This window comes from Bradyrhizobium sp. CCBAU 51627 (assembly GCF_028128765.1).
GTDB lineage: Bacteria > Pseudomonadota > Alphaproteobacteria > Rhizobiales > Xanthobacteraceae > Bradyrhizobium.
Genome location: NZ_LBJG01000023.1, coordinates 1 through 55617, shown reverse-complemented (window position 1 = coordinate 55617; position 55617 = coordinate 1). Strand labels below are relative to the sequence as shown.

The 55617-nt window shown below is 64.4% G+C and carries 51 protein-coding genes, 1 tRNA gene and 1 pseudogene (1 of these 53 only partly in view); 29 read left to right on the top strand and 24 right to left on the bottom strand.

The features are described from left to right. From XH88_RS12075 to XH88_RS12045, 7 genes are all read left to right on the top strand, one after another. Positions 1-191, top strand: partial view of a metal ABC transporter ATP-binding protein gene (locus XH88_RS12075; protein WP_271615585.1) — the final stretch only. It extends 565 nt beyond the left edge of the window; 191 of the gene's 756 nt are visible here — the last part of the coding sequence; its start codon lies off the left edge, out of view; it ends in the stop codon at positions 189-191. Positions 192-197: 6 nt separating this feature from the next. Further along, a complete protein-coding gene (locus XH88_RS12070) occupies positions 198-1067 on the top strand; it encodes a metal ABC transporter permease (RefSeq protein WP_271615584.1) in 870 nt (289 codons plus the stop codon). Positions 1068-1073: 6 nt separating this feature from the next. Then, complete coding sequence (locus XH88_RS12065) at positions 1074-1937, top strand: metal ABC transporter substrate-binding protein (protein ID WP_271615583.1); 864 nt, start codon at positions 1074-1076, stop codon at positions 1935-1937. A 52-nt stretch (positions 1938-1989) separates the two neighbouring features. Beyond that, positions 1990-3039, top strand: a complete 1050-nt coding sequence (locus tag XH88_RS12060; RefSeq protein ID WP_271615582.1) for a CobW family GTP-binding protein — start codon at positions 1990-1992, stop codon at positions 3037-3039. Beyond that, positions 3039-4058 (top strand): WD40 repeat domain-containing protein, encoded by a 1020-nt coding sequence (locus XH88_RS12055; protein ID WP_271615581.1) that lies wholly within the window; start codon positions 3039-3041, stop codon positions 4056-4058. The genes XH88_RS12060 and XH88_RS12055 overlap by 1 nt, the downstream gene beginning before the upstream one ends. Positions 4059-4187: 129 nt before the next feature. Then, entirely contained in the window at positions 4188-4904 is a 717-nt protein-coding gene (locus XH88_RS12050) for an MgtC/SapB family protein (RefSeq protein ID WP_271615580.1), read from the top strand. 101 nt (positions 4905-5005) lie between these two features. After that, entirely contained in the window at positions 5006-5344 is a 339-nt protein-coding gene (locus XH88_RS12045; protein WP_271669047.1) for a hypothetical protein, read from the top strand. A gap of 85 nt (positions 5345-5429) precedes the next feature. Here the strand turns inward: XH88_RS12045 and XH88_RS12040 are convergent, their stop codons facing one another. The 6 genes from XH88_RS12040 to XH88_RS12015 all read right to left on the bottom strand — a co-directional run bounded on the left by XH88_RS12040 (position 5430) and on the right by XH88_RS12015 (position 11982). Beyond that, complete coding sequence (locus tag XH88_RS12040) at positions 5430-7037, bottom strand: argininosuccinate lyase (RefSeq protein WP_271615579.1); 1608 nt, start codon at positions 7035-7037, stop codon at positions 5430-5432. A 101-nt stretch (positions 7038-7138) separates the two neighbouring features. Continuing rightward, a complete protein-coding gene (locus XH88_RS12035) occupies positions 7139-8581 on the bottom strand; it encodes a homospermidine synthase (protein ID WP_271615578.1) in 1443 nt (480 codons plus the stop codon). Between the two features lie 67 nt (positions 8582-8648). Continuing rightward, positions 8649-9038: a RidA family protein gene (locus XH88_RS12030; protein ID WP_271615577.1), complete on the bottom strand. Its 390-nt coding sequence runs from the start codon at positions 9036-9038 to the stop codon at positions 8649-8651. Positions 9039-9180: 142 nt separating this feature from the next. After that, positions 9181-9768 (bottom strand): GNAT family N-acetyltransferase, encoded by a 588-nt coding sequence (locus XH88_RS12025; RefSeq protein WP_271615576.1) that lies wholly within the window; start codon positions 9766-9768, stop codon positions 9181-9183. Positions 9769-9894: 126 nt separating this feature from the next. Beyond that, positions 9895-11037: a type III PLP-dependent enzyme gene (locus XH88_RS12020; RefSeq protein ID WP_271615575.1), complete on the bottom strand. Its 1143-nt coding sequence runs from the start codon at positions 11035-11037 to the stop codon at positions 9895-9897. A 690-nt stretch (positions 11038-11727) separates the two neighbouring features. Continuing rightward, a complete protein-coding gene (locus XH88_RS12015; protein ID WP_271615574.1) occupies positions 11728-11982 on the bottom strand; it encodes a hypothetical protein in 255 nt (84 codons plus the stop codon). Positions 11983-12117: 135 nt separating this feature from the next. Between XH88_RS12015 and XH88_RS12010 the strand changes: the two genes are divergently transcribed. Genes XH88_RS12010 through XH88_RS12000 form a run of 3 tightly spaced genes read left to right on the top strand, consistent with a single transcriptional unit; the run spans position 12118 to position 15928 of the window. After that, positions 12118-14199, top strand: coding sequence for a M3 family metallopeptidase (locus XH88_RS12010; protein WP_271615573.1), 2082 nt, complete (start codon positions 12118-12120; stop codon positions 14197-14199). Continuing rightward, positions 14199-14837, top strand: a complete 639-nt coding sequence (locus XH88_RS12005) for a DUF1007 family protein (protein WP_271669046.1) — start codon at positions 14199-14201, stop codon at positions 14835-14837. The genes XH88_RS12010 and XH88_RS12005 overlap by 1 nt, the downstream gene beginning before the upstream one ends. Continuing rightward, positions 14834-15928, top strand: a complete 1095-nt coding sequence (locus tag XH88_RS12000; protein WP_271615572.1) for a nickel/cobalt transporter — start codon at positions 14834-14836, stop codon at positions 15926-15928. The genes XH88_RS12005 and XH88_RS12000 overlap by 4 nt, the downstream gene beginning before the upstream one ends. 101 nt (positions 15929-16029) lie before the next feature. Here the strand turns inward: XH88_RS12000 and XH88_RS11995 are convergent, their stop codons facing one another. Further along, complete coding sequence (locus tag XH88_RS11995) at positions 16030-16428, bottom strand: MAPEG family protein (protein ID WP_271615571.1); 399 nt, start codon at positions 16426-16428, stop codon at positions 16030-16032. A gap of 83 nt (positions 16429-16511) precedes the next feature. Between XH88_RS11995 and hemH the strand changes: the two genes are divergently transcribed. From hemH to XH88_RS11975, 4 genes are all read left to right on the top strand, one after another. Beyond that, the gene (gene hemH / locus XH88_RS11990; protein ID WP_271615570.1) at positions 16512-17549 is read left to right on the top strand and encodes a ferrochelatase; all 1038 of its coding nucleotides are present in this window, start codon (positions 16512-16514) and stop codon (positions 17547-17549) included. A gap of 10 nt (positions 17550-17559) precedes the next feature. Further along, positions 17560-18528, top strand: a complete 969-nt coding sequence (locus XH88_RS11985; protein WP_271615569.1) for an ABC transporter substrate-binding protein — start codon at positions 17560-17562, stop codon at positions 18526-18528. A gap of 201 nt (positions 18529-18729) precedes the next feature. Beyond that, on the top strand, positions 18730-19734 hold the full coding sequence (locus tag XH88_RS11980; RefSeq protein WP_271615568.1) for an SPFH domain-containing protein: 1005 nt from the start codon (positions 18730-18732) through the stop codon (positions 19732-19734). Between the two features lie 55 nt (positions 19735-19789). Then, on the top strand, positions 19790-20233 hold the full coding sequence (locus tag XH88_RS11975) for an NfeD family protein (RefSeq protein WP_271615567.1): 444 nt from the start codon (positions 19790-19792) through the stop codon (positions 20231-20233). 151 nt (positions 20234-20384) lie between these two features. On the opposite strand, the gene XH88_RS11970 is transcribed toward XH88_RS11975, so the two are convergent. Then, the gene (locus tag XH88_RS11970) at positions 20385-20723 is read right to left on the bottom strand and encodes a winged helix-turn-helix transcriptional regulator (RefSeq protein ID WP_271615566.1); all 339 of its coding nucleotides are present in this window, start codon (positions 20721-20723) and stop codon (positions 20385-20387) included. Between the two features lie 71 nt (positions 20724-20794). Here XH88_RS11970 and XH88_RS11965 point away from each other — a divergent pair, with 71 nt between their 5' ends. Next, positions 20795-21346: a carboxymuconolactone decarboxylase family protein gene (locus XH88_RS11965; RefSeq protein ID WP_271615565.1), complete on the top strand. Its 552-nt coding sequence runs from the start codon at positions 20795-20797 to the stop codon at positions 21344-21346. 124 nt (positions 21347-21470) lie between these two features. Here the strand turns inward: XH88_RS11965 and XH88_RS11960 are convergent, their stop codons facing one another. Beyond that, entirely contained in the window at positions 21471-22478 is a 1008-nt protein-coding gene (locus XH88_RS11960; RefSeq protein ID WP_271615564.1) for a KpsF/GutQ family sugar-phosphate isomerase, read from the bottom strand. 193 nt (positions 22479-22671) lie between these two features. Between XH88_RS11960 and XH88_RS11955 the strand changes: the two genes are divergently transcribed. Continuing rightward, entirely contained in the window at positions 22672-24417 is a 1746-nt protein-coding gene (locus tag XH88_RS11955) for an outer membrane beta-barrel protein (RefSeq protein ID WP_271615563.1), read from the top strand. Between the two features lie 181 nt (positions 24418-24598). Here XH88_RS11955 and XH88_RS11950 read toward each other — a convergent pair whose 3' ends face one another. Further along, the gene (locus XH88_RS11950; RefSeq protein WP_271615562.1) at positions 24599-26050 is read right to left on the bottom strand and encodes a glutamate synthase subunit beta; all 1452 of its coding nucleotides are present in this window, start codon (positions 26048-26050) and stop codon (positions 24599-24601) included. Between the two features lie 160 nt (positions 26051-26210). Further along, positions 26211-30947 carry a glutamate synthase large subunit gene (gltB, locus tag XH88_RS11945; RefSeq protein ID WP_271615561.1) on the bottom strand — a complete coding sequence of 1579 codons (4737 nt, stop codon included), beginning with the start codon at positions 30945-30947 and terminating at the stop codon, positions 26211-26213. A gap of 491 nt (positions 30948-31438) precedes the next feature. Here gltB and XH88_RS11940 point away from each other — a divergent pair, with 491 nt between their 5' ends. After that, entirely contained in the window at positions 31439-32182 is a 744-nt protein-coding gene (locus XH88_RS11940; RefSeq protein WP_271615560.1) for a hypothetical protein, read from the top strand. 58 nt (positions 32183-32240) lie between these two features. Here XH88_RS11940 and XH88_RS11935 read toward each other — a convergent pair whose 3' ends face one another. Next, the gene (locus tag XH88_RS11935) at positions 32241-33011 is read right to left on the bottom strand and encodes an alpha/beta fold hydrolase (RefSeq protein ID WP_271615559.1); all 771 of its coding nucleotides are present in this window, start codon (positions 33009-33011) and stop codon (positions 32241-32243) included. Between the two features lie 151 nt (positions 33012-33162). Beyond that, complete coding sequence (locus XH88_RS11930) at positions 33163-33624, bottom strand: Hsp20 family protein (RefSeq protein WP_271615558.1); 462 nt, start codon at positions 33622-33624, stop codon at positions 33163-33165. 233 nt (positions 33625-33857) lie between these two features. On the opposite strand from XH88_RS11930, the gene XH88_RS11925 reads away from it, so the two are divergent. After that, the gene (locus XH88_RS11925) at positions 33858-34805 is read left to right on the top strand and encodes an alpha/beta fold hydrolase (protein WP_271615557.1); all 948 of its coding nucleotides are present in this window, start codon (positions 33858-33860) and stop codon (positions 34803-34805) included. 221 nt (positions 34806-35026) lie between these two features. Here XH88_RS11925 and XH88_RS11920 read toward each other — a convergent pair whose 3' ends face one another. Further along, positions 35027-37831, bottom strand: coding sequence for a di-heme-cytochrome C peroxidase (locus tag XH88_RS11920; protein ID WP_271615556.1), 2805 nt, complete (start codon positions 37829-37831; stop codon positions 35027-35029). Between the two features lie 199 nt (positions 37832-38030). Next, complete coding sequence (locus XH88_RS11915) at positions 38031-39827, bottom strand: adenylate/guanylate cyclase domain-containing protein (protein ID WP_271615555.1); 1797 nt, start codon at positions 39825-39827, stop codon at positions 38031-38033. Between the two features lie 224 nt (positions 39828-40051). Here XH88_RS11915 and XH88_RS11910 point away from each other — a divergent pair, with 224 nt between their 5' ends. After that, a complete protein-coding gene (locus XH88_RS11910; RefSeq protein WP_271615554.1) occupies positions 40052-40684 on the top strand; it encodes a LysE family translocator in 633 nt (210 codons plus the stop codon). Between the two features lie 29 nt (positions 40685-40713). Here XH88_RS11910 and XH88_RS11905 read toward each other — a convergent pair whose 3' ends face one another. After that, the gene (locus XH88_RS11905) at positions 40714-41466 is read right to left on the bottom strand and encodes a sulfite exporter TauE/SafE family protein (protein ID WP_271615553.1); all 753 of its coding nucleotides are present in this window, start codon (positions 41464-41466) and stop codon (positions 40714-40716) included. Between the two features lie 89 nt (positions 41467-41555). Between XH88_RS11905 and XH88_RS11900 the strand changes: the two genes are divergently transcribed. Beyond that, complete coding sequence (locus XH88_RS11900) at positions 41556-42446, top strand: LysR substrate-binding domain-containing protein (RefSeq protein ID WP_271615552.1); 891 nt, start codon at positions 41556-41558, stop codon at positions 42444-42446. A 130-nt stretch (positions 42447-42576) separates the two neighbouring features. Here the strand turns inward: XH88_RS11900 and XH88_RS11895 are convergent, their stop codons facing one another. The 4 genes from XH88_RS11895 to XH88_RS11880 form a co-directional block, all read right to left on the bottom strand. Continuing rightward, positions 42577-42813: a DUF3551 domain-containing protein gene (locus XH88_RS11895; RefSeq protein WP_271615551.1), complete on the bottom strand. Its 237-nt coding sequence runs from the start codon at positions 42811-42813 to the stop codon at positions 42577-42579. Positions 42814-42969: 156 nt separating this feature from the next. Beyond that, positions 42970-43947, bottom strand: coding sequence for a Bug family tripartite tricarboxylate transporter substrate binding protein (locus XH88_RS11890; protein WP_271615550.1), 978 nt, complete (start codon positions 43945-43947; stop codon positions 42970-42972). Between the two features lie 21 nt (positions 43948-43968). Next, positions 43969-44751 carry a histidinol-phosphatase gene (gene hisN, locus XH88_RS11885; protein ID WP_271615549.1) on the bottom strand — a complete coding sequence of 261 codons (783 nt, stop codon included), beginning with the start codon at positions 44749-44751 and terminating at the stop codon, positions 43969-43971. Between the two features lie 521 nt (positions 44752-45272). After that, a complete protein-coding gene (locus XH88_RS11880; protein WP_271615548.1) occupies positions 45273-46163 on the bottom strand; it encodes an N-formylglutamate amidohydrolase in 891 nt (296 codons plus the stop codon). A 364-nt stretch (positions 46164-46527) separates the two neighbouring features. On the opposite strand from XH88_RS11880, the gene cpdR reads away from it, so the two are divergent. The 4 genes from cpdR to XH88_RS11860 all read left to right on the top strand — a co-directional run bounded on the left by cpdR (position 46528) and on the right by XH88_RS11860 (position 48052). After that, positions 46528-46887, top strand: a complete 360-nt coding sequence (cpdR, locus tag XH88_RS11875; protein WP_028179810.1) for a cell cycle two-component system response regulator CpdR — start codon at positions 46528-46530, stop codon at positions 46885-46887. Positions 46888-46962: 75 nt separating this feature from the next. Further along, positions 46963-47037, top strand: a tRNA-Val gene (locus XH88_RS11870). 200 nt (positions 47038-47237) lie between these two features. Further along, complete coding sequence (locus tag XH88_RS11865) at positions 47238-47465, top strand: DUF2945 domain-containing protein (RefSeq protein WP_271615547.1); 228 nt, start codon at positions 47238-47240, stop codon at positions 47463-47465. 29 nt (positions 47466-47494) lie between these two features. Further along, complete coding sequence (locus XH88_RS11860; RefSeq protein WP_271615546.1) at positions 47495-48052, top strand: DUF488 domain-containing protein; 558 nt, start codon at positions 47495-47497, stop codon at positions 48050-48052. Positions 48053-48079: 27 nt separating this feature from the next. Here the strand turns inward: XH88_RS11860 and XH88_RS11855 are convergent, their stop codons facing one another. Further along, a complete protein-coding gene (locus XH88_RS11855; RefSeq protein WP_271615545.1) occupies positions 48080-49366 on the bottom strand; it encodes a heme-binding protein in 1287 nt (428 codons plus the stop codon). Positions 49367-49647: 281 nt separating this feature from the next. On the opposite strand from XH88_RS11855, the pseudogene XH88_RS11850 reads away from it, so the two are divergent. After that, positions 49648-50100: pseudogene (locus tag XH88_RS11850) on the top strand (L-2-amino-thiazoline-4-carboxylic acid hydrolase); the annotation flags it as partial. 31 nt (positions 50101-50131) lie between these two features. After that, positions 50132-50377, top strand: coding sequence for a hypothetical protein (locus XH88_RS11845; RefSeq protein ID WP_271615544.1), 246 nt, complete (start codon positions 50132-50134; stop codon positions 50375-50377). 9 nt (positions 50378-50386) lie between these two features. Here the strand turns inward: XH88_RS11845 and XH88_RS11840 are convergent, their stop codons facing one another. Genes XH88_RS11840 through XH88_RS11830 form a run of 3 tightly spaced genes read right to left on the bottom strand, consistent with a single transcriptional unit; the run spans position 50387 to position 52947 of the window. Continuing rightward, positions 50387-50842 carry an NUDIX hydrolase gene (locus tag XH88_RS11840; RefSeq protein WP_271615543.1) on the bottom strand — a complete coding sequence of 152 codons (456 nt, stop codon included), beginning with the start codon at positions 50840-50842 and terminating at the stop codon, positions 50387-50389. Positions 50843-50890: 48 nt separating this feature from the next. Continuing rightward, positions 50891-51475, bottom strand: a complete 585-nt coding sequence (locus XH88_RS11835; protein WP_271615542.1) for a UbiX family flavin prenyltransferase — start codon at positions 51473-51475, stop codon at positions 50891-50893. Then, positions 51472-52947 (bottom strand): UbiD family decarboxylase, encoded by a 1476-nt coding sequence (locus XH88_RS11830; protein ID WP_271615541.1) that lies wholly within the window; start codon positions 52945-52947, stop codon positions 51472-51474. Before XH88_RS11830 ends, XH88_RS11835 begins: the two co-directional genes overlap by 4 nt. 140 nt (positions 52948-53087) lie before the next feature. Here XH88_RS11830 and ubiT point away from each other — a divergent pair, with 140 nt between their 5' ends. Genes ubiT through ubiV form a run of 3 tightly spaced genes read left to right on the top strand, consistent with a single transcriptional unit; the run spans position 53088 to position 55519 of the window. Further along, the gene (gene ubiT / locus XH88_RS11825) at positions 53088-53621 is read left to right on the top strand and encodes a ubiquinone anaerobic biosynthesis accessory factor UbiT (protein ID WP_271615540.1); all 534 of its coding nucleotides are present in this window, start codon (positions 53088-53090) and stop codon (positions 53619-53621) included. After that, a complete protein-coding gene (gene ubiU, locus XH88_RS11820; RefSeq protein ID WP_271615539.1) occupies positions 53621-54598 on the top strand; it encodes a ubiquinone anaerobic biosynthesis protein UbiU in 978 nt (325 codons plus the stop codon). Before ubiT ends, ubiU begins: the two co-directional genes overlap by 1 nt. A gap of 30 nt (positions 54599-54628) precedes the next feature. Next, positions 54629-55519, top strand: a complete 891-nt coding sequence (gene ubiV / locus XH88_RS11815; protein WP_271615538.1) for a ubiquinone anaerobic biosynthesis protein UbiV — start codon at positions 54629-54631, stop codon at positions 55517-55519. Positions 55520-55617: the final 98 nt, after the last annotated feature.

Sequence of the window (55617 nt, the reverse complement as noted above, 5' to 3'; positions counted from 1 at the left end):
TGCACGACATGGAGATGGTACGCACCCACTTCACCGAGACGCTGATTTTGGCGCGCGGCCCCGTCGCCTGGGGGCCGACGGCGGAGGTGCTGACGCCGGAAAATCTGATGGTCGCGATGCGGATGTGCGAGGCCTTCGACGACAGCGCCGCGGCTTGCGCCGCAGATGATGCCCACTCGCAGGCGGCTTGATCTCAGATGATCTATGACGCGCTGATCGGCCCGTTCACCGAATTCGAGTTCATGCGGCGGGCGCTTGCCGCCGTGATCGCGCTGTCGCTGGCGGGCGCGCCGATCGGCGTGTTCCTGATGCTGCGGCGGATGAGTCTTGTCGGTGACGCCATGGCGCACGCGATCCTGCCGGGCGCGGCCGTCGGTTTCCTGCTCTCCGGTCTTAACCTGTTCGCGATGACAGCCGGCGGGCTGATCGCGGGCTTTGCGGTGGCGATCCTCGCCGGCGTGGTTGCACGCTCGACCGGCCTGAAGGAGGACGCCTCGCTTGCGACCTTCTATCTGGCCTCGCTGGCGCTCGGCGTGACCATCGTCTCGATCAAGGGCACTAATATCGACTTGCTGCACGTGCTGTTCGGCAACATCCTCGCGATGGACGACCAGACCCTGCTGGTGGTCGCCTTCAACGCCACGGTCACGCTGCTGGTGCTTGCGGTGATCTATCGCCCGCTGGTGATCGAAAGTGTCGATCCATTGTTCTTGCGGACCGTCAGCCGCGCCGGCGGACCCGCGCATCTCGCCTTCCTCGCGCTGGTCGTCGTTAACCTGGTCAACGGCTTTCAGGCGCTCGGCACGCTCCTCGCGGTGGGGCTGATGATCCTGCCGGCGGGCGTTGCGCGGTTCTGGTCGCGCGATCTGACGGCGATGATCTGCATCGCGGTCATCGCCGCGGCCGTCTCGGGCTATGCTGGCCTCGTGCTGTCGTTCCAGACCCGCGTGCCCTCGGGCCCTGCGATCATCCTCGTGGCGACTGTACTCTATGTCGTTTCCGTCCTGTTCGGCGGCGTCGGCGGACTCGTTCGCCAGATGTTTCCCGGCCGGCATCTGGAAGCGTGACGAGCCATGCGGCGTATCCTGCTTTGTATGCTCCTGCTGATCGCCTCGCCGCTGCACGCCGCCGAGCGGCTCAACGTCGTCGCCAGTTTCTCGATCCTTGGCGATTTCGTCCGCAATGTCGGCGGCGATCGCCTCAACCTGACAACGCTGGTAGGCGCCGACGGCGATGTCCATGTCTACACGCCGGCGCCGGGCGATGCGAAGCGCATCGCGGAGGCGAAGCTCGTCATCGTCAACGGGCTCGGCCTCGAGGGCTGGCTGCCGCGTCTCGTGCAATCCTCCGGCAGCAAGGCGCAAATGGTCACTGCCAGCGACGGCATCACGCCGCTGAAGCTCGGCTCGGCGGCCGATCCGCATGCCTGGCAGTCCGTGCCCAATGCCGAGGTCTATGTGACCGACATTGCTAATGCGCTGGCCGCCGTCGATCCTGAAGATGCGGAGTTGTTCCACGCTCGGTCCAGGGCCTATCTGGAAAAGCTCGAAGCGCTCGACCGGGAGGTCCGTGAGGCCGTCGGAAAAATCCCGCCGGAGCGGCGCAAGGTGATCTCGACCCACGACGCCTTCGGCTATTTCGCCGCCGAGTACGGCATCCAGTTCATCGCCCCTCTCGGGGTCTCCACGGCAACCGAGCCCAGTGCGCGGGACATCGCGTCCATCATCAGCCAGATCAGGACTCAAAAGATCCCGGCTGTTTTCCTGGAGAATATCAGCGATGACCGCCTGATCCGCCGGATCGCGGCCGAGACCGGGGTCAAGGTCGGCGGGACCTTGATTTCGGACGGTCTGACCGGCGAAAAGGGGCCCGCACCCACTTACATTGACATGGTCAGGCACAATATAAAGGCCCTGACCAGCGCGCTTGACCAGTAGGGCAGGGGCCACCCCGCCAGTGTCGCGCGACAGCCTTATGTCCGGAGTTGTTATGTCTGAAGCGACCGCCGCCAAAATTCCTGTGACCGTCCTGACCGGCTATCTCGGTGCCGGCAAGACCACGCTGCTCAACCGCATCCTGTCGGAAAACCACGGCAAGAAATACGCCGTCATTGTCAACGAATTCGGCGAGATCGGCATCGACAACGACCTCATCATCGGCGCCGATGAGGAAGTGTTTGAAATGAACAATGGCTGCATTTGCTGCACCGTACGTGGCGACCTCGTTCGCATCATGGATGGGTTGATGAAGCGCAAGGGCAAGTTCGACGCCATCATCGTCGAGACCACGGGTCTTGCCGATCCGGCGCCGGTCGCGCAGACCTTCTTCGTCGACGAGGACGTGCAGAAGAACGCCCGCCTCGATGCGGTGGTCACGGTTGCGGACGCCAAATGGCTGTCCGACCGGCTCAAGGACGCGCCCGAGGCCAAGAACCAGATCGCCTTTGCGGACGTCATCGTTCTGAACAAGACTGATCTCGTCAACAAGGGCGAGCTTGCCGAGGTCGAGGCGCGCATCCGCGGCATCAATCCCTATGCCAAACTGCATCGCACCGAGCGCTGCTCGGTGGCACTGGCCGACGTGCTCGACCGCGGTGCGTTCGATCTCGACCGCATCCTCGACATCGAACCGGATTTCCTCGAGGCTGACGATCATGACCACGACCATGATCATCACCATCATCATGACCAGGACCATCATCACCATGATCACGGGCATGGCCTGAAGCATTATCACGATGAGGACATGCAGTCGCTGTCGCTCAAGACCGACAAGCCGCTCGATCCCAACGTGTTCATGCCCTGGCTGCAGAACCTGGTGCAGGTCGAGGGCGGCAAGATCCTGCGTTCCAAGGGCATCCTGGCCTTCCACGACGACGATGACCGTTACGTCTTCCAGGGCGTCCACATGATGCTGGAGGGCAACCACCAGAGGAAATGGAAGCAGGGCGAGAAGCGCGAGAGCCGCCTCGTCTTCATCGGCCGCGAATTGCCGGAAGAGGCGATCCGCAAGGGTTTCGAGAGCTGCATCGTCTCGTGATGAAAGAGTTTACGCCGGCTCCCGATTCCGCCTCGATCGTTTCCGTCACCGACCGCGTCAAGCCGGTTAAGCTCGGCATGGCCGTGACCTCGGTGCATTTCCTTGGGCCTCGTGCCGCCTTCGTCGGCGGCGAAGAGAACGTCGCCTTTGTCGACGCCAAGGGCGAGATCGCTACGGTCGCCGTGCACAGCGGCGGCATTCTCTCGACCGCCTCGGACGGCAAGCGCCTCGTCATGGGCGGCGACGACGGCAAGGTCGTCTCGCTCGACGCCAAGGGCGAGGTGACGCTGCTCGCCACCGATCCCAAGCGGCGCTGGATCGATGCGGTGGCGCTGCACGCCGATGGCGCCTTCGCCTGGTCGGCCGGCAAGATTGCGACCGTCAAGAGCGGCAAAAACGAGGAGAAGTCGCTCGAGGTGCCCTCGACCGTCGGCGGGCTGGCGTTCGCGCCGAAGGGCCTGCGGCTCGCGATCGCGCACTATAACGGCGCGACGCTGTGGTTTCCCAACATGGAGGGATCGGCCGAATTCCTGCCCTGGGCCGGCTCGCATCACGGCGTCACTTTCAGCCCGGACAACAAGTTCCTGGTCACCGCGATGCATGAGCCGGCGCTGCATGGCTGGCGGCTCGCCGACAACAGGCACATGCGCATGACCGGCTATCCCAGCCGCGTCCGCTCGATGTCCTGGAGTGCAGGCGGCAAGGGGCTGGCGACTTCGGGCGCAGACACCGTCATCATCTGGCCGTTCGCGGGCAAGGATGGCCCGATGGGCAAGGAGCCCGCAATGCTCGCGCCGCTCCAGGCCCGCGTGTCTGTCGTCGCGTGCCATCCGAAGAACGACATCCTCGCCGCCGGCTACAGCGACGGCACCGTGCTGATGGTGCGGCTGGAGGACGGCGCGGAGATCCTGGTCCGCCGCAACGGTACCCCGCCTGTGGCTGCGATTGCATGGAACGCCAAGGGCACGCTGCTGGCGTTTGCCGACGAAAATGGGGACGGCGGCCTGCTGGAGCTTTGATCTGTCATGGTTCCCGCCGTATAGCCGTAGGGTGGGCGAAGGCGCTCTTTGCGCCGTGCCCACGACCTTTTCCTTTGACGGGAGCCGTGGGCACGCTTCGCTTTGCCCACCCTACGGCAGCTGAAATTCATGCGATTTCTCACCACCTTCCAGCTCGCTGACTTCGCCGACACGCTGATCAGCCTGATCACGGCCTTTGTGCTGGGCACGCTGATCGGCGCCGAGCGGCAATATCGCCAGCGCACTGCGGGCCTGCGCACCAACGTGCTGGTCGCAGTGGGGGCGGCCGCCTTCGTCGATCTTGCCATGCATCTGGATGGCGCGGACGGAGCGGTCCGGGTGATAGCCTATGTCGTCTCCGGCATCGGCTTCCTTGGGGCCGGCGTCATCATGAAGCAGGGCATGGACGTCCGCGGGCTCAATACTGCGGCAACGCTGTGGGCTTCCGCTGCGGTCGGCTCCTGCGCCGGCGCCGACATGGTCGCGCAGGCGGCTGCGCTCACCGTCTTCGTCATCGCCGGCAATACGCTGCTCCGGCCACTGGTCAATGCCATCAACCGCATTCCGCTGGACGAGACGGCGCTGGAGGCGACCTATTACTTCAAGCTCGCAGTGGCGACCGATGCGCTCCCCGACATGCGTGATCGCCTCGTCGACAAGCTTGAAGCCGCGAAATATGCGGTTGCCGATATCGAGGTGGTCGAGATCGGCGAGGACATTCTGGAGATCGTCGCCAAGCTGGTCGCGTCCGCGGTCGATCCGAACGAACTGAACGCGGTGGCGATCGATTTGCAGCATGTGCCGGGCGTGCGGCACGCCACCTGGGAAGTCAGCACGACGGAATAGACGCGGCCTTTTGGCGCCCGACTGGGCAGTTCCCGCTTTGCAGTGTGCGGAACCGCCGTCCGGGAAATTCGTTGATTCCTCTGATAAAGGCGGTGATCGACATGCCCGGCCAGAACGACAAGCGAAACCTGAAGCTCGACCTCGCAATCGCCTGTTCGCTGTTCGCAGCAGGCGTTGTGGTGTCGGTGATGTCACTTGCGCAAATTCGCGCCGAGAGCCGGATGGAGCTGGCGCAGGCGACACAGCCGCTCCAGGGCACGCCGTCCAACGATCAGGACAAGACGCCGGCCGAGGCAAAGCCGGGCGGCGAGCGGCCGACCACGCCGGCCCCCGAGCCCGCGCGTCCCGATCCGCAGACGCAAGGCGCGGCAGGCGCGGCCAAGCCCGCGCTCCCGCCGGCACCGGCCGAGAAAATGGCGCCGCCGCTTGAGAAGAAATAGCCGCGACGGCCCGCTTCTGACACACGGATGTGCCAACTGATGCCGAATTGGCGATCTCGCCTCGGCACAGGGCTCGCTTCTTAGACTAATGCGCCGCATCTTTCGGCAAGAGCCTCGCAAACGCCTGATCGAGCGCGGTATCAGCCTTCGCGAGCTTTTCGCGCTGGGCGGCAAGCCAGAGCCTGTCGGCATCGAGGCGCTGCTGGGCCACCTTGAGCATGCGTGCAGTCTCCTCCGGCTGTGGGCCGCCGGCGCCTTTCGTGTGCGCCACGATCCATTCCGGCGACATCACCTCCCTGAATTCGGCCTCGCTCATCGGGAAGGGTCTCGCCGGCATGTTGAATTTGGCGAGCGTCTTGGCGAAGAGGTCGGTCACTTCGCTGAAGGGTATGGTCTTGGGCGTAAGATCCAGTGGCCGTGCATAGCTGACCATCTGTGATGCAAAGCCATGCCCGATGCGGAACGGGATCTGGTGCCCCTGCAACAATAGTTCGGCGAGGTTCATTGTCGAGGTCCAGTCGCTCTCCAGCTCTTCCTTGGCGCGGGCCTTGTTGACCACGATCGCATCGAACACCCGATCGGTCGCGGTGACCATCTTGATGGCGCGCGGGAATAGGCCGATATCCTCGGACTGGGCCTTGGAATCGACCATGCCCGACGTGACGTTGTGAGCGCGGATGGAGACCGCCCCCGACAACCCCACCACATCTGAAGCTGCGATCCTCGCCTGCATGATCAGACCCGGATTGCGCTTCTGTGGCATCGAGCTACTGGTGTAGGTTGAGCCCTCCTGCAGCAAAAGCCAGGGTCGCACCTCGGCGTATTGCGTATGCAGGTCCTGCATCATCACGCCGATGCGGATGGCGGCCGAATTGGCGATCGCGGTGGCCTCGAGCTGGTTGTCGAATGGGATCACCTGATTGGCGTCCATCGAATTCTCGACAATGCCGTCAAAGCCGAGCAGCTGGGCGAGGCGCGTGCGGTTCAGCGGCCAGATCGAGTCGGACATGACGCCAGCGCCCATCGGGCTGAGATTGAGCCGGCGATAGGCCTCGCTGATGCGCTGCTGGTCGCGCTCGAACGATTCCTCATAGGCCAGCAGGTAATGACCATAGGTGATCGGTACCGCCTGCACGCCGTTGGTGTAGCCGGGCATCAATGCATCGAGATTGTCGGCCGCCTTGGCGAGCAGCGTGGTACGCAAGTCGAGCAACGCTTCGGCAAAATCCAGCGTCTGGTTGCGTAGTTTGGCAGCGCGATAGGTCGCGTACATGTCCTGACGGCTGCGCCCGGCGTGGATGACGGAGGCCTCCTCGCCGACCTTGTCGGTCATGATCTTCTCGATCTGAAGGACGTCGCTCGGACGCTTGCCGTCGGGCTCACGCGCCTGGCGGATCGTGTAGTCCACGCCGGCGGCGATCAGCTGGCCGGTATCTTTCGAAAAGATGCCTTCCTCCACCAGCATCACAGTGGAGGCCTTGTTGATCTTGTTGAGCCAGTAGAACTGGTCCTCAGCTGCGTCGGATTTGCTGGTCGAGGGCTGCGCGCCGCTGGGAGCTTTAGCGCCGATCTTGGCGGCGTTTTCGTTGCATTCCTGCGTGGTCTTACAGGGCAACTGACCGGTGTCCGCGGCAAAAGCGTGGGACGCGATCAGGAGGCCGACGCCTCCCGCGATGCAGGCGATATGATTCATGCGGACCTCCCGGTTGCCGTGCGACCGGGCGGTTGGTTAGCATCCGGGCTGACGGAAGGCTATTGGCCTCCCGTTGGTTGCGGCTCGGACAAGTGCGCCTGTCAGCGCACCAGGATGTTTTTGAACTGCCAGGGATCGCTGGTGTCGATGTCCTCCGGGAACAGTCCCGGACGGTCCGTCAACGGCGTCCAGTCGGTGTAGAAGCCTTTGACCGGGCCGAGATAGGGCAACTGGATTTCCAAGAGGCGATCGAAGTCCATCTCGTCGGCTTCGACGATGCCTTCGTTCGGATTCTCCAGCGCCCACACCATGCCGCCGAGCACGGCGGAGGTCACCTGCAGGCCGGTGGCGTTCTGATAGGGCGCAAGAGCGCGAGTCTCTTCGATGGAGAGCTGCGAGCCGTACCAATAGGCATTCTTGTCATGGCCGAACAGCAGCACGCCGAGCTCGTCGATGCCGTCGACGATCTCGTTCTCGTCGAGGATGTGGTGCTTCTCCTGCATCTTGGCGGCGCGACCGAACATCTCGTGCAGCGACAGCACGGCATCGTCGGCCGGGTGATAGGCGTAGTGGCAGGTCGGCCGATAGACCGCCTTGCCCGAGGCGTCGCGTACCGTGAAGTAATCGGCGATCGAGATCGACTCATTGTGGGTGACGAGGAAGCCGTACTGAGCGCCGCGGGTCGGGCACCAGGTGCGCACGCGCGTGTTGGCGCCGGGCTGCATCAGATAGATGGCCGCGCCGCAGCCGGCCTCGTGGGTACGCGCATTCTCGGGCATCCATTTCTCGTGGGTGCCCCAGCCGAGTTCGGACGGCTGCACGCCTTCGGACAGGAATCCTTCCACCGACCAGGTGTTGACGAAGACATCAGGCTCCTTCGGCTTCTTCGAGCGCTGGGTGTCGCGTTCGGCGATGTGGATGCCCTTGATGCCCGCCTGCCGCATCAGATCCGCCCATTCGGCCTTGGTCTTCGGCCGGGGGGCGTTGAGCTTCAGGTCGGCCGCGACGTTGAGCAGCGCCTGCTTGGCGAAAAAGGAGACCATGCCCGGGTTGGCGCCGCAGCAGGAGACAGCGGTCGTCGAGCCCTTAGGGCGCGCCTTCTTGGCGGCCAGCGTCACTTCGCGAAGCGCATAGTTCGAGCGCGCTTCCGGGCCCTTCGAAGCATCGAAATAGAAGCCGAGCCAGGGCTCGTTGACGGTGTCGATATAGAGAGCGCCAAGCTCGTTGCAGAGCTCCATGATGTCGGTGGAGCCGGTATCGACGGACAGATTGACGCAAAAGCCCTGGCCGCCGCCTTCGGTGAGCAGCGGAGTCAGCACCTCTCGATAATTGTCCTTGGTTAGGCCCTTCTGGATGAAGCGGACATTGTGCTTCTCGCAGAGTGCCTTGCGGCCCTCGTCCTTGGGATCGAGCACGGTGATGCGCGATTTGTCGTAGTCGAGATGCCGTTCGATCAGGGGCAACGTGCCTTTGCCGATGGAGCCGAAGCCGACCATGACGATGGGACCGGTGATCTTCGCGTAGATCTGCGAGGGGGGGCTCATGGGATGGTTTCTCCGGAACGTGCTGGCGGACAATTGTTGAGGGTGGATCAGGCGCTGCGGCGCTTTTTTAGATGCTGCGGCGCTTGGCGGTGACTTCGATCTCGACCTTCATCTCGGGTTTGGCGAGGGCGCTGACGACCAGCAAGGTCGCAGCCGGCCTGATGTCACCGAGAACCTCGCCGCAGACGGCGAAGTGGGCGTCGATGTAGCTGGCGTCGGTGACGTAGTAGGTCGCACGGACGATATCGGCCATCTCGAATCCGCCCTCCTTCAGGGCAGCTTCGATGGTCTTGAAGCAGTTGCGTGACTGGCTCGTGACATCATTAGGCATCGTCATTGTCGTGTAGTCATAGCCGGTGGTTCCGGCGACGAAGGCGAACTCGCCGTCGATCACGGCGCGGCTGTAGCCGACGCTCTTCTCGAGGGGGGAGCCGGTGGAAATCAGGCGACGGGACATGGGTTCGGCCTCGGCTGAATGGGGGGATTTTGTGGGTTTAAAGGGCGTTTCGGGGGCTCACGCAACCCCAAAGGAACGACGCTTGGCGTAGGCGCGCGTTGCCACGTGGCGCGGCTTCGGTCGTCGCCATCATGGCAAGTCCTTAGGCCGCGTGCGCCTGGAGGGTGCGAACCGACCTCCGTTTGGCGATCGCCGCGCCAGTCGGGACGATCACCCCCTCGGCGCCGTCAAGCGTGCCGGCCCGGAATTCGATCGCCAGCAGGCGATCGCGCTCGAACGGGCCGGGCAGCGCCAGCGCGCCGGTCTTCTCGGCGGAGAAGCCAAAACGCGCGTAATAGGGGGCGTCGCCGAGCAGGATCACGGCGGCGTGCCCGCGCGCCCGGGCGGCGGCCAGCGCTTGATGCATCAGCGCGGCGCCGATCCCGAGCTCGCGGCAGGCAGGGTCCACAGCCAGTGGTCCGAGGACCAGAGCGGGCCTGCCGCCGGCGCTGACGTGCCACAACCGCACGGTTCCCACGAGCTTGCCCTCGCGCATCGCCGACAGGGCAAGGCCTGCGGCAGGTGCGCGCCCGTCGCGCAGGCGCTGGCAGGTGCGGCTGTGGCGGTTCTCGCCAAAGCAGGCGTCGAGCAGCGCTTCGCGCATCGCGACGTCGGCAGCACGTTCCGCACGAATTGCGAACGGAGCGGCTTTCGAAGGGAGGGCGATCTGTGGCTTCCGAAAAGCAGTCATGGCGCGTCATTTCCCGCTTGAACCGGCGTGCGCGCAGCACGCCCGTTCAAGGCGTCGTCGGAAATCGAAAGATGAGGAGCCGGCAAGCCGGCTCCCGGGTTGGTCAGGCCTCGAAAGAGAGGCGGATCAGATGTGATACGTCTTCAGGGGCGGGATGCCGTTGAAGGCCACCGCCGAGTAGGTCGACGTATAGGCCCCGGTGCCCTCGATCAGCACCTTGTCGCCGATCTCGAGCGTGACGGGCAGCGGATACGGGCTCTTCTCGTACAGCACGTCGGCGCTGTCGCAGGTCGGACCTGCGAGCACGCACGGCGTCATGTCCGCGCCGTCGTGACGGGTGCGGATGGCGTAACGGATCGACTCGTCCATCGTCTCGGCGAGACCGCCGAACTTGCCGATGTCCAGGTACACCCAGCGCACCTCGTCCTCGTCGCTCTTCTTCGAGATCAGCACGACCTCGGATTCGATGATGCCGGCGTTGCCCACCATACCGCGGCCCGGCTCGATGATCGTCTCCGGAATCTGGTTGCCGAAGTGCTTGCGCAGGGCGCGGAAGATCGAGCGGCCGTAGGTCACGACCGGCGGCACGTCCTTCAGGTACTTGGTCGGGAAGCCGCCGCCCATGTTGACCATGGACAGGTTGATGCCGCGCTCGGCGCAGTCGCGGAACACCTGCGAGGCCATCGCCAGCGCACGGTCCCACGCCTTCACCTTGCGCTGCTGCGAGCCGACATGGAAGGAGATGCCGCACGGCTCCAGGCCCAGGCGCTTGGCGGCGTCGAGTACCTCGACGGCCATTTCCGGGTCGCAGCCGAACTTGCGCGACAGCGGCCACTCGGCGCCGGCGCAGTCATAGAGGATGCGGCAGAACACCTTCGCGCCGGGAGCGGCACGGCCGATCTTCTCGACCTCGGCGACGCAATCGACCGCGAACAGGCGGATGCCGAGCGCGAATGCGCGCGCGATGTCGCGCTCCTTCTTGATCGTGTTGCCGAAGGAGATGCGGTCGGGCGTCGCACCGGCGGCCAGTGCCATCTCGATCTCGGCGACGGTCGCGGTGTCGAAGCAGGAGCCCATCGAGGCCAGCAACGCCAGCACTTCCGGCGCCGGGTTGGCCTTGACGGCGTAGAACACGCGGCTGTCGGGCAGCGCCTTGGCAAAGGTCTGGTAATTGTCGCGCACGACCTCGAGGTCGACGACGAGGCACGGCTCGGTGTCGAGACCTTCCTTGCGGCGGTTACGCAGGAATTCCTGGATACGTTCGGTCATGGCACTCTCCAACGGTCCCAGCGACGGGATCCGCATCAACGTGACGTCGGATAAGAGCGCTTCGGCCACATCGCGCGATGGAGGCGCGCAGAGGCCAAAAAACTCAAACCAGACTGTGCTGCCGTGGATTGGTTGGGAGAGTTTCCCGCCCGCTCACCTGGCAATGAAGGACAAGCCTTTTCAGTAGCCCGCGCCGGCGGTGGAATGCCGGTAGAGACCAAAAAAGCCCGATCCGTCGTTGCTTTAAGTCGCGTCCCCCGTTGAGAGCGGGGTGCGCCGGTTCGCCTCCGGCTGCCAGTCACGGTTGCAAAGAGCGAAGGCACCTTCGACAAGGCATCTCTTTGAGAGAGATGCTGGGCGCTCCGGGTTTGCTTCGTCTTCGGACCTTTGGGTCTTGCAACCTTCGGTCTTTGACTTCCGCACTTCCGAAGAGCCCCTCGGCTTCTTCACCCCTTGGCGGCTGTCCGGCCTCTTGTCCGGATACCTACCGACTGACACACGACCACAGGCACGTGCGAAATTGGGCAAGAGCGCACATAAGCGTTTTGACTCTGCTTCGCAAGAATTTTTTTAGGCTGAGAACAGAATTGCCTAACATCTGCTTGCGCAGTGTTGCGCGAGCGACTGCGGAAGATGAACGGGCGTTAAGTCTTGAGCTTCGTGCGCACGTCTCTTGCGCGCGAGACGGCGTCAGCCGCGCTTGAAGAACGGCTCGACGCGCTGAGCTCCGCGCACGAACGCGGTCATGACCAACACGCCGAGCGCGAACAGCACGGCCTGCAGGATGTGCGCGGCCTGGTCGCCGAGCCCGAGCAGGATCGCGAGCGCCCAGCCGCCGGCAAACGCCGCGCCGAACACTTCGGCGCCGATCAGGATGGCGGCACTGACGACGGTGATGACGCTCGGCCAGACGATCTTACGGGAGGACGAGGAGGGCGCGTTCATGGGCATCGGGGTCCAGTGTTTCGAGGGCCGCAATCTCCCCGAAAAGGCGGGCGGGAGCAAGGCCAAATGGCCCAAAAAAGCCCGATCGCGTGCTATAGCTGGCCCAACAAATTGCCTCGAAAATCGGGACTTGTGATGTCAGAACGCCGCCAGATTACGGACGCCGAGACCAATCCGCTGCTGAAGGCCTGGGTGACGCCGTTTGCGACCCCGCCCTTCGACGAGATCAAGCCCGAACACTTCCTCCCGGCCTTCGAGCAGGCTTTCGCCGACCATTCCGCCGAGATCGCGGCGATCACCAATGATCCGGCTGCGGTCGACTTCGCCAACACCATCACGGCGCTGGAACGTTCGGGCAAGCTGCTCAACAAGGTTGCGGCGGTCTTCTACGACCTGGTCTCGGCGCATTCCAACCCTGCCATCCTGGAGATCGACAAGGAGGTCTCCTTGAGGATGGCGCGGCACTGGAATCCGATCTTGATGAACGCTGTGCTGTTTGGCCGCATCGCCCAGCTGCATGAGAACCGCGCCAGTCTAGGCCTCAACCCGGAGCAGCTCCGCCTCTTGGAGCGCACCTACACCCGCTTCCACCGCGCCGGTGCCGGCCTGTCCGACGAGGCCAAGACGCGCATGGCCGAGATCAACGAGAAGCTGGCCCAGCTCGCGACCGGCTTCAGTCATCATCTGCTCGGCGACGAACAGGACTGGTTCCTCGAACTTGGGGAGGCCGATCGCCAGGGCTTGCCCGAAAGCTTCATCGCCGTCGCCAAGGCTGCGGCAGAAGATCGCGGCATGGCGGGCAAGGCCATCGTGACGCTGTCACGTTCCTCGGCCGAGCCGTTCCTGAAGAGCTCGGCGAGGCGTGACCTGCGCGAGAAGGTCTACAAGGCCTTCACGGCGCGCGGCGACAACGGCAATGCCAACGACAACAACACGGCGATCGGAGAGATCCTGAAGCTGCGCGAGGAGAGCGCCAAGCTGCTGGGCTACCCGACCTTCGCGGCCTACCGTCTCGAAGACTCCATGGCCAAGACTCCCGATGCGGTGCGGGGCCTGCTCGAGCGGGTCTGGAAGCCGGCCCGGGCGCGGGCGCTCGCCGACCGCGACGAGATGCAGGCGCTGATCACGGCGGAGGGCGGCAATTTCAAGCTCGCGCCCTGGGACTGGCGCTTCTACGCCGAAAAGCTCCGCCTTCAGCGCGCCAATTTCGATGACGCGGCGATCAAGCCGTATCTGACGCTCGACCACATGATCGCGGCCGCTTTCGACTGCGCCACCCGCCTGTTCGGCATCACTTTCGAGGAGCGCAAGGATGTGCCGGTCTGGCATCCCGACGTCCGCGTCTGGGAGGTCAAGGGGCCCGACGGCAAGCACAAGGCGCTGTTCTATGGCGACTACTACGCCCGGCCTTCAAAGCGCTCCGGCGCCTGGATGACCTCGCTGCGCGACCAGCAGAAGCTCGACGGCGACACCGCGCCGCTCATTATCAATGTCTGCAACTTTGCCAAGGGTACCGGAAGCGAGCCCTCGCTGCTCTCGCCCGACGACGCCCGCACCCTGTTCCACGAGTTCGGCCACGGCCTGCACGGCATGCTGTCCAACGTGACCTATCCGTCGCTGTCGGGCACCTCCGTGTTCACCGACTTCGTCGAGCTGCCCTCGCAGCTCTACGAACACTGGCAGGAGCGGCCCGAGGTGCTGCAGAAATTCGCTCGTCACTACCAGACCGGCGAGCCCTTGCCCGATGACCTGCTCAATCGCTTCCTTGCCGCGCGAAAATTCAACCAGGGCTTTGCCACCGTCGAGTTCGTGTCCTCGGCCCTGGTCGACCTCGAGTTCCACTCCCAGCCGGCAGCAAACGCGCAGGACGTTCGCGCCTTCGAGAAACGCGAGCTCGAGAAGATCGGCATGCCCGAGGAAATCTCGATGCGGCACCGGCCGACCCAGTTCGGCCATATCTTCTCCGGCGACCATTACGCGGCCGGCTATTACAGCTACATGTGGTCGGAGGTGATGGACGCCGATGCCTTCGGCGCGTTCGAGGAAGCCGGCAACATCTTCGATCCCGCGGTCGCCAAACGCCTGCACGACGACATCTATTCGAGCGGCGGGTCGGTCGATCCGGAGGCGGCCTACGAGGCGTTTCGCGGCCGTCCGCCCGAGCCCGACGCGCTGCTGCGCCGCCGCGGCCTGCTCGACGACGCCAAGGCGGCCTGATCGGCATGCGCGCGCTGTTCGGATCCTTGCTCGCCGCCGCCTTCACGCTCGTAGCGGACGCGGCGAGCGCGCACCCACATGTCTGGATCACCGCGACCAGTGAATTGCTTTACGCCGAGGATGGCAGCGTCACCGGCGTGCGCCACGCCTGGACCTTTGATGACATGTTCTCGGCTTATGCGGTGCAGGGGCTCGAGGCCAAGACCAAGGGCGCCTATACCCGCGAGGAGCTGGGGCCGCTGGCGCAGACCAATGTCGAGTCGCTGAAGGAATATGCCTACTTCACCTTCGCGAAGGCCGACGGCAAGAAGGAGCGCTTCCAGGAGCCGATCGATTATTTCCTCGACTACAAGGACACTGTGCTGACCCTGCACTTCACGCTGCCGCTGAAGGACCCGGTCAAGCCCAGGCAGCTCGTGCTCGAGGTATTCGATCGCTCGTTCTTCATCGACTTCCAGATGGCCAAGAACAATCCGGTCAAGCTGGTCGGCGCACCTTCCGCCTGCCAGATGAAGCTCGACCGTCCCAGCGACGGCACCGCGACCGCGCAGAAGCTCAACGAGCAGACCTTCACGGACGGCCCGAACGCCAATTTCGGCATGATGTTCGCCAACAAGATCACGGTGGATTGCCCTTGAAGCCGCATCGCCCGCCGCTTGGACGCGGGCTCCTCGCCTGCGCCGCCGCGCTCCTCGTCATCGGCGTGACCGATGCCGCGCTTCACGATCTCCTCGCACAAAACCCGTTCGGCGCGCCGAAGTTGGCACCAGCGGCCGAGCCCGAGGCCAGCAGTCTCGTCGGCTGGCTCCTGGCAAAGCAGTCGGAATTCTATCGTCAGATGTCGTCCACCATCCGCGCCGCCAAGTCCGACGGCTCGGCGGTGTGGACGCTGCTCTTCATCTCGTTTGCCTACGGCATCTTCCACGCCGCCGGCCCCGGTCACGGCAAGGCGGTGATCGCCTCCTATCTCGTCGCCAACCGCGAGACTGCCCGGCGCGGCATCGCGCTGTCGTTCGCCTCGGCGCTGATGCAGTCGCTGGTCGCGATTCTGATCGTCGGCATCTCGGCCTGGATTCTGAACGCCACCGCCAGGACCATGTGCAAGGCAGAAGGCGCGATCGAGATCGCGAGCTATGGCCTGATCGCGCTGTTCGGCTTGCGCCTGGTCTGGGCCAAGGGCCTCACCTTCGTCCGCGCGCTCCAGGCGGCGCAGCCGATGCCTGCGGTCGCGGGCGTGGCGCACCACCACCATGATCACAGTCATCATCATGATGCGCAGGATCATCATCACGACCAGGCGCACGCCCATCGCCACCCCGGGCATGACCATGTCCATGACGAGCATCGCGGCCATTCCCATGGGCCCACCCCAAGCGAACTCGCTGGCCCCGGCGGCTGGCGGCGCGGGATCGCTGCGATCCTGACCGTCGGCATTCGCCCATGCTCGGGCGCGATCCTGGTGCTGGTGTTCGCGCTCGCTCAGGGTCTGGTCTGGGCCGGCATCGCCGCGACCTTCCTAATGGGATTGGGCACTGCAATCACGGTCGCCGCCATCGCGGTCCTCGCTGTTTCTGCCAAGGGCGTCGCCGGTCGCCTGAGCGGAGCCGGCGACGGCGGCGGGGCGCTGTTCATGCGTGGCATCGAATTCGGCGCTGCCGCCCTCGTGCTGCTGTTCGGGGCGGGCCTGTTGTTCGGCTACATCGCGGCCGAGCGGACGACCTGTTTTTAGGCACCGCCTTCGTAGCCCGGATGGAGCGAAGCGCAATCCGGGACGGTGCAGCCGCTGAGAGTCCCCGGATTACGCTTCGCTCGGGCTACGGCCTCACCGGCTCACACCGGCAGCAGCCGTTTCAACATCGGCATGAAGAAGATCACCAGATTGATCGCAAAGCCGATGCTCCAGAGGATGGAGCGCAGCGTCGGCCGGTCGCCGAGATAAGTCAGCACATAGGCGATCCGCACGATCACGAACAGCAACGCGAGCTCGTCGATCAGGCGCTGCGGCGAGTCCCGGAACTCGGCGAGCAGCACGGCAAAAGCGAAGAACGGAAAGGTCTCGATCCCGTTCTGGTGCGCGCCGAGCGCGCGCTGGGCGAGGGCGTCCTGATAGAAGGCGGGATCGCGCGGCCGAGAATTGTCGAAGCTGCGAAACCGGATCCATTTGATCGAGACGATCGTCAAGAGAAAGAGCAGCACCGCTCCGAGCACGCACCATTCTGCGAGCGTCATCGTTCCTCCCCCCGCTTCGGGGCGAACCTAGCGAAACCGGCCTCATCTTGACAAGTTCGGAGCAACGCGCCACGCAACTGGTCATGACGACCCTGGCCCCCCTCGCGACCGCAAAACCGGCAACGCCCTCCGCCCAGCCGCGCGTTGGCGTGCTGCTGGTCAATCTCGGCACGCCCGACACCGCCGACGCCCCGGGCGTGCGGGTCTATCTCAAGGAATTCCTGTCGGACGCCCGTGTCATCGAGGATCAGGGCCTGATCTGGCAACTGGTGCTGAACGGCATCATCCTTCGCAGCCGGCCCCGCACCAAGGCGCTCGACTACCAGAAGATCTGGAACAACGAGAAGAACGAGTCGCCGCTGAAGACCATCACGCGCTCGCAAGCAGACAAGCTCGCCGTCGCGCTGTCTGATAGCCCCCACGTCGTGGTGGATTGGGCAATGCGCTACGGCAATCCCTCGATCAAGGCCGGCATCGATGCGCTGGTCGCGAAAGGGTGCGAGCGCATCCTCGCTGTGCCGCTGTATCCGCAATATTCCGCTTCGACCTCGGCGACCGTCTGCGACGAGGTGTTTCGTGTGCTTGCCCGCCTCCGCAATCAGCCGACGCTGCGGGTGACGCCGCCTTACTATCAGGACGAGTCCTATATCGAGGCGCTGGCGACCTCGATCGAGACGCATCTGGCGGCGCTGCCGTTCAAGCCCGAGCTGATCGTTGCCTCCTTCCACGGCATGCCGAAATCCTATGTCGAGAAGGGCGATCCCTATCAGAGCCACTGCATCGCGACGACAGAGGCGCTGCGTCGCCGGCTCGGAATGGATGAAACAAAGCTGCTGCTGACCTTCCAGTCGCGCTTCGGCAATGACGAGTGGCTGCAGCCCTACACCGACAAGACCATGGAGCGCCTTGCCAAAGAAGGCGTGCGCCGCGTCGCGGTGGTGACGCCGGGCTTTTCCGCCGATTGCCTTGAGACGCTGGAGGAGATCGCGCAGGAGAATGCCGAGATCTTCAAGCACAATGGCGGCGAGCAGTTTTCCGCAATCTCCTGTCTCAATGACAGCGATCCCGGCATGGACGTGATCCGCACGCTGGTGCTGCGCGAGCTTCAGGGCTGGATTTGAGGGGCGCTCCATGAACCGCCGCGACTGTCTGGCGCTTCTTGGGACACTCACTGCATGGCCGCTCCCGGTCCTGGCGCAGCAGCCGACTGCGGCGCGCCGGCTTGGCGTGCTCTCGGTCACATCAGCCGATGACGTGATCGGCCGGACCGGCCTGGCCGAGGCGCTGGCCACTCATGGCTGGAAGGAGCGGGACAATCTCGAAATCGACTGGCGGAGTGGCGCCGGGGATCGCGCGCGCGTCGCGCAGTTGGCCGATGACCTGATCGCGCGCAAGCCGGACATCCTGCTTGCGCTCGGCACACCCTCGGTGGAGGAGTTGCGCCGGCGCACCACGACGATCCCGATCGTGTTTGCGGTCGTGACCGATCCCGTCAGCCAGGGCTTTGTCCAGAACCTGGCCCATCCCGGCGGCAACATCACAGGCTTCACCGATTACGACGGCCCGCTCGCCGGCAAATGGCTGGAGATGATGACGCAGGTCACGCCGAAGGTGTCCCGCGTCTTCGTCGTCTACAACCCCGCCACCGCGCCATTCGCGACGCTGATGCTGCGCACGCTGGAGGAGGCTGCGCGGATGCTGCATGTGGCGGTCGAGCCCGCGCCGGTGCACGATGTCGCTTCCATCGCCGCGCTGGCTTCGCGCAAGGACGGCGGCTTCCTGGTGCTGCCGGACTTCTTCGCCATCGCGAATCGCGCGCCGCTGCTGGCGGCGATCGAGCAGGCGCATTTGCCGGCCGTGTTCTGCATCCGCGCCTTTGTCGATGAAGGTGGGTTGATGTCATACAGCACGGACAGCGCCGAGCAGCTCCGCCGAGCCGCCGGCTATATCGATCGTATCCTCAAGGGAGCGCGGCCGGAGGACCTGCCGGTCCAGAACCCCACCAAGTTCGAGCTCGCCATCAATCTGAAGACAGCCAGGGCGCTAGGTGTCACCCTTTCACCGAGCCTGCTCGCAATCGCGAACGACGTCATCGAGTAGGGTGGAATCCTTGACCGCTAGGTCTGCGCCTTCGCGCTTTCAAGAGCCGTTCGCAAATACATAATCGTGGCCGTTCTCCCTCCTCGCGTCTTGTGCAGAATGGCGCCGATACCGACGTGAAAAGCGGCTGCTGAACCGCTAGGGTCTTGATCCCGACCAATGGCAGCGCGGGAAAGGGATTCTTCCCGCCTTGGAGGAAAGATGAGCGGTTTCGATATTTTCGCGATTGTTCTGGTGTTGCTCGTCATCGTCACGCTGATTGCCGGCGTGAAGACGGTGCCGCAGGGTTATGACTGGACCATCGAGCGCTTCGGCAAATACACGCAGACACTGAGCCCCGGCCTTAATCTGATCGTGCCCTATTTCGATCGGGTCGGGCGCAAGATCAACATGATGGAGCAGGTGATCGACATCCCCGAGCAGGAGGTCATCACCAAGGACAACGCCACCGTGACGGTGGACGGCGTCGCCTTCTATCAGGTGTTCGACGCGGCGAAGGCGAGCTATGAGGTCGCCAACCTCAACCAGGCCATCACGGTGCTGACCATGACCAACATCCGTTCGGTGATGGGCTCGATGGATCTCGACCAGGTGTTGTCACATCGCGACGAGATCAACGAACGCCTCTTGCGCGTAGTCGACGCCGCGGTCTCTCCCTGGGGCGTCAAGGTCAACCGCATCGAGATCAAGGACATCGTCCCGCCGGCGGACCTCGTCGAGGCCATGGGCCGTCAGATGAAGGCCGAGCGCGTCAAGCGCGCCGACATTCTCGCCGCGGAAGGCCAGCGCCAGTCCGAAATCCTGCGCGCCGAGGGTGCCAAGCAGGGCCAGATCCTCCAGGCCGAAGGCCGTCGCGAAGCCGCTTTCCGCGACGCCGAGGCGCGCGAGCGTCTCGCTGAAGCCGAGGCCAAGGCAACGCAGGCGGTGTCGGAAGCGATTGCCAAGGGCGATGTCGCCGCGCTGAATTATTTCATTGCGGACAAATACATCAAGGCGTTCGGCCAGTTCGCGGATGCGCCGAACCAGAAGATCATCATGCTGCCGATGGAAGCGACCAGCATGCTCGGTTCGCTCGCCGGCATCGGCGAAATCGCGAAGGCAACGTTTGGCGAAAGTGCTGCGTCCGCGACCGCCGCCGCTCGCCGCACCGCTTCAGTACCGCCGACCGGCCCGACGCCGCCGGCGGTGCCGCCGCGGCAAGGGTAAGGAACGGCGCATGATCTTCGGCTAAGACCATGCGCTCATGCAAAGAGGTCCTGTCATGACGGACATGTTCGTATCGCTCGGCACCTGGAACTGGCTGATCTTCGGCTTCATCCTGATGGCGCTGGAGGTGGTCGTGCCGGGCGTGTTCCTGTTCTGGCTCGGGCTCGCCGCCTTGCTGGTCGGCCTGATCTCATTCGCCGCCGTCATCTCCTGGCAGATCCAACTCGTGATGTTCGCGGTGTTCGCTGCTGCCGCCGTGCCGGTGTGGCGCCGCCTCGCCCGGCCGAAGCCGGATGCCAGCGCCAGTCCCTTCCTCAACAAGCGCACCGAGGCGCTGCTCGGCCGCGAGTTCACGCTGGAGAAGCCGATCATCGACGGCAACGGCACCGTTCGCATCGGCGACACCGTCTGGCGCGTGGCAGGCCCGGATACGCCGGCAGGGACACGTGTGAAGGTGGTGCAGGTAGATGGGGCAAATCTGACGGTCGCGGCAGCGTAGCCTCCGTCATTGCGAGGAGCCCGCGACAAAATTGCAAAGCAATTTTGCGCTGGTGCGACGAAGCAATCCAGGCTGTCTCCGCGGAGGGATTCTGGATTGTTCGCTGCGCTCGCACAGCAATGACGAGGTTGCGGATGTGGTGCCACTGGACTCAGGCGCCGGTTTTGCTGCGCCACCTCTCCGCAAACCGGTGCAGCGGCATGAAGGTCTCGCACAACTCCCGTCCGAGCGGCGTCAGTCCATAACCCCCGCCGTCGCCGAGTTCCACGAAGCCCGCCTCACGCAACTCCGTGAGCCTGGCCTGAAGCACCGTGGGCGAGGCTTCGTCGCAGGCCGTGCGAAGCACGCGCGAGGTGAGGGGGCTTTCGCGCAATTCCCATAATATCCGCAGGCTCCAGCGTCGACCGAGCAGGTCGAGTAGCGTCATGATCGGCCGCCCGGTGCGCGAGCCGCGCACGCGGTGATCGCTTGAGCCTGCCTGTTTCGCCATCGCGACCCTCTTGCGTCTTGCTACGGATAATGTAGCGTAATGCTACAATATTCGTAGCAAGAAAGACACGCATGTCATCCCCGACGCCGCGCATCGCCCCGCTCGCGCCGCCTTATCCCCCGGATATTCAGGCGCAGTTCGACCGCATTATGCGTGGCGCTCCGCCGCTGGCGTTGTTCCGGGTCATGGCCGCCCACACCCGCGCCTGGGACAAGTTTCGCGCCGGCGGGCTTCTTGATCCCGGACCGCTGTCGTTACGCCAGCGTGAGATCGTCATCGACCGTACCTGTGCGCTGAACCAATGCGAGTATGAATGGGGTGTCCATGTCGCGATCTTTGCCGGTCCGGCGAAGCTCACCGGGGATGAGGTCCGCGCGACGGTCGCTGGCAACGAGACGTCGCCCTGCTGGTCGCGGGCCGAGCAGGCCCTGATCGCGGCTGTGGACGCGCTGCATCACCGGGCGACCCTCACCGACGCCGAGTTCGCCGGGCTGTCGGCGCATTACGACGAGGAGCAGATTCTGGAGATCATGCTGCTGTGCGGTTTCTATCGCACGGTGTCCTATCTGGCGAACGGGCTGAAGCTGCCGCTGGAGGAAAGGGCGGCGCGGTTTCCGGCGTAATTGTCGTTCCGGCGCGCGCGAAGCGCGAGCCCGGAATCCATCGGACCGCAACCTCGGACATGAATGGATACCGTGCTAGCGCCAAGCGGCGCGCCCCGGAATGACGAGAAGACAGAGCGCGCGTTTACGCCACACCCGCCCGCAAGAGATCGTGCAGGTGCACGATGCCGACCACCTTGTTCGCCTCGGTCACCAGCAACGTCGTGATCTTGCGCGTGTTCAGCACCTCGATCATCTCGGTCGCGAGCATCGAGGGCGGCACCGTCTTCGGTTGCCTCGTCATGATGTCGTCCACCACCGCCATCAGCAAATCGGGCCGCATGTGGCGACGCAGATCGCCGTCGGTGATGATGCCGACGGCCTCGTTCGCATCATTGACGATGCAGACGCAGCCAAGTCCCTTTTCGGACATCTCGACGACTGCGTCCGACATCTCGGTGCCGAGCGGCTTCACCGGAATCTCATTGCCGGTGCGCATGTAATCGCGGACGAATTTGAGCATCGCGCCGAGCTTGCCGCCCGGATGGAAGTGGGCAAATTCCAGCGCCGTGAAACCGCGGCCTTCGAGCAGCGCGATGGCGATCGCGTCGCCGATCGCGACCTGCATCATGGTCGAGGTGGTCGGTGCCAGATTGTGGGGGCAGGCTTCGCGCGCCTTCGGCAGTTCGATCACGATGTCGGCGGCCTGGCCCAGCGACGACGCCGCATTCGACGTCACCGCGATCATCGGGATCGCAAAGCGGGCGGAGTAGTTCACGAGTGTCTTCATCTCCGGCTGCTCGCCGGACCAGGACAGCGCCATGATGACGTCGTCCGTGGTGATCATGCCGAGGTCGCCATGCGCAGCTTCGGCGGTGTGGACGAAAAACGCCGGCGTACCTGTCGAGGCCAGGGTCGCCGCGATCTTGCGCGCCATGTGGCCGGACTTGCCGAGGCCGGTGACGATGACGCGGCCCTTGGCGTTGCGGATCAGATCGATCGCTTTCGCAAACGCCTCGCCGAGCGGGCCGCGCAGGGCGGCCGCGAGCGCGTTGATGCCGCCGCTCTCCGTCTCGAGCGTGCGGAGCGCGGATTCAACGCTGGCAGGGGTGGGGCCGGATGATTGGGTCATCAGCGGTTTCGAACTCGGCATGTTCACGTCCAGGGGAGGAGGGGCGTCAGCCCGTTGGCCGCCTGCTTAGCACGCCTTCGCCCGCGAGGCGACGCGGGCTCCAAGACCCTCAACGGGTCATTAACCATAATTGTTTTAACTCCATTAACGATGGTTCCCGCGAGCCGATGGGGACAATCGTGAAAGTATTTGATTTCGTTGGAGTTATTCCATCGTGGGGTCGCCTCCAGGCAGGGGCCGGAGCAGCTGCGCGTTAGCTTTCCGCGCCGCTTTGCCATGCCTGTTGCTGACCGCGCTGGAAAGCGGCCCGGTGGCCGCCCAGAGCCTCACGCCCGACTTGTTCAATCCCAGCCGCGGCGGCTTTGTCTCGCCCGACGCGCTGCCGATGCGCCGCACAGCCGCTGTGCCGCAGGCGCCCTCGGACGCGGTCCCGCAGCCGCCGGATCCCAACGACGACCCGCGCAAGAAAAGCGATGCGCCCGCGCCGACGCGCGTCGGCCAAGTGCCGACCTATGGGCTGCCTCCCGCCAATGGCGCCAGCGGCTCGGGTTACGATTCGCTCAATCGCAAGCGCCAGCAGCCAAAACTCTATCCGGGCCAGCCGAAGCCCAGGAAGCCCGCAGGGCCGGGCTCGCCGGTGCCGTCGGCAGCGCCGACACTGTCGCCTCTGGGCGCGCCGCGCATCGCACCGCCACCATCGGAGACCGCGCACAAGGCACCAGTAGCACCGGCGATGGCGGGCACCGTGCCCGGCCAGCCGCAGCGCCGCCGCCTCAAGGCCGATGACGATGCGTTCGGCGCGGTCGGCGATTACGCCGGCAGCTTCCTGATCAGGGGCGGCCTCGAGCTCTCCGCCGGCTACGACACCAATCCTGCGCGTCTGCAAAAGCCGGTCGGCTCGCCGGTCTATGTCGTCGCGCCTGATCTTCTTGTGATGTCGGACTGGGAGCGCCACGCCCTGGTCGCCGATCTGCGCGGCTCGTTCTCGGGCTATACCAACAATATGCCTGAAACCATCGACGGCCTTGCCTCGCCATCACCGGTCGAGATCAATCGTCCCGACTTCACCGGCCATATCGACGGCCGTTTCGACGTCGATCGCGACCTCAAGCTGACCTCGCAATTGCGCCTGCGGCTTGCCACGGACAATCCCGGCAGCCCGAACGTACAGGCCGGGCTGCAGAAATATCCTGTTTACGCCACCTACGGCACCACCGTCGGCTTCGACCAGACCTTCAACCGCTTCCAGGTCGCAGCGGGCGCCACCTTCGACCGAACCGCGTACACCGATTCAAAACTCACTGACGGATCGATCTTCAGCAACAACGATCGCGACTTCAACCAGTATGGCGGCGTCGGGCGCTTCTCCTACGAGCTCAAGCCGGGGCTTAAGCCGTTCGTCGAGATCGAAGGCGACAACCGCGTTCACGACCAGACTGCCGATCGCAACGGCTATTTGCGCGATTCATCGGGCGGCTATGCCAAGGTCGGCTCGTCCTTCGAGTTCTCGCGCATCCTTACCGGCGAGGTCTCGGTCGGCTATTCCGCGCGCACCTATGTCGATCCGCGCCTGAGCCAGCTGTCGGGCTTCCTGACCTCGGGCTCGCTGATCTGGAACGCCAGCGGGCTGACGACGGTGAAATTCAACACCGACACGCAGATCGCGGAAACCACCATCCCGGGCTCCTCCGGCGTGCTGGTGCACACTTACGCGGCCGAAGTCGATCACGACTTCCGCCGCTGGCTCACCGCGATCGGCAAGTTCACCTACGGCACCTACGACTATCAGAACCAGGGCCGCAACGATAAAACCTACTCGCTCGAAGGCAATCTGATCTACAAGCTCAACCGCAACGTCTGGATCAAGGGTACGCTGCGGCATGACATCCTGGATTCGAACCAGCCGGGCTCGAGCTCGCAGGGCACGGTGGTGATGTTGGGCGTGAGGCTGCAGAATTAACGCAGGGGCGTGAGCGCGCCGGATTTGACGCCCAGCTGTCACTCCGCTGTCATGCCCCGGCTTGACCGGGGCATCCAGTACGCCGGGCTTCTCGGTGGATGACAGCCTGTCTCTGGAATACTGAATCGCCCGCTTTCGCGGGCGATGACATCTATTGTAAATCTGGACGCGGAGCGAGGATCTACCGCGGCAGATCCGTCTTCCCCATCAGGAACGTGTCGATCGAGCGGGCGCACAGCCGCCCCTCGCGGATGGCCCAGACCACCAGCGACTGGCCGCGGCGCATGTCGCCGGCGGAGAACACGTTCGGACGCGAGGTCTGGTAGTCCAGCGTATTGGCCTTGACGTTGCCGCGCGGGTCGAGCTCGACCGCGAGCTGCTTGAGCAGACCCTCGTGCACGGGATGGACGAAGCCCATCGCGAGCAGGACCAGCTCTGCATCGAGTTCGAACTCGGTGCCTTCGATCGGCTTGAACTTGTCGTCGACGTGCACGCAGTGCAGCTTCTTGACCTTGCCGTTCTCGCCCGAAAACTTCTGCGTCAGCACGGCGAATTCGCGGACCGCGCCTTCGGCCTGGCTGGACGAGGTGCGCATCTTCAGGGGCCAGTTCGGCCAGGTCAGGCCCTTGTTCTCGCGCTCGGGCGGGGCGGGCATGATCTCGAGCTGGGTCACGGAGAGCGCGCCCTGGCGCAGCGAGGTGCCGATGCAGTCCGAGCCGGTGTCGCCGCCGCCGATGACGACGACATGCTTGCCGCCGGCCAGGATGTCCCTAATGCCGTTCAGCGGCTCCTCGGAGACGCGGCGGTTCTGCTGAGGCAGGAAGTCCATCGCGTAGTGGATGCCCTCGAGCTCGCGGCCGGGGATCGGGAGGTCGCGCGGCGCTTCGGCGCCGCCGGTCAGTGCGATGGCGTCGTACTGGTTGAGCATCTCGCGCGGATCGACATTGCCACTGGCGCCGACATGGCTGTTGTAATGGAAGGTGACGCCCTCGCCTTCCATCTGCTCGACGCGGCGGTCGATGACGCCCTTCTCCATCTTGAAATCGGGGATGCCGTAACGCAGCAAGCCGCCGGCCTTGGCGTACTTCTCGTAGACATGCACGTCATGGCCGGCGCGGGCGAGCTGCTGCGCGCAGGCCATGCCGGCCGGACCGGATCCGATCACGGCGACCTTCTTGCCGGTCTTCACGGCCGCGACTTCAGGCTTCAGCCAGCCGTTGTCCCAGGCGCGATCGACGATCGCGCACTCGATCGTCTTGATGGTGACCGGGTTGTCGTCGATGTTGAGCGTGCAGGACGCTTCGCACGGCGCGGGACAGATGCGGCCGGTGAATTCAGGGAAGTTGTTGGTCGAGTGCAGGTTGCGCGAGGCTTCTTCCCAATTGCCCTGATAGACGAGGTCGTTCCAGTCGGGGATCTGGTTGTTGACGGGGCAGCCGGGCGTGCCAGGCGCGACTGACCCGGTGCCGTGGCAATAGGGAATGCCGCAATTCATGCAGCGCGCGGCCTGGTCCCGCACTTCCTTCTCGGAGAGCGGAATGACGAACTCGTTGTAATGCTTCACGCGCTCGGCGACCGGGGTGTACTTGCGGTCGTGCCGTTCGATTTCGAGAAAACCCGTGATCTTGCCCATTAAAGCTCGAAGTCCCTGCCGCTTAAGTTCGCTCTGTTTCTTTCTCCTCATCCCGAGGAGCGGCGCGCTCTTCGCGCCGCGCCTCGAAGGATGAAGGCCCGGATGGTGACCTCATGGTTCGAGACGGCGCTGCGCGCCTCCTCACCATGAGGGCTTCTTCTTACGCCCCGATCGCGATTTTCGGCTCGGCGTCCGCGTTCCTGGCGGCCATCTCGCGCAGCGCGCGCCGGTACTCGACCGGCATTACCTTGCGGAATTTGGGCAGCCATTCCTTCCAATTGGCGAGGATCTCGACGGCGCGCTTGGAGCCGGTCGCCTTCGCGTGGCGCGTGATCAGGACGTGCAGCCGCTCGACGTCGGAGTCGAGCAGGTTGTTGAATACGTCGACCCGGCCATGCGCCTCGAGGTCACCGGACTGGTGATAGGTGCTTTCGGCGATCATCTCCTCCGAGAGCACCGGCTCGAGCTCGACCATGCTGAGGTTGCACAGCTTGTCGAAGTCGCCGGACTCGTCGAGCACATAGGCGATGCCGCCGGACATGCCGGCCGCGAAGTTGCGCCCGGTCTTGCCGAGCACGACCACGATGCCGCCGGTCATGTATTCGCAGCAATGATCGCCCGCGCCTTCAACGACAGCGACCGCGCCCGAGTTGCGCACGGCGAAGCGTTCGCCGGCGACGCCGCGGAAGTAGCACTCGCCCTGGATCGCACCATACATCACGGTGTTGCCGACGATGATGCTCTCTTCCGGCACGATGCCGCTGTTCGCCGGCGGCTTGACGATGATCTTGCCGCCCGAGAGGCCCTTGCCGACGTAGTCGTTGCCTTCGCCTTCGAGCTCGAAGGTGACGCCGTTGGCGAGCCACGCGCCGAAGGCCTGGCCCGCGGTGCCCTTGAGGCTGACATGGATCGTGTCATGCGGCAGGCCGGCATGGCCGTAGATCTTGGCGACCGCGCCCGACAGCATCGCGCCGGCAGAGCGGTTAGTGCTGTTGATCGCGGCTTCGATCTTCACCGGCGCGCCGCGATCGAGCGCGGGCTTTGCCTTCTCGATCAGCGTGCGATCGAGCACCGCCTCCAGATGATGGTTCTGGCGCTCGGAGTGATAGATCTTCTGGCCCTTCTCTTCCTTCTGCTTGACGAACAGTTTCGAGAAATCGAGGCCCTTGGCCTTCCAATGCGCGACCAGCTTGGTCTGGTCGAGCAGCTGAACCTGGCCGACCATCTCGTTGAAGGTGCGGAAGCCGAGCGAAGCCATGATCTCGCGGACTTCCTCAGCGACGAAGAAGAAGTAGTTGATCACGTGCTCGGGCTGGCCGGTGAAGCGCTTGCGCAGGACGGGGTCCTGCGTGGCGACCCCGACCGGGCAGGTATTGAGATGGCACTTGCGCATCATGATGCAGCCGGCCGCGATCAGCGGCGCGGTGGCGAAGCCGAACTCGTCGGCGCCGAGCAGCGCACCGATCACAACGTCACGGCCGGTGCGGAAGCCGCCGTCGACCTGAACCACGATGCGGCTGCGCAGCCGCTCGCGTACCAGGGTCTGGTGGGTTTCGGCGAGGCCGATCTCCCAGGGCGAGCCGGCATGCTTGATCGAGGTCAGCGGCGAAGCGCCGGTGCCGCCCTCGAAGCCCGCGATGGTGACGTGGTCGGCGCGCGCCTTGGCGACGCCCGCGGCGACGGTGCCGACGCCGATCTCGGAGACGAGTTTGACCGAGACGTCGCCCGTCGGGTTGACGTTCTTGAGGTCGTAGATGAGTTGCGCCAGATCCTCGATCGAGTAGATGTCGTGGTGCGGCGGCGGCGAGATCAGGCCGACGCCCGGGGTCGAGTGCCGGACCTTGGCGATGGTCGCGTCGACCTTGTGGCCGGGCAGCTGGCCGCCTTCGCCGGGCTTGGCACCCTGTGCCATCTTGATCTGCATCATATCGGAGTTGACGAGATACTCCGTGGTGACGCCGAAGCGGCCCGAGGCGACCTGCTTGATCGCCGAACGCATCGAATCGCCGTTCGGCATCGGCTTGAAGCGGTCGGCTTCCTCGCCGCCTTCGCCGGTGTTCGACTTGCCGCCGATCCGGTTCATGGCGATCGCGAGCGTCGTGTGCGCCTCGCGCGAGATCGAGCCGAAGCTCATCGCGCCGGTCGCGAAGCGCTTGACGATCTCCTTGGCCGGCTCGACCTGCTCGAGCGGGATCGACTTGCGCTTCTCTTCCTCCGCGTTCTTGATCCGGAACAGGCCGCGCAGCGTCAGCAGGCGCTCCGACTGCTCGTTGAGGATCTTCGCGAAGGCGCGATAGCGCTCCTGCGAATTGCCGCGCGCGGCGTGCTGGAGCAGCGACACCGACTCGGCCGTCCAGGCATGGTCCTCGCCGCGGCTGCGATAGGCATATTCGCCGCCGACATCGAGCGCGCTCTTGTAGACCAGCGCCTCTCCGAACGCGTCCGCATGACGGCGCACGGCCTCTTCCGCGATCTCGGCAAGACCAACGCCTTCGACGCGGGTATGCGTGCCGGCGAAGAATTTTGCGACGAAATCGGCCTTGAGGCCGACCGCGTCGAAGATCTGCGCGCCGCAATAGGACTGGTAGGTGGAGATGCCCATCTTGGACATCACCTTCAAAAGGCCCTTGCCGATCGACTTGATGTAGCGCTTGACGATCTCATAGTCGTCGAGCGAGCCGGGCAGGCGGTCCTTCATCGCGATGATGGTCTCGAACGCCAGGTAAGGATTGATCGCTTCGGCGCCGTAACCGGCGAGGCAGGCGAAGTGATGCACTTCGCGCGGCTCGCCGGATTCGACGACGAGACCGACCGAGGTGCGCAGGCCCGTGCGGATCAGGTGATGATGCACGGCGGCGCAAGCCAGCAGCGACGGAATCGGAACCCGGTCGGCACCGACCATGCGGTCGGACAGGATGATGATATTGACGCCCTCGCGCACGGCGCTTTCAGCGCGCGCGCAGAGCTCGTCGAGCACCTGGTCCATGCCGGCCGCACCGAGACCGGCGTGGAAGGTGGTGTCGAGCGTGCGCGATTTGAAGTGCGTGTCGGCCACGTCGGAGATCGAGCGGATCTTTTCGAGATCGGCGTCGGTCAGGATCGGTTGGCGCGCTTCCAGGCGCTTGGTGGTGGCCATGCCCTGAAGGTCGAACAGGTTCGGCCGCGGTCCGATGATGGAGACGAGGCTCATCACCAGCTCCTCGCGGATCGGGTCGATCGGCGGGTTGGTCACCTGCGCGAAGTTCTGCTTGAAGTAGGTGAACAGCGGCTTGGCCTTGTCCGACAGCGCCGAGATCGGCGTGTCGTTGCCCATCGAGCCCGCGGCTTCCTCGCCGGTGGCCGCCATCGGCGTCATCAGGATCGCGATGTCTTCCTGGCTGTAGCCGAACGCCTGCTGGCGATCGAGCAGCGACAGGTTCGAGCGCACGCCGGTTGTTGGAACCTTCGGCAGCTCTTCCAGCACGATCTGTGTCCGCTCCAGCCACTCCTTGTAGGGATGGCTTCTGGCGAGCTCAGCCTTGATCTCGTCATCCGGAATCAGGCGGCCTTGTTCGAGGTCGACCAGCAGCATTTTGCCGGGCTGCAGGCGCCACTTGGTGATGATCTGGTCCTCGGGGATCGTCAGCACGCCCATTTCGGACGCCATCACGATGCGGTCGTCCTTGGTCACGAGATAGCGCGCCGGCCGCAAGCCGTTGCGATCGAGCGTGGCGCCGATCTGGCGGCCGTCGGTAAAGGCGATCGCGGCGGGGCCGTCCCACGGCTCCATCAGCGCGGCGTGATATTCGTAGAAGGCGCGGCGCTTCTCATCCATCAGGGGATTGCCGGCCCACGCCTCCGGAATCATCATCATGACGGCGTGCGGCAGCGAGTAGCCGCCCTGCACCAGGAATTCGAGCGCGTTGTCGAAGCAGGCGGTGTCCGACTGTCCTTCGTAGGAGATCGGCCAGAGCCGGCTGATGTCCTTGCCGTAGAGCTCGGAGCTCACCGAGGCCTGGCGCGCCGCCATCCAGTTGGTGTTGCCGCGCAGCGTGTTGATCTCGCCGTTATGCGCGATCATGCGGTACGGATGCGCCAACGACCACGCCGGGAAGGTGTTGGTCGAGAAGCGCTGATGAACCAGCGCGAGCGCGCTTTCGAAGTCCTTCTCGTGCAAATCGGGATAGTACTTGCCGAGCTGGTCGGCGAGGAACATGCCCTTGTAGATCACGGTGCGGCAGGACATCGAGCACGGATAGTAGCCCGCAAGTCCGCGGTCGCGGCGCTGGTAGATCGCCTGCGAAATCGACTTGCGCAGGATGTAGAGCCGGCGCTCGAACTCGTCGTCGCTCTTGGCGGTGCCGTTGCGGCCGATGAACACCTGCATGCAGGCGGGCTCGGTCGGCTTCACGGTGACGCCGAGCGAGGAATTGTCCGTCGGCACGTCGCGCCAGCCGAGCAGGGTCAGGCCTTCCGCCTTGATCTGGTCGGCGATGATGCTCTTGATGACGTTGCGCCAGGCGGTATCGCGCGGCATGAACAGTGCGCCGATGGCGTATTCGCCGGGCGCGGGCAGCGCGAAGCCGAGCTCCTTGGCCTTGCGGCTGAAGAAGGGGTGCGGGATCTGCACCAGGATGCCGGCGCCATCACCGGCGCGCGGGTCGGCGCCGACGGCGCCGCGATGCTCGAGGTTGCAGAGGATGCTCAGCGCATCCGAGACGATCGCGTGCGACTTGTTGCCCTTGATGTTGGCGATGAAGCCGACGCCGCAGGAGTCCTTTTCCAGGCTCGGATCGTAGAGGCCTTCGGCTTTGGGGCGCGAATTGTGCTCCTGGATCGGATCGGTCGATTTCGAGGCGACCGTCGCCGACAGCTCTTCTGCCACGATGTTTGCGCGCTCGAATTGCGACCCGTTCATGTTCCAATCCTCTCCATGCGGCAAGCTGCCTCACCGCCATCTTCGGCGCACCTTGGGCGTTCCGCGGCACCCGCCTCTGGGTCACCGCTCGTCCGCTGCGAGCCGCATTTTCTTAAATTCAGGCCAAGGCGTTCTTCGTCCCCGAGAACGGCTTTGCCTGTTGCCTTATTGGTGCTCGAAAGCACCGGTTTTCGCTGCAATCCCTATGCCGGAACCGCAAGCAAAATTGAGACAGCTTTCCTGTCCTAACCATCACCTTGCCAAATTTTTGTCTAGCACACAAGCGCGCGGAAGTCCCGATTCCCGATAAGTCAATCAATCGCTTTCCGAAAGTTGCGCGGCCCCGGTTTAGAAGCAAACGCGCCCCGATCCGGCCCAAGGGGCGCCGAAATCCCGAATGAAGCTTCGGATCAGCCCTTCGGAAGGTGCGCCACCCCGCAAAGAAGCGAAAGAGCGCTGATCCTTCGGGGCCTGACAGGAGCGTGTCGACCATGAAGTTTTTCATAGGATGTGTGGCCGCGGTCACGCTGGTGCTGGCTGCAACTGCTGCTCAGGCACAAGTTCCGGCGAGTGGTATTTCCGGAGGGGCCTATATCTCGGTGTCGGATTTCGACGGGCCCTACGCGCCAGAAGCCGCACCGCCGCCGCGCTACGGCTATGGCTATGGTTATGAGGAGCGCGGCCCGGCGCCGGCGCTGTTGCCGGCCACCGAGGTCTATGCGGTACTGCGCGACAACGGCTTCGCGCCGCTCGGCATCCCGCGCCTGCGCGGCGCCGTTTACACCATCGCGGTGATCGATCGCCGCGGCGACGATGGCCGGCTCGTGATTGACGCCCGCGATGGCCGGATCATCCGTTTCATGCCGGCCGCCGGCGCCTACAGTATGATCCCCGCCTATGAGGAGCCCGCGGCTGCGCCTTACGAGCCGCAAACCGCGCTGCCGCCGACCATGGTCCGCAGCGGCCCGCCGCGCCCGCCGGCTCCGATCCCCCATGTCGCCAGCCGGACCGTGCCGCTGCCGAAGGCGGCTCCGCGGCGCGCCGAGACGCCGGTTGCGGTTGCCAGGCCCGCCGAACAGCCGCCGCACGCCCAGCCTGCGCAGCAGACTGCCGCAGTACAAGCAAAACCGCCGGAGGCCGCGCCGGCCGCCGCGGCTCCGGCCGTCGGCGAGGCCAAGCCGGCTCCTATCATTTTGCCGACACAGGAGATGCCTGCCGTGCAGGGGCTGGATTAGGCTGAGCGTACAAAGCGCCCGAAGAGCTCGGGCGCTTAGGCACGACAGAGGCAATGCCTCAGCTGCGAGGATACCCCGCCGCCTCCAGGATCAGATTCGCCACCTCTTTCGGATGCGACACCAGCGAGAGGTGGCCGGCGTCGAGTTCGATCGTGGTTGCGTTCATCCGCTTGGCCAGGAAGCGTTCGAAGTCGGGGTTGATGGTGCCGTCGTTCTTCGATACCGCGTACCAACTCGGCTTCGAATGCCAGGCGGCTTCGGTGGTGCGGCCGGCGAAGATCGAGGCGGCCGTCGGCCATTGCACGGCGTAGAGCTCCCTGGCGCGATCAGGCGCGACGCCGTTGGCGAAATAGTTCAGGAAGGCATCTTCGGACAGTTTGGTGTAGCCGTCGCGCTCGACGATGCCGGCGCGCGCAGGGCCGGTTGGAAACTGCTTTGACAACGCCACGAAATCCTCATTGGCGTCGGGAGCGCGCGCCGCGACAAAGACGAGGCCGGTCACCTTCGGGTCGGTACCGACCTGGCTGATCACGGTGCCGCCCCAGGAATGCGCGGCCAGTACGGTCGGCCCATCCTGCTCGGCGAGCACACGCCTGGTCGCCTCGACCGACTCGGCGAGCGATCCCAGCGGATTTTGCACAGCGGTGACGTTGAGCCCGGCGGCCTGGAGAATCGGGATCACCTCCGACCAGCTCGATCCGTCGGCCCAGGCGCCGTGCACCAGCACGACGTTCTTGGCCTTCACGGACTGCGGGATCTGCGCATGGGCGAGGCTGATTGGGGCTGTCAGCAGGCTCGCGGCGACGAAAAGGCTGCGCCAGAAAGTCATGTTCGTTCTCCGTCTTGTTTTGGCTGCGATCTCCAAAGGACGGAGCGTTTGGCGGCCACGTTACACGGCTCACCAGTCTGTGATGCGCTGCAAAATGAAAAAACGCCCCGGGCGACCGGGGCGTTTTCGCAACGTGGAGGTGGCGCGCGGCTTAGGCGGCAACCGAGCTCTCGATCACCTGCGCCTTCGCAGCGCCGGTGTTGATCGCGATCTGGCGCGGCTTCTTGGCCTCGGGGATCTCGCGGACGAGGTCGACATGAAGCAGCCCATTCTCGAGCGAGGCGTCCTTCACCTGCACGAAGTCGGCGAGCTGGAAGGCGCGCTCGAAGGCGCGGGCGGCGATGCCGCGATAGAGCACTTCGGATTTCGAGTTCTCGTTGGCGACTTTCTCGCCCTTGATCGTCAGCGTGTTTTCCTTCGCGACGATGGAGAGCTCATCCTTGGAGAAGCCAGAGACCGCAACGGTGATGCGGTAGGCGTTCTCGCCGGTGCGCTCGATATTGTAGGGGGGATAACCGGGGCTGCCGTCAGAGCCTGCCTGGTCGAGCAGGTTGAAGAGGCGGTCGAAGCCGACGGTGGAACGATAGAACGGGGTGAGGTCGTAGGTACGCATGGTCAAGTCCTCCATTGAGCGACTGTTTGGTAACCCGCCCGCCAATCGGGCCGGGCTCATCTCTGTGTGCAGCCTGATGTTCCGGTTCCGAAACACTGGTAGCGGCCTGCACTGAGATGATATGGGTGGGTCCAGAACGGCGTTCAAGAGGGCGGTAGCGGCGCCTTTTCGGCGCTCCCGCCCTTGATTTGCAGCGGTTGGTTACACCACGTGGCGCCCAAGCACTTCCCATCATGACGCTGGTCTCGATTCCGTCCAATCCCGTGCCCGAAGACGTTGTCAGCGGCACCATCAAGACGCCAGACAGGGTCGAGCTGCGGTACGCACGCTGGGCGCCACCGGCCAATCGCAAGGGGACCGTCTGCGTCTTCACCGGGCGCAGCGAGCAGATCGAGAAATATTTCGAGACCGTGCGTGATTTGCGCGATCGCGGTTTTGCGGTGGCGATGATCGACTGGCGCGGCCAGGGCCATTCATCGCGCCGCCTGCGTGATCCGCGCAAGGGCTACGTGCGCAACTTCGCCGATTACGAGATCGACGTGGAGACCTTCGTGCAGCAGGTGGTGCTGCCGGATTGCCCGCCGCCGTACTTCGCGCTGGCCCATTCCATGGGCGGCGCGGTGCTCTTGCGCCTCGCGCATGCGCAGAAGCGCTGGTTCGATCGCATGGTGCTCACCGCGCCGATGATCGACCTGCCGGGGCGCGCCACGTCGTTTCCGGTGCGGGCGCTGTTGAAGACGATGCGCATGCTGGGGCGAGGCGGAGGTTACGTGCCTGGCGGCAGCGACGAGCTCACCGGTCTGTCTCCCTTCATCAACAATCCCCTCACCAGTGATCCCGTCCGCTATGCGCGCAACGCCGCGATCCTGGAGGAGGACCCGACGCTCGGCCTCGCGTCACCGACGGTCGCCTGGGCCGACACCGCGTTCCGCGCCATGCACACGTTCAAGGGAATGAACTACCCCTCCGAGATCCGCCAGCCGATCCTGATGCTGGCGGCGTCCAACGACACGGTCGTCTCGACCGCGGCTATCGAGGAATTCGCCTATCACTTACGCGCCGGCTCCCATCTCGTGATCGCCGGCTCGAAGCACGAGATCCTGCAGGAACAGGACCGCTATCGCTCCCAGTTCTGGGCCGCGTTCGACGCGTTCGTGCCGGGCACGCCGCTGTTCAAGTGAGGTTGGTCCGCGAGCGCGGTGTGAGTTGGGCTCGCGGATTGTTCTCATTCACCGTCATTGCGAGCGCAGCGAAGCAATCCAGACTATCTCCGCAGAGGCAGTCTGGATTGCTTCGTCGCATCAGCGCAAAATTGCTTCGCAATTTTGTCGCGAGCTTCTCGCAATGACGATGTTGATACAATCCGACCTCTTCCCGCAAGCGGGGCGAGGTAAGCGGCATCTCACAGCGTCTTCAAATACTCGATCAGATCGTAGCGCTCTTGCTCCCTAAGCACGCGGCCGATGGTGCCGTCCTTGCCGGGACCTGGCGTACCATCGAACGAGTGGCCGGCATTGCTGTTGCCGAACAGTTCGGTGCCATCAGGGGCTCGCGTCGAGAAGCGCGACTGCCCGGTCTTGCAGCTCTCGCCGTCGGTGACGGCGAAGCCGACCTGCTTCGGATCGTAGTCGCGGTCACCGCCCATGCAGAACGATTTGGGGCGCTCGGCCGCAGGGCTCAGCATCCAGTAGAGCGATGGTACAGATCCGTTGTGCAGGTAAGGCGCGGTGGCCCAGACGCCGTTGAGCGGGCGCGCGCGATACCAGGGCCCCTTCTCCTGCTTGTCCGGCGGTTGCGGCCCGGGGTTGGGGCAGTTCTTGCGCGCGCCCCACCAGGCCTGCTGAACCTTCAGATCGATCTTGGCATCGTCCATCGCCTTGCGGCTGACGATGTCGACGAGCACCATCAAGCCAAGCGAATACGGCATATCGGTCGACGACACATCCGGTAGATTGCAGCCCCACCAGGCATTGAGCTTCTGTGTGGGGTCGAGCTTGAGGAAGCCCGGCACCTGAACCGTGCGCGTCGCCAGTATGCTGGCCTGAGCCGGGTCCGTTCCCATGCCCTTGGCGCTTTTCTGGACCTCGTTCAGGAATTTGTCGTTGCCGATGGTTTCCCATCGTGACGAAGACCAGATGCTCTGGTCCGGAAATTCGCTGTCGAAGACGGGGTCGTTGACCGGACCGAGATGGCATTCGACGCAGATCTCCGCATAGAGCTTGCGGCCGCGTTTGACGCGTTCGCCATCGATCTTCCACGCCGCGTCGCCGAAGATGTCAGATGGCCATTTCGGCGACGTCAGTCCGGAGAGCTGCTTTTTCGGATAGGGCGCCGATCCCTTCAGCAGGTCCTCGATCCAGTTCAGATTCTTGATGTCCATCGACGAGCGAAACAGCGTGTCCTTTGGCGTATCGTTGGACAGATTCAGCAGCGCAGTGACGCCAAGCGCTTCGCCGGCATTGCGGATCAGCGGTTGCTCGATCGAGGCGTCATATTGCGCGAATTTGAGCCAGGGAATGGTCCAGATCGGCGGGAAGCTGACCGGCGCATCCTTGGCATGCAGATTCTTTTCGAAGCCGCTGAGGCCGCTGAGCGCCATGTCCTGTGAGAAGACCTGATTGCCGATGCGGTTGAGCGCATCGAGGCGGCCATATCCTTCCTCGGTGTCCTGCTGCTGCTCTTCCCGCTTCGTCTTCTCGTTGAACCTCGTCTTGCCTTCGATGGTTTTCGCGTAGGTCTTTTCCCAGTCGACCAGGAATGTGCTGATCGCGCGCAACTTCTGCTTCAGCGCGTCGCGATCGGCATCGCTGGCGGAGGGGCCGAGCACACGATCGGCGAAGCGCGTGAATCGCCCGGGCACGTACCGCGTGTAAGCGATCGACAGGCCGGTCGTGATCTCGAGCTTCCTGAGATCGGTCATTGCCGGGCCGCCGTCGAAGCGGATGTCGATCCCTTTGTAGTGGATCTGGCCGGTGTGGCAGGCAGCGCAAGTCAAGCCGATCCGATCCTCGCCGACCTTGCCGGTTGCGGGATCGGCCACGCCGGTCATGCGCGCAAAGCCGACGGGCAGACCGTCGACGTTTTCGGCCTGGCGACCCCAGTTGACCGGCGGATCCCAGAGACGCGCCGGCACCGGCTTCGTCTTGTCGTAGACGTTGGCATAACCGAACCGGCGCAGCGTGGCGTCGTCGGTGTTGATCGTCTGCGGGCTCGGGATGAAGCCGAAGCGCTGCAGATGGTCGCTGTCATGGAGCATCCCGGGCTTTGCAAAAAAATGAAGCCGTGGCTGTTCGAGCGCCATGAACCAGCTATAGGGCACCGGGAAGGTCGCGGTGCCCTGGCTGGCGTGATGAAACCAGTGCCGGTCCTCCAGCGCCCAGTTCTGCTCCAGCCAATATGCGGCGCGGGGTTCGACATGCGCGGGCAATGGCGGCGCCACCAGGTCGCCGAGGATGCCGGGCAGCATCGGCTGGAATTGATCGGGAAAGCGCAGCGCCACGATGCCAAAGACGAGCAGCGCGGCGACGAGCCCGCCGGCTGCGCGCAAGATCAGCGAGGGCGGGGTGACCGGCTGGCTGACGACCCGCTGGGTGATCCGGTCAGGGAATTTGCGCTCGTTGAACAATGTCCTCACCTCGGCCACGCTGAGATAGCGATCATCACCCTGACCCTTGCCCATGATCCGGAGCAGGACGGGCCATTCGAACTTCATCAGGATCGGGTAGTACCAGCGCGCCTGGTTGCCGGCGCGCTTGAGGTTGTCGTTCATGAAGGTCTGAATTTGCGAGGCGTTGAGCCCGATCTCGTTGCCGCCATCCGGATCGGCATAGGTGCCGCCGAAACCGGCGAGCCGCTTGATCTCGTCCTCGTTGACGCGCCCGTCGACGTCGAGGATGCGCGAGCCGGCGCCGAGCTTGTCGAGCGGGCCGCCGCGCAAGCGATTGAGCTGTGCGCCCCAGAAGAGGCTTTGCAGGATGTGACAGGCGCCGTTGGCGATTAGCGCGACGCCGCGGACCTGAACGCGGGCCGAGGTCTTCTTCAACCCGCTCTCGCCGCTTGCATTTGCGATGGTCTGCGACAGCGTCCGGAGCGGCACGGTTCCGCCGTCGAAAAAGCCTTCGCCGACGAGGCCACGCAGGAACGGGCAGGGATTGTTGGGCGAGACTGCGATTGAGGGATCGAACGGCGTCTTGCGGGAGTCATCCATCGGCAATTCCTGAAGCAAACGGATCGCGAAAAGCGGCCGCGCCGATACAGCGCGGAAAGTCCTAACAAACAGACAGCAGACGCAACGCAACTATACTACTTCAGCGTGTGACAAAGTGTGGCTGAATCCACTCGGGTGTCAATAAAACCTGGCCCGGGATCGCGGGACACGGGGCAAGCCTGCTCTCGGAATCCTGTCTTCAGAATTCCGCGGCGCGCCTGACGTCGCTCTGGACCAAAGTGAGCTTGCTGGCCGGCACGCCCGCCTTCAGAAGTCCCTCGCGGTAATGCGCGATGTCCTCGGGCCGCTTCCAGTGAAAATTCCGCAAATGGCGGTCGACATTCAGGGTCGGGTAATTGCTCATCAGCACGCCGGTCGCCTCGGCCGCCTCGCCAGTTCGGCCCAATTGCGCCAGCGCCGCGGCGCGGATCGCCAAAGCCTGCATGTGGTTCGGGTTGACGTAGAGCTGCTCGCGGGCCCAGGACAGGGTCGCGTCATATTGGCGGACGAGATAGTGGCTGAAGGCGTTGAGCGCCGCCCATTGATAGCGTGGGTCGCTGTTGTCGCGCTGGGCGGCCATCGAAAACAGCTCGATGGCCTGGCGGTGCTGGCCGATGACGAAATGGCAGATGCCGAGCACGCCGCGCGCACCCATGTCGTAGGGGTTGAGGGCGACGGCGCGCTTGGCCGCGTCCATCGCCGCCTCGTCATGGCCTTCCATCGCGTGCGCCCAGGACAGGATCGAGAACGCAAAGGAGGAGCGCGGGTCGAGCCGGACGCTGGTTTCGGCCAGGCTCATCGCCTCGGCCCACATCTCGCGCGTACCCTTGACCCAGCCGAACTGGATGCTCTGGATCTGGATCGTGGCGAGATAGGCATGCGCGATCGACAGCTTGGGATCAAGCGCGATCGCCTCGCGGAACAGCGCGACCGCGGTGCTTAAGTCTTCCTTGGTCTGCCGGTAATAATGCGACAGGCCTTTCAGGAAGCGGTCCCAGGCCGTGACGTCGTTGGTCGGGCGAGGCGGCGCGGAGGCCTCGGCCCGGACGATCTCGGTGGCGATGGCCGCAGACAAACTGGTCGTGATCTCGTCCTGCATGGCGAAGAGGTCGCCGATGTCGCGGTCGTAACGGCCGGTCCAGAGCTGCTCGCCGGTCTCCGGCGCGATCAGCTCTGCGGTGACACGAATCTTGGCGCCGGCGCGCCGCACCGAGCCCTGGATCAGATAGGTGGCATCGATCTCGCGCGCGATCACGCGCGTGCTGACGTTCTTGCCCTTGAAGGCGAAGGTCGAGTTGCGGCTCAGCACGCGGTAGAAGGATTGCAGCGACAGCGCGTGAATCAGATCCTCGGTCAGGCCGTCGGAGAAATATTCGTCCTGGGCGTCGCTGAGATTGGCAAAGGGCAGCACGCCGACAATCGCGGTGCGGTAGGACTGCGAGAGTGCCGATCCTTCCTTCAGCTCGGGCGCGAGTGGGGGCGCGCCCTCGGGTGTCCAGGTCCAGACCCCGATCGGATCCTTGATGTTCTTGAAGCGGTGATTGCCGCCGTCCATCAGCGGCACGGTCAGATGCTTGCTCGCTTCCTTGTACGCCTTGGCCGAGATTGCGAAGCCGCCGGGGCTCGCCACCGATTCCAGGCGCACGGCAATGTTGACATCGTCGCCGAACACCTCATCCTCGTCCGCGATGACGTCACCCATATGGATGCCGAGCCGGAACTGCATGGTACGGTCTGCGGGCAGATGGCGGTTGCGCTCCGCCATCAGGACCTGCATGGCGATCGCGGCCTCGGCGGCGCCGACGATGGAGGGAAACTCCAGCAGAAAACCATCGCCGGTGTTTTTCACGACGCGGCCGCCGTGGTTGAGGATGATGGGGTGAATCGCGCTGCGATGGGCCTTGAAGGCGGCATGGGTGCCGGCCTCGTCAGTACCCATCATGCGCGAATAGCCGGCGACATCGGCACAGACGATGGCAGCCAGACGTCTTTCCATATCCTCGGAACTCCAAGGGAGGGACTGCCACCGCGTGGTAGCCGCCGCGAATCCACCATTTCAAGAACTGACGCCTTTATAGAGCAGACGGGGCCGAGCGGAAGTATGATCCGCATTGCAAATTTGAGGCAAATCTTAAGCATTCCGGCGGTAGACGGCCAGGAGCGAACCGACTAAGGGCAGTCCCTCGAGGCCGCCCGGCCGGGTGGCGGGAGACCTATCTCATGCCGGGCATTCACGAAATCTGGCTCTTCGTCCTGTCGGGCGTGCTGCTCAACATCACACCGGGGCCTGATACGGTCTATGTGATCGGCCGCAGCATGCAGATGGGCTGGCGTGGCGGGGTGGCGGCCGCCTTTGGCATCAGTTGCGGCTGTTTTTTCCATGTCGCGGGCGCGACGATCGGCCTTTCGGCGCTCTTGATGGCCTCATCCACCGCATTCTCGATCCTGAAGCTGGTCGGTGCGGCCTATCTGGTCCTGACCGGCCTTCAGATGCTGTGGTCGCGGCCGGCGCTGCTCGTCGTCAAGGACGCGGCCGAGCGAAGCTCGCTGCGGCGGGTCTTCCTCCAGGGCGTCTTCACCAACGCACTCAATCCCAAGGTCGCGCTGTTCTTCCTGGCCTTCCTGCCCCAATTCGTCGCAGCCGACTCGGCCCACAAGCCGCTCGCTTTCCTGACGCTCGGCCTGATCTTCATCTGTACGGGCACGCTGTGGTGCCTGATGCTGGCGGCGTTCGCGGCCAAGGCTGCCCACCGGCTGCGGCAGTCCGAGGGCGTGATCGCCTGGGTCAACCGCGCGCTCGGCGGGCTCTTCATCTATCTCGGCATCCGCGTCGCCATGCTGGAGGCGCGGTAACACATTCGAACGAATGAGTGGATCTCACCTCAGGCGAATTCCTTCAGCAGCGCGCTGCCGGCGAGATAGACGCCGAGCAGGATCATCGCCACCAGGAACCAGTGGCGAAACGCCTCGGCCGGCATCCGCGCCCGCACCGATTGCCCGATGTACATGCCGGCAAAGGCCATGGCCATGGCCACGGCCCCAGGCACGGCATTGGCCTGGGTCAGCAGGCCGCCGGCGGTGAGATTGAAGGCGAGTGCCAGCGTCGCCGTCGTGAAAAACACGCCGAGGGCCTGCACCAGTTCGTCCTTCTCCATGCCGATCGCCTGCATGAACGGCATCGAGGGGATGACCTGCACACCGGTCGAGGCCGAGATCACGCCGGTGATCAAGCCGACCACGCCGCCGGCCCATTTCTCATTCTCAGGCGCGACGCGGAATTTGAATTTGCTGAGGCCGATGATGGCGTAGACCACCAGGAGGACGCCGAGCACTACGGTGCCGTAGCGGGCATAAGGGCCCGTCAGCGCGCCGGCGTTGAGCCAGCATCCGATCACGGTGCCGATCATCAGCGGCCACAGCCGCCTCAGGATGTCGCGCAAATACGGGCCGACGAAGGTCTGCCAGATGTTGGTGACGATGGCCGGCACGATCACGATGGCGATCGCGCGGCTCGGCGCCATGCTCACTGCGAGCAGGCCCATGGACACGGTCGGCAGGCCAAGCCCGACCACGCCCTTGACGAATCCGGCGATCAGGAAGACGGCGGCGATAAGGATGAGGAGCGGGTCGATCATGCCCGCACATTGACCGAAGCTGCGCGCTGGCACAATCTGGAGGTTACGGAGACAGCCTTCGTCAGCTCCGAAGGCTGAGGAGATCTGCCATGCGTTTCGACCTCGTCGACCTCCAGCTCTTCATCGCGGTCGCCGACCAGCGCAGCATCACGCGCGGCGCCGAGCGCTCGCATCTGGCGCTGGCCTCCGCCAGCGCTCGGATCAAGGGGCTCGAGGACGCGCTCGGCGTCGGGCTGCTCAAGCGCGGGCGCCGCGGCGTCGAATTGACGGCGGCCGGCGAGAGCCTGCTCGATCACGCGCGGGTGGTCATCCACCAGATCGACGCCATGCGCGGCGATCTCGCCGGTTTCGCCAGCGGTGTGCGTGCCAGCGTGCATTTTCTCGTCAACACCTCGGGGCTGTCGGAGCATCTGCCGAAGGCGCTGGCCGGGTTCCTGCGCGAGCATCGCGACATCGCCATCGACATCGAGGAGCGCGAGAGCACCGACATCGCGGCCGCGATCACCGCAGGTGCCGCCGATCTCGGCTTCGCCGCCGAGCACGCGCTGCCCGACCATATCGAGCGCTTCGTATTCAGCGAGGATCACCTGACACTGGTGACGTCGCGCCGAGGCCCGTTCGCAGGCCGTCGCCAGATCGATTTTCAGGAGACCGGCGCTTGCGACTTCGTCGGGCTCACCAGCGCCACCGCGCTTCAGATGCATATTTCAAGGCACGCCGCCCGACTCGGCATGCGGCCGCATTATCGTGCGCGCCTGCGCGACTTCGACGCGATCTGCCAGATGGTCGCCGCCGATGTCGGCATCGCCTTGGTGCCGATATCCGCCGCCCGCCGCTGCGCCAAGCTGATGCCGCTCGTCATGGTCCGCCTGCGCGACGTCTGGGCCAACCGCAAGCTCGTGATCTGCGCGCGCAACTTCAAGACGCTGCCGCGCCCGGCCAAGATGCTGGTGGAGCATTTGAGGGCAGAGGCGGTGTGAGGGGGCATATGTCCGGAGCCAACTGCCGCTCCGCGAAGCTGATCGGTCGTTCCGTGCGTGGTTGGCCTCGATGCGCGCCGCGGCGGTCGGCGCAGGAACGCAGCAGCTGAATTTCGAAGTCCGCCGTGGCTCACCGATATCCGCGATAGCGCCGTGCATAAGCGTAGCGCGGATTGATGCCGCAATAGGCTTGTGTTCCCGATGCGCTCGCCATGCATTGATCGTAATTGGCGAACTGGCAGTTGCCGGGATAGCCCCAGATGCGGCCTTGAAGACAGTAGCGGTCTTGGGCGAGGGCGGAAGTGGAGGCGCCGACGCTTGTCAGGATGGTAAGAGCGGCGGCGGTCATGAGCAATTTGTGTTTCATGCAAATCTCCAATTTCGGGATTGAACGTCGCGCATGCACCGGCGTTCCAAAATGCCGGGCACGGCACGCATGCTCGCAATGGCGTTAGCCTGTGTGAAGCAGGTCAGCGCCGATCTCGCTGGAGCCTCGCACCCTCGGCTTGCTCGGCATCGACCGCTACTTCGCCGTCTCGACGCCGGCGTCCTTGATCACCTTGGCCCATTTCGCGGTCTCGTCCGCGATGAACTTTCGAAAGTGCTCGGGCTCGTCGCCGACCAGCGTCGCGCCTTGCTGGGCGAGCTTCTCCTTCACCGCGGAATCCGCCATGGCCTTGGTGGCGAGGTCATGCAGCGCGGTGACGATTTGCTTCGGCGTGCCCTTGGGGGCGACCATGCCGTACCAGTTCTCGATACGCAGATCCGGAAAGCCCGCTTCCTTCGTGGTCGGCACGTCGGGGGCGGTCGGGGCGCGCGCCATTGATCCGACCGCGATCGGCCTCAAGGCGCCGGCCTTGATTTGCGGCAGCAACACCGGGAGATCGAGAAAGGTCATCTGCACCTGCTGGCCCAGGAGATCGTTCACCGCGGGAGCTGCACCGCGATAGGGCACGTGCACGATGTCGATCTGGGCCGTCAACTTGAACAATTCACCGGCGAGGTGCGGCAGGCTGCCGGGACCTGAAGAGGCGAAGTTGAGTTTTCCCGGCTGCGACTTGGCGAGCGCGATCAATTCGCCGATGTCCTTGGCCGGCACGTTGGTCGGCACGACGAGCATTTCCGGAACGGTCGCGACCAGCGTCACCGGCGTGAGGTCGGCCAGCGTGTCGTATGCGACCTTCTCCATGCTCGGGCTGATCGCGAGCGCACCGGCCGAGGAGATGGCGATGGTGTAGCCGTCCGGCGCACTCTTGGCGACCGCATCGGTTCCAAGCACGCCGCCCTGGCCGCCGCGATTGTCGATCAGGATAGGTTGCCCCGCCAGTTCCGACATACGCTGGCCGATGACGCGGGCGATGATGTCATTGGGGCCGCCGGCCGGGAACGGCACGATCAGCTTGATTGGTTTTGCAGGAAAATTCTGGGCCGACGCCATGGGCGGCGGCAGCAGGAACAATCCCAGGAGCGAATGAACGAGCAGCCTGCGTGAGATGGTCATGCAAGCCTCCCGCTCGCATTGCTATTGGTTCAGCAGCTTCAGTGCCTCTTCATGAACCCTGGCGTCGCCGGCCGCGACGATGCGGCCGCCGCTCTGCGCCGGCTTGCCTTCCCAGGTGGTGACGATGCCGCCGGCACCGGTCACGATCGGGATCAGCGCCGCGATATCGTAAGGCTTCAGCTCGGTCTCGACCACGAGATCGACGTGGCCAGCCGCTAGCATGCAGTAGGAATAGCAATCGCCGCCATAGCGCGACAGTCGTGCGCCCTGCTCGATGCGGCCGAAAATGGCGCGGTCGTGCTCGTTCATCAGCAGCGGGCTGGTGGTGTAGGTTGTCGCCTCCGACAGCGCGGCGCAGCGGCGGACCTGAAGTCGACGCTCGCCGGAAGGGCCCTTGTAGTTGGCCGAGCCGTTGTCGCCGGAAAAGCGTTCGCCGATGAAGGGCTGGTGCATCATGCCGTACACCGGCGTGCCCTTGTGCAGGAGCGCGATCAGCGTGCCCCAGATCGGAAAGCCGCCGATGAACGATTTTGTGCCGTCGATGGGGTCGAGCACCCAGACATAGTCGGCGTCCTCGCGCTCATTGCCGAATTCCTCGCCCACGATGCCATGCTGGGGAAAGCTGGCCTTGATCAGCCGCCGCATCACCGCTTCCGCGGCCCGGTCGGCCTCCGTGACGGGATCGAAATCCTTGGTCTTACTCTTGTCGTCGATGGACAGCGAGGTGCGGAAGAACGGCAGGATGGTTTCGCCGGAGGCGGTGGCAAGCCGTCCGATGAAGGCTGAGAAGTCGATCACCGTCACGGCGCATCCTCAAAACGAAAGTCGGGTGAAGCTCGCATCTAGCTAGCTCAATTCGCCTCTCGCGTGCAGCGCTGTCTTGATTTGCACCCTGGTATTTTGGATGCGGGGGCCGATCGCCTCGGACGAGCCATATGCTGGCCAAATATCGATCACGGTATTGAGAACTTAGTTCCCAGTATGCCTTGTTCGTATGCAAATGACTATCAACCCATTGAAATTCCTTATCAAAGAAGCTGAATCTGGATTTCGCTGGAAGCAAATGAGCCATGTCTTTTTGCATGGGAATCGGCTCAAAAGCCCTTGCACTTTGTGCGGCGCGGCCGCATATTGTTGCGGTGCGGTAGCGCTTGGCGTTACCGCTGCCCTCCTTGGGCGTTTCCTCCCTAGACTTGGGCCGCTTCTTCATCAGAAGCGGCCCTTTTTTCTTGGGTGCGCCCGCTTTCAGTTTCACGCGCATATTCACGGAAAGCGAAAACGCGTCCGCACGGGATGCGCGCGGCCCGATCGTTTGAAAGCTTCGTCTATTCCGCCGCGGCCTGGAACGGTCCGATATCGCCGAACGGGATCGTGGTCGCCAGCACGTCGGCAAGGATGCCGAAGTCGCTCGCCACTTGCGCAAAGCGCGGGCCGCGCTCGCGCCGCCGTTCGTCCATGTAGATCGCGCGGTTGAGTTCGAGCTGTACGGCGTGCAGGCCGCTGGCCGGGTTGCCGTAATGTTCGGTGATGAAGCCGCCGGCATAAGGCTTGTTGCGGCCGATCGAATAGCCGAGCCCCGTCATGGTTTCCTCGACCCGGTCGGGCAGCAGCGGTGTGCAGCTCGTGCCATAGCGGTCGCCGATCACGATGTCGGGGCGGCGCGGCTCGTCCCTGCTGACGCCGACCGACGGCATCGAATGGCAGTCGACCAGCACCACGGCGCCGAACATCTGGTGCACCTTGTTGATCAGCCGGCGCAGCGCACGATGATAAGGCTTGTAGAGCGTCTCGATCCGCGCCAGCGCATCGTCGACCAGGATGCGGTCGCGATAGATCTCCTGGCCGTCGCCGACGACGCGCGGAATCGTGCCCAATCCGCCCGCGACCCGCATTGAGCGGGTGTTGGCAAAGCTCGGCAGGCGTCCGGTGAACATCCGGGGATCGAGCTCATAGGGCTCGCGGTTGACGTCGACGAAGGAGCGGGGAAAGTTGACCCGCACGGTCGGAAAGCCGCGCGTGCTGAGATGGCCGATCAGCTCGTCCATGAAGGAATCTTCGGAGCGCCGGAGTTGCGGCAGGTCGATCCGCGAGGCCGCGAGGAATTCGTCCGGATAACGCGAGCCGGAATGGGGCGAGTTGAAGATAACGGGCGCGCGCCACTCGGCGGGCTCCACGATCTCGAAGGCTGGCGACGTGTCGCCGTCAAACCGGGTCATCTTCTCAGGCTTTGTCCGTTACTCTCAGGCTTCGTCCCTTCACGCCGCAAGGTTCGGCGTCGCGAGATCCGGCAAAGCTCCGGATCGAAGTGATTCGGCCGATCGAGCGGCTCTATGTGTCATCATTGTCCGGAATCGCAACCATTCTGCCAAGCGAAAAGATATGATGGGCGCGCTGGAACGCCTCTTAACTGTGCGGGCAAGCAGGCGGGGATCGCAGGTGGGGCGGAATTGATTCACGGCCCATTCCGGTTCACAACACCCCTCGCAGCACGAGCCCGAGGGTTAAGATTTTCACCCCAAATTTACCCTCTGTCGGGCTTAGTGGCCTCTGCATATCCTCTGGGGATTCGACGTTCCTGCCATGGCAAAAATCCTGCTCGCTGAAGACGACAACGACATGCGCCGTTTCCTGGTCAAGGCGCTGGAAAATGCCGGTTTTCAGGTCTCGTCCCATGACAACGGCATGGCCGCCTATCAGCGGCTCAGGGAGGAGCCGTTCGAGATGCTGCTCACCGACATCGTGATGCCGGAGATGGACGGTATCGAGCTCGCCCGCCGGGCCTCGGAACTCGATCCTGATATCAAGATCATGTTCATCACCGGCTTCGCCGCGGTCGCCCTGAACTCGGATTCGGACGCCCCCAAGAACGCCAAGGTGCTGTCGAAGCCCGTTCATTTGCGCGAATTGGTGAGCGAAGTGAACAAGATGCTGGCGGCCTAAATCGGCCCCGTTCCGTCCTTGCGCCGGCTCCCTTGAGCCGTTATAGGGACCCCACCCGACGTAAGTGGACTTTTAGGGCACGTAGCTCAGCGGGAGAGCACTACCTTGACATGGTAGGGGTCACAGGTTCGATCCCTGTCGTGCCCACCATCCTTCGCTCGCGAAGCGAGAGAAGGATGCCGCGCCGAAGCCCAAAGGGCGCAGGCGGGCTGGCGCCGCGAGCTACGGCTCGGCAAGCCACTTTCCAACGATCACGGCGAAGCGTCGGTGTAGCTCGAAGAGCGAAGACGGACTGGAGCGTCATCCTCCGTTACCTTGGAACACACCCCGCACGCCGGCATTGTTCCGCCATGCCCAAAGCCTCCCACAAACCCTTCCACCGTGGCGATCACGTCAGCTGGAATTCCGAGGCCGGCCGCGTATGTGGCCACATCCTGCGCATCCACACCAAGGACGTCGACTACAAGGGCCACACTCACCACGCCTCGCCCGACGATCCCCAATACGAGATCAAGAGCGACAAGACCGACCATGTCGCTCTGCACAAGGGCAAGGCGTTGCGGCGGCTCAAGAGCTGAGCGGCGCAAGCGAGCCGACGAGGAATCCCATGGCTCATCCCTTCTTCACCATCGGCCATGCGACACGTTCGATCGAGGAATTCGTTGCGCTCCTGCGCGGCAGCTCGGTCACCTTCGTGGCCGATGTCCGCACCGTGCCCCGCTCGCGCACCAACCCGCAGTATAATCGCGAAACCCTACCGCAATCGCTTGCGACCGTTTCGATCGGCTATGAGCACATCGCTTCGCTCGGCGGCCTGCGCGGCCGCAAGCGCGAGGTGCCGCGCGAGACCAACGCCTTCTGGCAGAACGACAGCTTCCACAATTACGCCGACCACGCCATGGGCGCGGCGTTTCACGATGGCCTCGCCCATTTGCGCGAACTCGGGCAGGTGCAGCGCTGCGCCATCATGTGTGCAGAGACATTGTGGTGGCGATGTCACCGCCGGATCATCACCGATTACCTGCTCGCCGCCGGTGAGACGGTGTTTCACATTCTTGGCCCCGGACAGGTCGACGTGGCCAGCATCAATCCAGCCGCGCATGTCCTGCCCGACGGCCGGCTCGATTACCCCGCGCAGGCGCCAACTGCCGCCCGCAGCGCCTGATAAGATCCGGGCCTCGCCCATCCGCGCTCACGTCAGCGGCAGCAGATGCTCCGGAATCGGCACCGGTGCGGCCGGCACCAGCGAGGCAACGGAGACGTGCGGCCAGCTGAGGCCATTGAAATCCAGCACGACCTTCTGCGAGTACTGGATCTGCGTGGTCGCCACCCGCACGCGGCCGCCGGCAAAAGCCTTGCCCGGCACGAGTGGAATCGTGGCGACGAAGCTCGGCACCAGCGGCACCATGCCCTTCTGCAGGGGTTGCAGGATGATCGGCGGCTCGCCCGAGGCGATGCGCGGCACGTCGATGTCGTAGATGACAGTTTCGATCCAGAACACCGCATCCATCTGGAAGGCATTGGCGTTGGCGCCGTTGCCGCCCGGCAGCGGCGCAGGCACGCCTTGCAGGAATGCGATGTTCGCGGCGCCGCCAGCGACGCTCGGCGCCTGCGGATGCGGTCCCGCCGACGCGACGGCCGGCAAAGGACCGCCTGACAGCGGCGAGCCCGGCCTGGTCGAGGTCTCGATGACGATGGTCTGGCTGATGGTCTGATGGGCGATCTGGTTGCGCAGCACCGTGTTCGGATTGGTGATCATGGCCTGCGTCAGCTTGCCGGCGGCGATCAGCGCAGTGAGATCCTGCGGCAGCCTGCGTGTGGTCGTGTTGGCGGCGGTCTGGTTCTGGAACGTGAACCTGTTGGCCGGATTGCCGCCGAAGAACGGCGTGATGTCGATCGCCGCGATGGTCGGCTTGCCGGCCACGGCCGGGAGTGCGGTGCCTTGCGCGGTGATCGTCGTGCCGTGCGGGATCGAGGCCATGCGTGCGACGGTGAACGGTTCGTGCGGATTGGTGGTGGGGGGCACCGCGAGCCAGATGCCGGGCTCGAAGTGAATGCCGACCGGCGTTCCCGTGGTGACGTCGTTGACGGTCTGGAGATACGGCACGCCGTTCAGGAAGGCATCGGCCTGCGGGCCCGAGCCGCGATTCGGGATCGAGCCGAGATCGTTCGAGAACGACATCGTCTCGTCGGTGAGGTTCAGCTCCAGCACATTGTCGGGCGGGTCGGTGGTGTTGATCGGCCCCGGCATCCGGGTCGGCGTCGTCGCGCTGTCCGGCCGGAAGATCGTGTTGAACCCCTGTCCCGTGAACGTGCCGGTGAAGGCCGAGAGCGGCCCGAGCGTGGGCGGCAGGGTAACAGACACGGCAGCGGGGATGGCGGCGGCATGCGCGGCCGCCCTGAACACACTGTCGACCTGGTGGATGGAGAAATTCGCGGTTCTGCTAAAGGCGCTGGTGAGCGGCTTGGCTTCGTCCATGGGGCGTTCCTCTCGATGGCGGCAAGCGCGAGGCGGCCGTCGCACCGCCGAACTCGGCGGGACGTCGGAGTTTTCGAAATTGATCGCGATCGCCAGGGGCGTGTCCGGCGCTGGGATGTTTCGCCTCACCCTGCGCGGGAGATTCCAACTCAATGTTCGAGGATGAGATAATCGAGGAATAGATACGGGGTCGTGCGCACCGTTTCGTCTTGGTTACATCTCGATTATGATACAACCTGAGCGGTGCTTCGAGTGTGTTCCATTTCACAGGCGGGCCGTCCATGAGCATATCCGTCATCGAACAGGCGAAGATCCAGGCGCAGGTCCTGGTGCCGCTGGTCAAAGCGCTGCAGGCAGAGCTCGGCGAGGCGCGTGCGAACGCGCTGGTGCGCAAGACGCTCGGCGATCTCTATCGCCGCTTCGGAGAGGAATTCTGGCGAGCCAAGAACGAGCCCGATCTCGCCGTGGCGGTGTCGTCCGCATTCAAGACCTATGCGCGCGATGATGCGCTCGCCTATGAGGTGATCGAACAGAACCAGGACGTTTTCACCTTCGACGTGAAGCGATGCGCCTATGCCGAGTTCTACAAGGCGCTCGGTGAGCCGGAGCTCGGCTTTCTCCTGGTCTGCACCGCCGATTTTGCCGCCGCGGAAGGGTTCGACCCGGACATCAGGCTGACGCGCACGCAGACCATCATGCAAGGCGCCGATCATTGCGACTTCCGCTACCGGCGCGTCCTGAATGGACCAACGAAAGGGAGCGTGAATGACGCGGACGATTTGTCTTGCCCTGACAGCCTTTGCCCTGACGGCATCCGGCGCGGACGCCGCAATCCTTGACTGGCAGGCCGAGCTTCAGCGCTGCCGCGCGTTGCGCGAGGCCGTGGCGCCGCTGCTTCAGGCCGGCGAGGGGATATCTGCCGTCGGTCGCTCCAGCAGATCGGTCCGTCGCTGCATCTGGATCCAGCGCATGGCGGTGCGCAAGAAAATCCCGGGCGCAGAGACGTGGTAGTAGGAACTGTCAATTGCGCCTGAGCAACAAGTCCTTCAGCCCGGTCGGATAGAGGCTCGGACCGCCTTCGACGTCGAGATCGGCGAGATCGAACCAGCGGGCGATGATCTCCTGTCCGTTGTCCTCGCGGAAGTCGATGCGGTCCTCGCTATCGAACGCGCCGGCCGGAAACGCGATTTCGGCGATGAACATCACCTCATGCCCGGTCGCGCCCTCGTGCGCAAAAATATTCTCCACCATCAATGGCTCGCCCGTGATGGTGACATCGATGCCGAGCTCCTCGTTGAACTCGCGCACGAGCGCAGCCCGCCAGCTCTCGCCGAATTCGATCTCGCCGCCGAGCGGACGCACGCCCTTGATCCGCCCCGCATCATCGCGCACCTCGGCCGCAAGCAGCCGCCCGGCGCGCCAGTGCAGGCCGATCGCAACGACCCGAATGTGAGGATGAGGGCGCCATGTGGTCATGCGGCATCGTTAGACATCTTTGGGCCGCGTCGCAATCGCCGCCTGGGCTTAGGCCTCGCCGCGCCATTGCAAGGCCGGTGCGGAGATGTTCGGCAGGCCGAGGAGATTGATCGCACGGCAGGCGATCTGGTCGACCATCTCGTCCAGCGACTGCGGCTTCAAATAGAACGCGGGCAGGGGCGGAGCAATGATCGCGCCGATCTCGGTGGCCTGCACCATCGCGCGCAGGTGTCCGAGATGCAGCGGGCTCTCGCGCACCAAGAGCACCAGGCGCCGCCGCTCCTTGAGCTGCACGTCGGCGGCGCGCACCAGCAGATTGTCGAGCTGCCCCCAAGCGATCGCCGACAGCGTCCGGATCGAGCAGGGCGCGACGATCATGCCGCTCACCGGAAACGAGCCGCTGGCGATGCTGGCGCCGATCTCCGATGGCGCGTGATCGCGGAAGGCGAGGGCGCGCAGCCGCGGCAGCGCGTCCGCGCCGATCTCCTCGGTCAGTGTCCGCTCGGCTGCGGGCGAGATCACCAGATGCACGGCGCAGCGCGGATGCTCCGCCAGCCGCTCGACGATGCGCATGCCGATCGCAGCGCCCGAGGCGCCGCTGATGCCGACGATCACGCCGTGCCGCTCGCTCATGCGGGCTCCCGTATCCCGCTGAGCCCGAGCGCGGGCCACATCGCATCGACCCTGGCGATCACGGCAGGGTCCATCGCCAGCGGCTCGCCCCACGCCCGCTCCGTCTCGGGCGGCATTTTCGTGGTGGCATCGATTCCGAGCTTGCCGCCGAGCCCGGATTTCGGCGAGGCGAAGTCGAGATAGTCGATCGGCGTGTCGGAGAGGGTGACGAGATCGCGCGAGCTGTCGCTCCGCGTCGCCACGGCCCACATCACCTCGCGCCAGTCGTGGATGTCGATGTCGTCGTCGACCACGATCAGGAGCTTGGTGTAGTTGAACTGCGGCAGCATCGACCACAGGCCCAGCATCAGCCGCCGTGCCTGGCCGGGATAGCGCTTCTTGATGGACGCGATCGCGACCCGGTAGGAACACGTCTCCGGCGGCAGCCAGCAATCGGTCACCTCGGGAAATTGCTGCCGGATGAGCGGCACGAACAATTGATTCAAGGCTTCCCCGATCCGCGACGGCTCGTCCGGCGCCCGCCCCGTGAAGGTCGACAGATAGATCGGCTGCCGCCGCGAGGTGATCGCGGTGACCTTGAGCACCGGAAACTGCTCGACCGAATTGTAATAGCCGGTGTGATCGCCGTAGGGTCCCTCGGCCGCGGTTTCGGTGGCCGACACGAAACCTTCGATGACGATCTCGGCCGTCGCGGGGACTTCGAGCGGCACGGTGAGACATGGCGCCAGTTCGGGCCGCTCGCCGCGCAGAATGCCGGCGAAGCGCAGCTCGGAGATGGCCTCGGGCAGCGGCAGCACTGCGGCGAGGATGGTCGCGGGGTCGGCGCCGATGACGATTGCCACCGGCATGTCGCGTCCAAGCGCCTTCCATCGCTGATGATGCCGGGCGCCGCCGCGATGCGCGAGCCAGCGGATGATGGCACGGTCGCGACCGAGGATTTGCATGCGATAGACGCCGACATTCTCCTCCTGGTCTGATGTCGCCGAGTCAGGTGGCGTGGTGATCACCAGCGGCCAGGTGATCAGAGGGGCGGGTTCGCCCGGCCAGCAGATCTGCGCCGGCAGTCTCGCAAGATCGATGTCCTCGCCCATCACGGCGCGATCCTGCACCGGGGCGGCGCTCCGCGATCGTGGCCGGGTTGCAAGCGCAGCGCGCGCCAGCGGCAGCTTGTGCCAGGCGTCCCGAATGCCATGCGGTGGTCGCGGCGCGCGCAGCTCGGCCATCATCGTGCCGAGTTCGCCGAGCCTGTCAGGCGTGATGCCCATGCCCCATGCGGTCCGCTCCACCGTGCCGAACAGATTGGTCAGGAGCGGCATGCCGGATGGAAGGCCGTCGGCCTTGACCGGCCGTTCGAACAATAATGCAGGGCCGCTCTCGCCGATGACACGCCGGTGGATCTCCGTGATCTCGTGAACCACGGAGACGGGCTCGCGAATGCGTCGCAGCTGGCCCTTGCTTTCGAGGAAACGCACGAAGTCGGATAAGTCGCGAAGGCGGGGAACGTCACGTTGCAAGCGAGAAACCTTCCAAAAAAACCAAGCTAGCCGGCGCGATTTTGCTCTTCCTTGTTCCCGGTCAAATACATCCGCGCGCAATCGGCTCAGATGATGTCATGAGTCATTCGTCCGTCGCGTCCCGCCCCTTGCCGACCATCCCGCCGCTTCTCACTCTCGCGATCCGTCCCCTGCCGCTGTTGCCGCTGCAACTTGTTCTCGGCGGCTTCCTGCAGCGGATTCTCAGGCGCAATCCCGGCCTGCTCGACAGGCTCGGCGAGCATCGATATGCGCGGTTCGGGATCAAGCCGGTGGATCTGCCGTTTGCGTTCATCGTCGAGGCCGCTCCGCCGCGGCTTCTGGTGGTGCGCGAGCTGCCGCAAGGCCTGGATGCCCGCGTCTCCACCTCGCTTGCGAACCTGCTTGCCCTGGTCGAGGGCAGGGTGGATGGCGATGCGCTGATGTTTTCGCGCCAGCTTGGAATCGAGGGCAACATGGAGGCGGTGCTCGCCCTGCGCAATGCAATCGACGATGCTGGACTCGATCTCCCCGGAGAATTGGCCTCCCTGTTCGGTCCGCTGGGCGAGCCGGCGCGGCGTTCGTTCGAATTGGCGCGCGACAGGCTCACGGGCCCGCCGGAGGAGGAGAGGTGATGGAGCTGATCTGTCCCGCCGGTACGCCGGCTGCACTCAGGAGTGCGATCGAGGCCGGCGCGGACGCGGTCTATTGCGGCTTCAATGACGAGACCAATGCGCGCAATTTTCCCGGGCTGAACTTCAGCCGCGATGAGCTGCGCAAGGGGATCGCGTTCGCCCACGATCGCGGCGCACGCATCCTCGTTGCCATCAACACGTTTCCGCGCGCTTCGGCCACCGCGCTCTGGCAGCGCGCGGTCGATGACGCCGTAGAGGCCGGCGCGGACGCGCTGATCGTCGCCGACATCGGGTTGATGGACTATGTCGCACGGCGCCACCCGAACCAGCGGCTGCACGTGTCGGTGCAGGCGGCGGCCGCCAACCCGGATGTCATCGCCTTCTATGTCGAGACCTTCCGGGCGCGCCGGGTCGTGCTGCCGCGCGTGCTCAGCGTCGTGGAGATCGCCGAGATCATCCGCGAAACGACCTGCGAGACGGAAGTCTTCGTATTCGGCGGTCTCTGCGTGATGGCGGAAGGGCGCTGCTCGCTATCGTCCTATGCGACCGGAAAATCGCCGAACATGCAGGGTGTCTGCTCGCCGGCGAGTCACGTCGCCTATGAGGAAACCGCGCAGGGGACGACATCGAGGCTCGGCGGCTTCACCATCAACCGCTTCGCCCCGCAGGAAGCGGCGGGTTATCCGACCCTGTGCAAGGGCCGCTTCTCCACTGCGCTCGGCGATGGTTACATCTTCGAGGACCCGGTCAGTCTCGACGCGACGACGCTGCTTCGCGGTTTGCAAAGCGCCGGTGTCGCCGCGCTGAAGATTGAGGGGCGCCAGCGTGGACGGGCCTATATCGAGAGCGTGGTCCGTCATTTCCGCCGCGCGCTCGATACGCTGGAGGATGGCAGCGAAGCCGATATCGTCAGCCTGAAGCCGTTCACCGAAGGCCAGGCCTCCACGCTCGGCGCCTATCGCAAGACATGGCGATGACCGATGCAGCATACGAATGAGAGAAATCCGATGCAGCTTAGTCTCGGGCCCGTCCTCTACAATTGGGCGCCCGAACGCTGGCGCGACTTCTATTTCCGGATCGCCGACGAGGCGCCGGTCGACGTCGTGTCGGTGGGCGAGGTCGTGTGCTCGAAACGGGCTCCGTTCTTTGCGGAGCACCTTCCTGATGTGATCGAGCGGCTGCAGCAGGCGGGCAAGCAGGTCTTGCTGGGTTCGCTGATCCTGGTGTCGCTGCGGCGCGAGCGGCGCCAGATCGAGGAGCTCTGCGCATCTGATAACGGATTGGTCGAGGTGAACGATCTGACCTGCCTCCGGTCGATCAGGGGCCGACCGCATGCGATCGGCCCCTACGTCAACATCTATAACGAGACCAGCGCCGCCTTTCACGTCCAGCAGGGTGCCACGCGAATCTGCCTGCCGCCCGAGCTGCCGCTCTCGTCGGCGGCGGTGATCGCCGCGGCGGTGCCCCAGGCCGTGGTCGAGATGTTCGCCTTCGGCCGGGTGCCGCTGGCGATCGCGGGACGCTGCTACCACGCACGGCTGCACAAGCTCTCCAAGGACAATTGCCGCTTTGTTTGCGAAAAGGACCCGGACGGGCTGGCGCTGAAGACGCTCGACCAGCAGGACTTCCTGACGATCAACGGCGTCCAGAGCCTGTCGCATGCCTGCACAAATCTCATCGGTGATATCGCGGCGCTGCGCGAAGCGGGCATCGGCTCGCTGCGGCTGTCGCCGCAGGATTGCGACATGGTCGCGGTCGCCAGGACCTTTCGCGATGTGCTCGATGGGCGTGGTTCAGCCGAAGAGGCCAGCGGCCGCCTGGCGGAGCTTTATCCCGGTGTCGCCTTTGCCAACGGCTTCCTCCGCGGCCAGCCCGGCTTTTCCTTCGCGCACGCGTAGCCGCACCTAAAGCGTGATGGCATTAGGTCCGATAGCCTGAATTTTTGAGGTAGTTGGCGCATTCCTCGGAGGTGAAGGCGTCGAGTGCATGGCCGATT

What these genes read in the sequence shown, in the direction of transcription:
- XH88_RS12070 (WP_271615584.1), top strand. Translation starts at nt 198, where the DNA reads ATGATCTATGACGCGCTGATCGGCCCGTTCACCGAATTCGAGTTCATG.
- XH88_RS12065 (WP_271615583.1), top strand. Translation starts at nt 1,074, where the DNA reads ATGCGGCGTATCCTGCTTTGTATGCTCCTGCTGATCGCCTCGCCGCTG.
- XH88_RS12060 (WP_271615582.1), top strand. Translation starts at nt 1,990, where the DNA reads ATGTCTGAAGCGACCGCCGCCAAAATTCCTGTGACCGTCCTGACCGGC.
- XH88_RS12055 (WP_271615581.1), top strand. Translation starts at nt 3,039, where the DNA reads ATGAAAGAGTTTACGCCGGCTCCCGATTCCGCCTCGATCGTTTCCGTC.
- XH88_RS12050 (WP_271615580.1), top strand. Translation starts at nt 4,188, where the DNA reads ATGCGATTTCTCACCACCTTCCAGCTCGCTGACTTCGCCGACACGCTG.
- XH88_RS12045 (WP_271669047.1), top strand. Translation starts at nt 5,006, where the DNA reads ATGCCCGGCCAGAACGACAAGCGAAACCTGAAGCTCGACCTCGCAATC.
- XH88_RS12040 (WP_271615579.1), bottom strand. Translation starts at nt 7,037, where the DNA reads ATGAATCATATCGCCTGCATCGCGGGAGGCGTCGGCCTCCTGATCGCG.
- XH88_RS12035 (WP_271615578.1), bottom strand. Translation starts at nt 8,581, where the DNA reads ATGAGCCCCCCCTCGCAGATCTACGCGAAGATCACCGGTCCCATCGTC.
- XH88_RS12030 (WP_271615577.1), bottom strand. Translation starts at nt 9,038, where the DNA reads ATGTCCCGTCGCCTGATTTCCACCGGCTCCCCCCTCGAGAAGAGCGTC.
- XH88_RS12025 (WP_271615576.1), bottom strand. Translation starts at nt 9,768, where the DNA reads ATGACTGCTTTTCGGAAGCCACAGATCGCCCTCCCTTCGAAAGCCGCT.
- XH88_RS12020 (WP_271615575.1), bottom strand. Translation starts at nt 11,037, where the DNA reads ATGACCGAACGTATCCAGGAATTCCTGCGTAACCGCCGCAAGGAAGGT.
- XH88_RS12015 (WP_271615574.1), bottom strand. Translation starts at nt 11,982, where the DNA reads ATGAACGCGCCCTCCTCGTCCTCCCGTAAGATCGTCTGGCCGAGCGTC.
- XH88_RS12010 (WP_271615573.1), top strand. Translation starts at nt 12,118, where the DNA reads ATGTCAGAACGCCGCCAGATTACGGACGCCGAGACCAATCCGCTGCTG.
- XH88_RS11995 (WP_271615571.1), bottom strand. Translation starts at nt 16,428, where the DNA reads ATGACGCTCGCAGAATGGTGCGTGCTCGGAGCGGTGCTGCTCTTTCTC.
- hemH (WP_271615570.1), top strand. Translation starts at nt 16,512, where the DNA reads ATGACGACCCTGGCCCCCCTCGCGACCGCAAAACCGGCAACGCCCTCC.
- XH88_RS11985 (WP_271615569.1), top strand. Translation starts at nt 17,560, where the DNA reads ATGAACCGCCGCGACTGTCTGGCGCTTCTTGGGACACTCACTGCATGG.
- XH88_RS11980 (WP_271615568.1), top strand. Translation starts at nt 18,730, where the DNA reads ATGAGCGGTTTCGATATTTTCGCGATTGTTCTGGTGTTGCTCGTCATC.
- XH88_RS11975 (WP_271615567.1), top strand. Translation starts at nt 19,790, where the DNA reads ATGACGGACATGTTCGTATCGCTCGGCACCTGGAACTGGCTGATCTTC.
- XH88_RS11970 (WP_271615566.1), bottom strand. Translation starts at nt 20,723, where the DNA reads ATGGCGAAACAGGCAGGCTCAAGCGATCACCGCGTGCGCGGCTCGCGC.
- XH88_RS11965 (WP_271615565.1), top strand. Translation starts at nt 20,795, where the DNA reads ATGTCATCCCCGACGCCGCGCATCGCCCCGCTCGCGCCGCCTTATCCC.
- XH88_RS11960 (WP_271615564.1), bottom strand. Translation starts at nt 22,478, where the DNA reads ATGCCGAGTTCGAAACCGCTGATGACCCAATCATCCGGCCCCACCCCT.
- XH88_RS11950 (WP_271615562.1), bottom strand. Translation starts at nt 26,050, where the DNA reads ATGGGCAAGATCACGGGTTTTCTCGAAATCGAACGGCACGACCGCAAG.
- gltB (WP_271615561.1), bottom strand. Translation starts at nt 30,947, where the DNA reads ATGAACGGGTCGCAATTCGAGCGCGCAAACATCGTGGCAGAAGAGCTG.
- XH88_RS11940 (WP_271615560.1), top strand. Translation starts at nt 31,439, where the DNA reads ATGAAGTTTTTCATAGGATGTGTGGCCGCGGTCACGCTGGTGCTGGCT.
- XH88_RS11935 (WP_271615559.1), bottom strand. Translation starts at nt 33,011, where the DNA reads ATGACTTTCTGGCGCAGCCTTTTCGTCGCCGCGAGCCTGCTGACAGCC.
- XH88_RS11930 (WP_271615558.1), bottom strand. Translation starts at nt 33,624, where the DNA reads ATGCGTACCTACGACCTCACCCCGTTCTATCGTTCCACCGTCGGCTTC.
- XH88_RS11925 (WP_271615557.1), top strand. Translation starts at nt 33,858, where the DNA reads ATGACGCTGGTCTCGATTCCGTCCAATCCCGTGCCCGAAGACGTTGTC.
- XH88_RS11920 (WP_271615556.1), bottom strand. Translation starts at nt 37,831, where the DNA reads ATGGATGACTCCCGCAAGACGCCGTTCGATCCCTCAATCGCAGTCTCG.
- XH88_RS11915 (WP_271615555.1), bottom strand. Translation starts at nt 39,827, where the DNA reads ATGGAAAGACGTCTGGCTGCCATCGTCTGTGCCGATGTCGCCGGCTAT.
- XH88_RS11910 (WP_271615554.1), top strand. Translation starts at nt 40,052, where the DNA reads ATGCCGGGCATTCACGAAATCTGGCTCTTCGTCCTGTCGGGCGTGCTG.
- XH88_RS11905 (WP_271615553.1), bottom strand. Translation starts at nt 41,466, where the DNA reads ATGATCGACCCGCTCCTCATCCTTATCGCCGCCGTCTTCCTGATCGCC.
- XH88_RS11900 (WP_271615552.1), top strand. Translation starts at nt 41,556, where the DNA reads ATGCGTTTCGACCTCGTCGACCTCCAGCTCTTCATCGCGGTCGCCGAC.
- XH88_RS11895 (WP_271615551.1), bottom strand. Translation starts at nt 42,813, where the DNA reads ATGAAACACAAATTGCTCATGACCGCCGCCGCTCTTACCATCCTGACA.
- XH88_RS11890 (WP_271615550.1), bottom strand. Translation starts at nt 43,947, where the DNA reads ATGACCATCTCACGCAGGCTGCTCGTTCATTCGCTCCTGGGATTGTTC.
- XH88_RS11880 (WP_271615548.1), bottom strand. Translation starts at nt 46,163, where the DNA reads ATGACCCGGTTTGACGGCGACACGTCGCCAGCCTTCGAGATCGTGGAG.
- cpdR (WP_028179810.1), top strand. Translation starts at nt 46,528, where the DNA reads ATGGCAAAAATCCTGCTCGCTGAAGACGACAACGACATGCGCCGTTTC.
- XH88_RS11865 (WP_271615547.1), top strand. Translation starts at nt 47,238, where the DNA reads ATGCCCAAAGCCTCCCACAAACCCTTCCACCGTGGCGATCACGTCAGC.
- XH88_RS11860 (WP_271615546.1), top strand. Translation starts at nt 47,495, where the DNA reads ATGGCTCATCCCTTCTTCACCATCGGCCATGCGACACGTTCGATCGAG.
- XH88_RS11855 (WP_271615545.1), bottom strand. Translation starts at nt 49,366, where the DNA reads ATGGACGAAGCCAAGCCGCTCACCAGCGCCTTTAGCAGAACCGCGAAT.
- XH88_RS11845 (WP_271615544.1), top strand. Translation starts at nt 50,132, where the DNA reads ATGACGCGGACGATTTGTCTTGCCCTGACAGCCTTTGCCCTGACGGCA.
- XH88_RS11840 (WP_271615543.1), bottom strand. Translation starts at nt 50,842, where the DNA reads ATGACCACATGGCGCCCTCATCCTCACATTCGGGTCGTTGCGATCGGC.
- XH88_RS11835 (WP_271615542.1), bottom strand. Translation starts at nt 51,475, where the DNA reads ATGAGCGAGCGGCACGGCGTGATCGTCGGCATCAGCGGCGCCTCGGGC.
- ubiT (WP_271615540.1), top strand. Translation starts at nt 53,088, where the DNA reads ATGAGTCATTCGTCCGTCGCGTCCCGCCCCTTGCCGACCATCCCGCCG.
- ubiU (WP_271615539.1), top strand. Translation starts at nt 53,621, where the DNA reads ATGGAGCTGATCTGTCCCGCCGGTACGCCGGCTGCACTCAGGAGTGCG.
- ubiV (WP_271615538.1), top strand. Translation starts at nt 54,629, where the DNA reads ATGCAGCTTAGTCTCGGGCCCGTCCTCTACAATTGGGCGCCCGAACGC.